The sequence below is a fragment of the Sinorhizobium kostiense genome, from assembly GCF_017874595.1.
In the GTDB taxonomy this organism is placed as follows: domain Bacteria; phylum Pseudomonadota; class Alphaproteobacteria; order Rhizobiales; family Rhizobiaceae; genus Sinorhizobium; species Sinorhizobium kostiense.
The window spans coordinates 1-56,722 of record NZ_JAGILA010000004.1 but is presented as its reverse complement, the minus strand read 5'-3'; the positions used below and the strand labels follow the sequence as shown (position 1 = coordinate 56,722).

Annotated in this window: 56 protein-coding genes (1 of these 56 cut by a window edge); 24 read left to right on the top strand and 32 right to left on the bottom strand. The window is 62.2% G+C overall.

The genetic code is table 11. The annotated features are described in order from the left end of the window. From J2Z31_RS15605 to J2Z31_RS15595, 3 genes are all read left to right on the top strand, one after another. On the top strand, positions 1-341 hold the 3' portion of the coding sequence (locus J2Z31_RS15605) for a heme ABC transporter ATP-binding protein (RefSeq protein ID WP_209602494.1). The gene continues 445 nt to the left of window position 1, outside the view; 341 of the gene's 786 nt are visible here — the last part of the coding sequence; its start codon lies beyond the left edge, outside the window; the stop codon is at positions 339-341. Positions 342-562: 221 nt separating this feature from the next. Beyond that, the gene (locus tag J2Z31_RS15600; RefSeq protein WP_209602493.1) at positions 563-925 is read left to right on the top strand and encodes a DUF883 family protein; all 363 of its coding nucleotides are present in this window, start codon (positions 563-565) and stop codon (positions 923-925) included. Between the two features lie 65 nt (positions 926-990). Further along, positions 991-1,422 carry a hypothetical protein gene (locus tag J2Z31_RS15595; protein WP_209602492.1) on the top strand — a complete coding sequence of 144 codons (432 nt, stop codon included), beginning with the start codon at positions 991-993 and terminating at the stop codon, positions 1,420-1,422. A gap of 85 nt (positions 1,423-1,507) precedes the next feature. On the opposite strand, the gene J2Z31_RS15590 is transcribed toward J2Z31_RS15595, so the two are convergent. From J2Z31_RS15590 to J2Z31_RS15580, 3 genes are all read right to left on the bottom strand, one after another. Continuing rightward, a complete protein-coding gene (locus J2Z31_RS15590; RefSeq protein ID WP_209602491.1) occupies positions 1,508-3,004 on the bottom strand; it encodes a sensor histidine kinase in 1,497 nt (498 codons plus the stop codon). Between the two features lie 233 nt (positions 3,005-3,237). Beyond that, positions 3,238-3,792: an RNA polymerase sigma factor gene (locus tag J2Z31_RS15585; RefSeq protein WP_209602490.1), complete on the bottom strand. Its 555-nt coding sequence runs from the start codon at positions 3,790-3,792 to the stop codon at positions 3,238-3,240. Positions 3,793-3,800: 8 nt separating this feature from the next. Beyond that, on the bottom strand, positions 3,801-3,995 hold the full coding sequence (locus J2Z31_RS15580; protein WP_209602489.1) for a NepR family anti-sigma factor: 195 nt from the start codon (positions 3,993-3,995) through the stop codon (positions 3,801-3,803). Positions 3,996-4,130: 135 nt separating this feature from the next. On the opposite strand from J2Z31_RS15580, the gene J2Z31_RS15575 reads away from it, so the two are divergent. Next, positions 4,131-4,925, top strand: coding sequence for a response regulator (locus J2Z31_RS15575; protein ID WP_209602488.1), 795 nt, complete (start codon positions 4,131-4,133; stop codon positions 4,923-4,925). A 308-nt stretch (positions 4,926-5,233) separates the two neighbouring features. Here the strand turns inward: J2Z31_RS15575 and J2Z31_RS15570 are convergent, their stop codons facing one another. The 9 genes from J2Z31_RS15570 to J2Z31_RS15530 all read right to left on the bottom strand — a co-directional run bounded on the left by J2Z31_RS15570 (position 5,234) and on the right by J2Z31_RS15530 (position 15,291). Beyond that, positions 5,234-6,817, bottom strand: coding sequence for an FGGY-family carbohydrate kinase (locus tag J2Z31_RS15570; RefSeq protein WP_209602487.1), 1,584 nt, complete (start codon positions 6,815-6,817; stop codon positions 5,234-5,236). Positions 6,818-6,880: 63 nt separating this feature from the next. After that, positions 6,881-7,549, bottom strand: coding sequence for an HAD family hydrolase (locus J2Z31_RS15565; RefSeq protein WP_209602486.1), 669 nt, complete (start codon positions 7,547-7,549; stop codon positions 6,881-6,883). 6 nt (positions 7,550-7,555) lie between these two features. Further along, complete coding sequence (locus J2Z31_RS15560) at positions 7,556-9,040, bottom strand: mannitol dehydrogenase family protein (protein ID WP_209602485.1); 1,485 nt, start codon at positions 9,038-9,040, stop codon at positions 7,556-7,558. Positions 9,041-9,061: 21 nt separating this feature from the next. Beyond that, on the bottom strand, positions 9,062-9,835 hold the full coding sequence (locus J2Z31_RS15555) for an L-iditol 2-dehydrogenase (protein ID WP_209602484.1): 774 nt from the start codon (positions 9,833-9,835) through the stop codon (positions 9,062-9,064). Beyond that, on the bottom strand, positions 9,832-10,833 hold the full coding sequence (locus J2Z31_RS15550) for an ABC transporter ATP-binding protein (RefSeq protein ID WP_209602483.1): 1,002 nt from the start codon (positions 10,831-10,833) through the stop codon (positions 9,832-9,834). The genes J2Z31_RS15555 and J2Z31_RS15550 overlap by 4 nt, the downstream gene beginning before the upstream one ends. A 10-nt stretch (positions 10,834-10,843) precedes the next feature. Next, positions 10,844-11,674 (bottom strand): carbohydrate ABC transporter permease, encoded by an 831-nt coding sequence (locus J2Z31_RS15545; protein WP_209602482.1) that lies wholly within the window; start codon positions 11,672-11,674, stop codon positions 10,844-10,846. A gap of 5 nt (positions 11,675-11,679) precedes the next feature. Next, on the bottom strand, positions 11,680-12,552 hold the full coding sequence (locus tag J2Z31_RS15540; RefSeq protein ID WP_209602481.1) for a carbohydrate ABC transporter permease: 873 nt from the start codon (positions 12,550-12,552) through the stop codon (positions 11,680-11,682). A 174-nt stretch (positions 12,553-12,726) separates the two neighbouring features. After that, on the bottom strand, positions 12,727-14,037 hold the full coding sequence (locus J2Z31_RS15535; protein WP_209602480.1) for an ABC transporter substrate-binding protein: 1,311 nt from the start codon (positions 14,035-14,037) through the stop codon (positions 12,727-12,729). A 300-nt stretch (positions 14,038-14,337) separates the two neighbouring features. Further along, the gene (locus J2Z31_RS15530) at positions 14,338-15,291 is read right to left on the bottom strand and encodes a sugar-binding transcriptional regulator (RefSeq protein ID WP_209602479.1); all 954 of its coding nucleotides are present in this window, start codon (positions 15,289-15,291) and stop codon (positions 14,338-14,340) included. 196 nt (positions 15,292-15,487) lie between these two features. On the opposite strand from J2Z31_RS15530, the gene J2Z31_RS15525 reads away from it, so the two are divergent. Next, positions 15,488-16,849 (top strand): NAD(P)-dependent oxidoreductase, encoded by a 1,362-nt coding sequence (locus J2Z31_RS15525; protein ID WP_209602478.1) that lies wholly within the window; start codon positions 15,488-15,490, stop codon positions 16,847-16,849. Positions 16,850-16,878: 29 nt separating this feature from the next. Beyond that, positions 16,879-18,192: an NAD-dependent dihydropyrimidine dehydrogenase subunit PreA gene (preA, locus tag J2Z31_RS15520; protein WP_209602477.1), complete on the top strand. Its 1,314-nt coding sequence runs from the start codon at positions 16,879-16,881 to the stop codon at positions 18,190-18,192. A 66-nt stretch (positions 18,193-18,258) separates the two neighbouring features. On the opposite strand, the gene J2Z31_RS15515 is transcribed toward preA, so the two are convergent. After that, positions 18,259-19,281, bottom strand: a complete 1,023-nt coding sequence (locus tag J2Z31_RS15515; RefSeq protein ID WP_209602476.1) for a zinc-dependent alcohol dehydrogenase family protein — start codon at positions 19,279-19,281, stop codon at positions 18,259-18,261. A gap of 104 nt (positions 19,282-19,385) precedes the next feature. On the opposite strand from J2Z31_RS15515, the gene J2Z31_RS15510 reads away from it, so the two are divergent. After that, positions 19,386-20,285 (top strand): LysR substrate-binding domain-containing protein, encoded by a 900-nt coding sequence (locus J2Z31_RS15510; protein WP_209602475.1) that lies wholly within the window; start codon positions 19,386-19,388, stop codon positions 20,283-20,285. Between the two features lie 167 nt (positions 20,286-20,452). Continuing rightward, on the top strand, positions 20,453-22,120 hold the full coding sequence (locus J2Z31_RS15505) for an adenylate/guanylate cyclase domain-containing protein (RefSeq protein ID WP_209602474.1): 1,668 nt from the start codon (positions 20,453-20,455) through the stop codon (positions 22,118-22,120). 164 nt (positions 22,121-22,284) lie between these two features. Here J2Z31_RS15505 and J2Z31_RS15500 read toward each other — a convergent pair whose 3' ends face one another. After that, positions 22,285-22,926 carry a TetR family transcriptional regulator C-terminal domain-containing protein gene (locus J2Z31_RS15500; RefSeq protein ID WP_209602473.1) on the bottom strand — a complete coding sequence of 214 codons (642 nt, stop codon included), beginning with the start codon at positions 22,924-22,926 and terminating at the stop codon, positions 22,285-22,287. 277 nt (positions 22,927-23,203) lie between these two features. Here J2Z31_RS15500 and J2Z31_RS15495 point away from each other — a divergent pair, with 277 nt between their 5' ends. Together J2Z31_RS15495 and hydA are read left to right on the top strand one after the other, a co-directional pair. Further along, positions 23,204-24,454, top strand: a complete 1,251-nt coding sequence (locus J2Z31_RS15495; RefSeq protein ID WP_209602472.1) for a Zn-dependent hydrolase — start codon at positions 23,204-23,206, stop codon at positions 24,452-24,454. Between the two features lie 183 nt (positions 24,455-24,637). Beyond that, the gene (gene hydA / locus J2Z31_RS15490; protein WP_209602471.1) at positions 24,638-26,092 is read left to right on the top strand and encodes a dihydropyrimidinase; all 1,455 of its coding nucleotides are present in this window, start codon (positions 24,638-24,640) and stop codon (positions 26,090-26,092) included. An 11-nt stretch (positions 26,093-26,103) separates the two neighbouring features. Here hydA and J2Z31_RS15485 read toward each other — a convergent pair whose 3' ends face one another. Next, the gene (locus tag J2Z31_RS15485) at positions 26,104-26,538 is read right to left on the bottom strand and encodes a cupin domain-containing protein (RefSeq protein WP_209602470.1); all 435 of its coding nucleotides are present in this window, start codon (positions 26,536-26,538) and stop codon (positions 26,104-26,106) included. A gap of 118 nt (positions 26,539-26,656) precedes the next feature. Between J2Z31_RS15485 and J2Z31_RS15480 the strand changes: the two genes are divergently transcribed. From J2Z31_RS15480 to J2Z31_RS15450, 7 genes are all read left to right on the top strand, one after another. Beyond that, positions 26,657-27,448, top strand: a complete 792-nt coding sequence (locus J2Z31_RS15480; protein ID WP_209602469.1) for an ABC transporter ATP-binding protein — start codon at positions 26,657-26,659, stop codon at positions 27,446-27,448. A 46-nt stretch (positions 27,449-27,494) separates the two neighbouring features. Beyond that, complete coding sequence (locus J2Z31_RS15475) at positions 27,495-27,926, top strand: GNAT family N-acetyltransferase (RefSeq protein ID WP_234939490.1); 432 nt, start codon at positions 27,495-27,497, stop codon at positions 27,924-27,926. 2 nt (positions 27,927-27,928) lie between these two features. Next, positions 27,929-28,813 carry an ABC transporter permease gene (locus J2Z31_RS15470; protein WP_209602468.1) on the top strand — a complete coding sequence of 295 codons (885 nt, stop codon included), beginning with the start codon at positions 27,929-27,931 and terminating at the stop codon, positions 28,811-28,813. Beyond that, entirely contained in the window at positions 28,810-29,679 is an 870-nt protein-coding gene (locus tag J2Z31_RS15465; RefSeq protein WP_209602467.1) for an ABC transporter permease, read from the top strand. The genes J2Z31_RS15470 and J2Z31_RS15465 overlap by 4 nt, the downstream gene beginning before the upstream one ends. Before the next feature lie 140 nt (positions 29,680-29,819). Beyond that, positions 29,820-30,812, top strand: a complete 993-nt coding sequence (locus J2Z31_RS15460) for an ABC transporter substrate-binding protein (protein ID WP_209602466.1) — start codon at positions 29,820-29,822, stop codon at positions 30,810-30,812. 449 nt (positions 30,813-31,261) lie between these two features. Continuing rightward, positions 31,262-32,449, top strand: a complete 1,188-nt coding sequence (locus J2Z31_RS15455; RefSeq protein WP_209602465.1) for an efflux RND transporter periplasmic adaptor subunit — start codon at positions 31,262-31,264, stop codon at positions 32,447-32,449. A 13-nt stretch (positions 32,450-32,462) separates the two neighbouring features. After that, on the top strand, positions 32,463-35,774 hold the full coding sequence (locus J2Z31_RS15450) for an efflux RND transporter permease subunit (RefSeq protein WP_209602464.1): 3,312 nt from the start codon (positions 32,463-32,465) through the stop codon (positions 35,772-35,774). 197 nt (positions 35,775-35,971) lie between these two features. Here the strand turns inward: J2Z31_RS15450 and ureG are convergent, their stop codons facing one another. The 11 genes from ureG to J2Z31_RS15395 form a co-directional block, all read right to left on the bottom strand. After that, a complete protein-coding gene (gene ureG / locus J2Z31_RS15445) occupies positions 35,972-36,583 on the bottom strand; it encodes an urease accessory protein UreG (RefSeq protein WP_209602463.1) in 612 nt (203 codons plus the stop codon). 50 nt (positions 36,584-36,633) lie between these two features. Further along, a complete protein-coding gene (locus J2Z31_RS15440) occupies positions 36,634-37,305 on the bottom strand; it encodes an urease accessory protein UreF (protein ID WP_209602945.1) in 672 nt (223 codons plus the stop codon). Then, complete coding sequence (ureE, locus tag J2Z31_RS15435; RefSeq protein WP_209602462.1) at positions 37,298-37,780, bottom strand: urease accessory protein UreE; 483 nt, start codon at positions 37,778-37,780, stop codon at positions 37,298-37,300. The genes J2Z31_RS15440 and ureE overlap by 8 nt, the downstream gene beginning before the upstream one ends. Before the next feature lies 1 nt (position 37,781). Then, a complete protein-coding gene (locus J2Z31_RS15430; RefSeq protein WP_209602461.1) occupies positions 37,782-38,078 on the bottom strand; it encodes a putative quinol monooxygenase in 297 nt (98 codons plus the stop codon). Positions 38,079-38,209: 131 nt separating this feature from the next. Then, on the bottom strand, positions 38,210-38,749 hold the full coding sequence (locus J2Z31_RS15425; protein WP_209602460.1) for a peroxiredoxin: 540 nt from the start codon (positions 38,747-38,749) through the stop codon (positions 38,210-38,212). A 169-nt stretch (positions 38,750-38,918) separates the two neighbouring features. Further along, a complete protein-coding gene (gene ureC, locus J2Z31_RS15420) occupies positions 38,919-40,631 on the bottom strand; it encodes an urease subunit alpha (protein WP_209602459.1) in 1,713 nt (570 codons plus the stop codon). Further along, positions 40,621-41,280 (bottom strand): Urease operon accessory protein, encoded by a 660-nt coding sequence (locus J2Z31_RS15415; RefSeq protein ID WP_209602458.1) that lies wholly within the window; start codon positions 41,278-41,280, stop codon positions 40,621-40,623. The genes ureC and J2Z31_RS15415 overlap by 11 nt, the downstream gene beginning before the upstream one ends. Positions 41,281-41,315: 35 nt before the next feature. Continuing rightward, the gene (locus tag J2Z31_RS15410) at positions 41,316-41,621 is read right to left on the bottom strand and encodes an urease subunit beta (protein WP_209602457.1); all 306 of its coding nucleotides are present in this window, start codon (positions 41,619-41,621) and stop codon (positions 41,316-41,318) included. Positions 41,622-41,645: 24 nt separating this feature from the next. Further along, the gene (locus J2Z31_RS15405; protein WP_012066611.1) at positions 41,646-41,948 is read right to left on the bottom strand and encodes an urease subunit gamma; all 303 of its coding nucleotides are present in this window, start codon (positions 41,946-41,948) and stop codon (positions 41,646-41,648) included. A gap of 27 nt (positions 41,949-41,975) precedes the next feature. Then, the gene (locus J2Z31_RS15400; protein ID WP_209602944.1) at positions 41,976-42,809 is read right to left on the bottom strand and encodes an urease accessory protein UreD; all 834 of its coding nucleotides are present in this window, start codon (positions 42,807-42,809) and stop codon (positions 41,976-41,978) included. Between the two features lie 233 nt (positions 42,810-43,042). Continuing rightward, positions 43,043-44,038 (bottom strand): alpha/beta fold hydrolase, encoded by a 996-nt coding sequence (locus J2Z31_RS15395; RefSeq protein WP_209602456.1) that lies wholly within the window; start codon positions 44,036-44,038, stop codon positions 43,043-43,045. Positions 44,039-44,237: 199 nt separating this feature from the next. On the opposite strand from J2Z31_RS15395, the gene J2Z31_RS15390 reads away from it, so the two are divergent. Beyond that, positions 44,238-44,690: a MarR family winged helix-turn-helix transcriptional regulator gene (locus J2Z31_RS15390; protein ID WP_209602455.1), complete on the top strand. Its 453-nt coding sequence runs from the start codon at positions 44,238-44,240 to the stop codon at positions 44,688-44,690. A gap of 71 nt (positions 44,691-44,761) precedes the next feature. On the opposite strand, the gene J2Z31_RS15385 is transcribed toward J2Z31_RS15390, so the two are convergent. The 6 genes from J2Z31_RS15385 to J2Z31_RS15360 form a co-directional block, all read right to left on the bottom strand. Beyond that, positions 44,762-45,880, bottom strand: coding sequence for a branched-chain amino acid ABC transporter substrate-binding protein (locus J2Z31_RS15385; RefSeq protein WP_209602454.1), 1,119 nt, complete (start codon positions 45,878-45,880; stop codon positions 44,762-44,764). 114 nt (positions 45,881-45,994) lie between these two features. Next, entirely contained in the window at positions 45,995-46,339 is a 345-nt protein-coding gene (locus tag J2Z31_RS15380; protein ID WP_209602453.1) for a DUF6867 family protein, read from the bottom strand. A gap of 24 nt (positions 46,340-46,363) precedes the next feature. Continuing rightward, positions 46,364-47,089: an ABC transporter ATP-binding protein gene (locus tag J2Z31_RS15375; protein WP_209602452.1), complete on the bottom strand. Its 726-nt coding sequence runs from the start codon at positions 47,087-47,089 to the stop codon at positions 46,364-46,366. Further along, complete coding sequence (locus J2Z31_RS15370) at positions 47,086-47,970, bottom strand: ABC transporter ATP-binding protein (RefSeq protein WP_209602451.1); 885 nt, start codon at positions 47,968-47,970, stop codon at positions 47,086-47,088. Before J2Z31_RS15370 ends, J2Z31_RS15375 begins: the two co-directional genes overlap by 4 nt. Beyond that, a complete protein-coding gene (gene livM, locus J2Z31_RS15365; protein WP_209602450.1) occupies positions 47,970-49,355 on the bottom strand; it encodes a high-affinity branched-chain amino acid ABC transporter permease LivM in 1,386 nt (461 codons plus the stop codon). Before livM ends, J2Z31_RS15370 begins: the two co-directional genes overlap by 1 nt. Positions 49,356-49,360: 5 nt before the next feature. Beyond that, the gene (locus J2Z31_RS15360) at positions 49,361-50,263 is read right to left on the bottom strand and encodes a branched-chain amino acid ABC transporter permease (RefSeq protein ID WP_209602449.1); all 903 of its coding nucleotides are present in this window, start codon (positions 50,261-50,263) and stop codon (positions 49,361-49,363) included. Here J2Z31_RS15360 and J2Z31_RS15355 point away from each other — a divergent pair. From J2Z31_RS15355 to J2Z31_RS15330, 6 genes are all read left to right on the top strand, one after another. Then, positions 50,250-50,633, top strand: a complete 384-nt coding sequence (locus J2Z31_RS15355) for a hypothetical protein (RefSeq protein WP_209602448.1) — start codon at positions 50,250-50,252, stop codon at positions 50,631-50,633. The genes J2Z31_RS15360 and J2Z31_RS15355 overlap by 14 nt on opposite strands. Positions 50,634-50,676: 43 nt before the next feature. After that, positions 50,677-51,456 (top strand): 3'(2'),5'-bisphosphate nucleotidase CysQ, encoded by a 780-nt coding sequence (cysQ, locus tag J2Z31_RS15350; RefSeq protein WP_209602942.1) that lies wholly within the window; start codon positions 50,677-50,679, stop codon positions 51,454-51,456. Between the two features lie 151 nt (positions 51,457-51,607). After that, entirely contained in the window at positions 51,608-52,468 is an 861-nt protein-coding gene (locus tag J2Z31_RS15345; protein WP_209602447.1) for an SDR family NAD(P)-dependent oxidoreductase, read from the top strand. A gap of 118 nt (positions 52,469-52,586) precedes the next feature. Next, positions 52,587-54,143, top strand: a complete 1,557-nt coding sequence (locus J2Z31_RS15340) for a VOC family protein (RefSeq protein ID WP_209602446.1) — start codon at positions 52,587-52,589, stop codon at positions 54,141-54,143. A 328-nt stretch (positions 54,144-54,471) separates the two neighbouring features. Beyond that, positions 54,472-54,879: a PKD domain-containing protein gene (locus tag J2Z31_RS15335; protein ID WP_209602445.1), complete on the top strand. Its 408-nt coding sequence runs from the start codon at positions 54,472-54,474 to the stop codon at positions 54,877-54,879. Between the two features lie 137 nt (positions 54,880-55,016). Continuing rightward, positions 55,017-56,722 (top strand): M10 family metallopeptidase C-terminal domain-containing protein (locus tag J2Z31_RS15330; protein ID WP_209602444.1); only part of this gene is annotated, 1,706 nt, incomplete at its 3' end.

The following is a 56,722-nucleotide window of genomic DNA, read 5'->3' as shown; positions in this document are numbered from 1 at the left end:
AGATTTCCGCGCCGGTCGGTGATGGGGAGCCGCGCTATCTGCTGCTCGACGAGCCGGTCTCGAGCCTCGATATTCGCCATCAGCTGACGATCATGCGACTCGCGCGCCAGTTCTGCGAAGGGGGTGGCGGCGTCATCGCGGTGATGCATGACCTCAATTTGACCGCGATGTTCGCCGACCGAATGGTGATGATGAAGGCGGGGCGTATTCGCGCCAGTGGAGCGCCGAGGGATGTGCTCACCGACGATGCCATGGAAGCAGTGTTCGGATGTCGAATGCGGGTGAGCGTTGCACCGGAGCACGATACTCCCTTCGTACTTCCGCAAGCTGCATCGATCTGAACAATTGCCGCCCCACCACCAGACACCGCTGAGGCGGCCCAGTAGCAACGATAGGATTTACCGAAACAATTTTCGCTCTCATGCGTTGATCGAGCGCTAGCGGGGAAACGCCGCTTCGGCAAAGCAGAGCGGCCGGCCCTCTCCTCTCTCTGCTTAATTCATTTTCAAGCTCGATGAAGCGCCGGCATCCTGGGCCGGCGCAACAGTGAAGGAGCAAAAAGATGGCAACGGGTCTTTACTCCGGTTCAAGCAGCAGGAAACGGAATGGCAGTGCGGTGGCCAATCCCATCGAGGACCAGCTTCAGGAGATGCGCGAGGATATCACCCGTCTCGCAACATTGATCGCCGATCGCGGGGCGACCGCCTCGCGCGACGCTAAGTCGCGAGCTCGCGATGTGCGGGAGCAGGCGGAAACGGACTTTCAGGACCTGTTTGCCAGCGGCGAGCAGATGCTTTCCGACCTTCGCCACCGCTATGCGGACACGGAGAGGGAATTGCGCCGCACGGTCCGCGAACATCCCGTCGCAACTCTCGGCGTAGCTGCCATCATCGGGCTGATTGCAGCCGCCATGCTGCGCCGTTAGGCCGCTTCTGAAGTCGCCTGGAGCGCGGCCCTCGCAAAAGTGTTTAGGAAACCCGGGAGTAGGCGATGAAGACATTAGCGGCAGTGCTGACAGCATTAGTGGCCGCCGACTTCGGCGCCGCAGCCTCCCGCTACAAGCGCAACGCACTCCTATGGTCGGCCATCGCGCTGCTGCTCGCCACGGCCTACGTTTTTGCTCTCGTGGCAATTGCGCTGCTGCTCGCCCAGTATTTCTCGCCTGTTACGGCTGCGGTGGGCGTGGCACTCGGGCTCGTGGTGGCCGCCCTTATTCTCGTCTCGGTCATCGCGGGCCTCAACGCTCGCGATCGCCGCCTCGCGGAAGAACGGCGCCGCCGCTCGCTGGCGAAGACGAACCTGGCGCTCATGGCCGGCACCAGCCTGCTGCGGAGACAACCCCTGATCGCCCTCGGCACGGCAATCGCACTGGGCGCTTTGCTTGGCCTGGGCACCGGCCGCCGCCGCCGCGAAAGGCCCTAGACTAAGAGGATCGGCCCGAGAATCGGAACCGATTTCACCGAACGTCTGCAGCGATTTGGGGCAACGACATGCAAAAAGATTGGACCTAAAGCGGCAGACGGATCAGTGCGGTCACGCCAGCAGGCATATATTCGACCTTCACCGAACTGCCGATGATCTTGTCCAGACTGCGCTCGATCAAAAGGGAGCCGAAGCCGCGCCGCCGCGGTTCGCGCACGGGCGGCCCGCCCACCTCCGTCCACGTCAGATGCAATACGGCCCCGCCCTCCTCGCCCACACCGCGCGCGGTTAGCACGATCTTTCCGTTCGGCACCGACAGCGAGCCATACTTCACGGCATTCGTCGCCAACTCGTGCAGCACCAGCCCCAGTCCGACTGCCTGGTCCGGCCCCAGCAGGATCTCGTCCTTGTGCAATTCCACCTGCTCCGCGTAATCACTGACATAGGGCCGCAACTGTTTCGATATCAGTTCGGAAAGCCGGATCGTGCCCCACTCATAGTCAGACAGCAGCACATGCGCTTCGGATATCGCTTGCAGCCTACCGGCGAAGGCAGCCATGAATTCGGCCGGATCACTCGTCTGGCGTAGCGTCTGTCGCGCCAGCGACTGCAGCATTGCGAGCGTGTTCTTTACCCGATGGTTCAATTCCTTCAGCAGAAGACGGGTCCGATTGACGGCATCCTGCTGCTCGGAGACGTCGATTGTCATGCCGAGGAAGCTTAGCGGGACTCCTTTCGTGTCGCGGTCATGTACCCTGCCGCGTCCAAGCAACCAACGTCCGCTCGCACGGATGCGGAACATGCCGTCATATTCCTCGTCGGCCGCCATTGCCTGGCGAAGCTTCGCGAAGGTCGCGGCACGGTCGTCAGGGTGGATCGCGGAAAAGACCGCCTTGGCGCTCGCCGTCCCGTCCGCCTGCAGCCCGAACATGCGCATCATTGCGCCATCACAGGCAACCGTACCGGCGCGAATGTCCCATAGCCAGCTGCCGACATTCGCCGCTTGCAGAGCCATCGCAAGCCGCTGCTGTTCACGCAGCAGCACCCCCTCCCGATGCGCCCGCCTGCTTGTCTCATCCTTGAGCTTGAGCAACGAGGCCGCCACGTCGCCGATCCGTCGCAACTCATCGATCTGTTTTTTTGGGACCTCGCTGCGAGCGGCGACGTCAAAGACACAGACCGTGCCGACGGCCTTACCTGCAATGAGGATCGGAACACCCGCATAGAAATGCAGGATTGGCAATTCAGCGACGTCAGGTCGGCTTCGAAACACCGGATGATGAGAGGCATCGAGCACAACAAAGGCGCCGCCCGCTGCAATCGTGTGTGCACAAAACGACCCCTTTATGCGCATCCGCGTTTCCGTCGTGCCGACGGCGGCCTTGAACCATTGCCATTCTTGGTCGACGAGCGTGACCAGAGCGATCGGCGCGTCGAACAACCCGGCCGCAAGCCTTGCCAGCGCGTCGAAGTCGGTGTCGGGCAGGGCCATGTCGGGCAAGGAGGCATGCGATGCTCCAAGGCGGTCTTGCGAGCCGAGTACCCCAGCAAGCATTGGCAGCATCGCGGTTACCTCATGCATCGGTTCGAACGTGTGCGGCGCCGCGTGCAGCGCCGCGCGTCTTGACGCGCAAGGTCGCTGTAGCACTTGGATTGCTGCATGTCTTTCGATCTAAGGCGAGACGCGGTAGCGCTCCGATCTCATTAATCTTAGATCGGCGGCGCTCGCAAGCAAAGAGCAGGCGGCGTTTATCCGCCGATAAGGCGGGGCAACATTCAAAGACATCTTGTCTCGCGGCTTGCGGGCGGGTGCGATCAGGAAACGAAAGCGCGCGAGGTGATGGGAGCGGAGGTCTCATCCGGCCCATAGTCGTTTTCGCCATGGACCTGGAGAATCTCCTGGAGGCGCTGGCGGGCGCGGTTGACGCGGCTTTTGATCGTGCCGAGCGCACAGCCGCAGATGGTCGCCGCTTCCTCATAGGAAAAGCCGGATGCGCCGACGAGGATGATCGCTTCGCGCTGGTCGGGCGGCAATTGGTCGAGAGCGCGCCGGAAATCCTGAAGATCGAGAGAGCCATATTGCTCCGGGTGATGTGCGAGGGTCTCGGTGAGGTGCCCATCGCTGTCCTGGACCTCCCGGCCGCGCTTGCGCATCTGGCTATAAAGCTCGTTGCGCAGAATCGTGAAGAGCCAGGCCTTCATATTGGTGCCGATTTCGAAATGATCCTGTTTGGCCCAGGCCTTCATGATCGTGTCCTGAACGAGATCGTCCGCGCGATCATGGCGGCCGATCAACGACATCGCGAAGGCACGGAGGCTTGGGAGAGCCGCGAGCATCTCGCGCTTGAATTCTTGATTTTCAGATGGCATTCCGGCGCTCACTCCTTGCCTTGCAGCACCGATCGTCGTTCCGCAGATTCCAATCTTTCCAGAAGCTCCACGAAGCGAGCAGGAACGGCCTCTTCCTGCACGGACTGATAGAGTGCCTTCAGCTTGACCGCGATCTGCCCGTTCGGGTCGTCGGATTTCGGACTCGTGCCGATGGGACGCCCTCCCCCTGAAGTATATCTCATTACAACTTCGCCCTTGAAAGTTCGCCTGCACACTAACGCCGCGAAAAAATGAAAGGTTCCGAGGGGGAACCTTTTTTTCGACCGCACGTTTTTGCAGCGGTACAAAGCCACGAACAAGGATAGAGGGAGTCCTGTATGACACTGTCCACCCGCATCGCTCCATTTCTCCCCTACCTGCGCCGTTACTCCCGTGCCCTGACAGGCTCGCAAACCTCCGGCGATGCCTACGTCGCCGCGGTGCTCGAGGCGCTGATCGCGGATACTGCCATCTTCCCTCGGGCAAGCAACGATAAGGTTGCCTTGTTCCGGCTCTTCACTTCGCTGTTCGGTTCTTCGTCCATGCTGGTTCCGGAGCCGACGTCGCCGTTTGCATGGGAACAGAGGGCGTCGGTCAACCTTGCTGCGGTCACGCCGCTCGCGCGGCAGGCTTTCCTGCTCGTTTCCGTCGAGGGATTCAGCCCTTTGGAGGCCGCAGAGGTGCTGGACGTCGATACCGATAAGCTGACCGTGCTGCTCGATCGCGCTTCGCAGGAAATCTCCCGCCAGGTTGCGACCGATATCTTGATTATCGAAGACGAACCGCTGATCGCGATCGATATCGAGCAGATGGTGGAAAGCCTTGGCCACCGCGTCACCGGCATCGCGCGAACCAGGGACGAAGCCGTTGCCCTGTTCAACGCGACGAAACCCGGCATGGTGCTTGCCGATATCCAGCTCGCCGACGGCAGCTCTGGGATCGACGCCGTCAACGAGATCCTGAAGGCGAGCACCGTCCCGGTGATCTTCATCACCGCCTTCCCGGAACGGCTCCTGACCGGAGAAAGACCCGAGCCCACCTTCCTGGTGACCAAGCCCTTCAATCCGGACATGGTGAAGGCGCTGATCAGTCAGGCGCTCTTCTTCAACGAGTCCACGAAGGCCGCCGCCTGACCTTTCACTGCAAAAGCGATTTCACCAACCGCCACGCTCTCCCTCCTGCCTTTGCTTGTCAGGGGAGGGAGACGTAGCGCGCATACTCCAACGCAAAACAGCCAGTGCCGAGGGATGGCACTGGCTGAGCTCTGCAACTCACTGAGGGGGAATCGTGAGTTGACAACCGGCGGTATGCCTCCGACGTCACATTGGGGGCCATGTGCGTCACCGCTCGGTTAAGCCTAAAAACGCTCAACTGCAAAAAAGGTTCCCCGGCGGCTGCAAATCTGACTTGACGCAGGCCCGACGGCAACTATGCCATTGATTTATGCCATGGATTCGAGTTCGGCTCGATGACGATAAAGCGCAAGGAAACGCCGATAGTCCCGGTCGTAGGACCCGCGCAGAGCCGGGTTTGGAAGGCGCTCCTGACCGGATGAAGCCATAGCCTCGCCAGCAGCCGCAAGGTCAGGATAAAGGGAGCCCGCAACAGCGGCCGCCATCGCCGTACCAAGCAGGACGGCGTCAGGCGTCTCCGGCGCGACCACCCGGCAGCCGGTGACGTCGCAATACAGTTCCATCAGCAAGGGATTGCGCACATGGCCGCCGGTGACGTGCAAGGTGTCGAGGTCGTAGCCCACTTCCCTCATCATTTCGAGAATGCAGCGGATTCCCAGCGCGATCGCGACGCAGGTCCGCCAATAGAGTCGGCAGAGCGCATCGAAGGACGAGTCGAGTGCGAGCCCGCTGATGACGCCGAGCGCGTGCGGATCGGCGAGCGGCGAACGGTTCCCGTGAAAATCCGGCAAGATATAAAGGCGATCGGCGAAGTCGGCGCCGTGAACCGCGCGCAGCTCCTGCACCCGCCGGATGATGCTCATGTGGGTTTCGGGCGTAGGCTGGAGACCCCCTCCGTGCAGGCGAACGATGTGGTCGAGCAGCGCTCCCGTTGCCGATTGGCCGCCTTCGATGAGCCAGAAGCCGGGCAGCACTGCCTCGAAATAAGGTCCCCACATGCCGAAGCCAGGCTTCATCTCCCTCGAGAAGGCAACGATGCAGCTCGAGGTCCCGGCGATCAGCGCCAGTTGCCGTTCGAGCTTTGCCGGGTTGCGGGCGAAGCCCCCGAGAACGCCAAGCGCGCCAGCATAGGCGTCGATCAGACCCGGCGCCACACGACACTCGGTGTCGAGCCCGAGTTCCGCCGCCGAGCGCGCCGTCAGCTTTCCGACAGGAGATCCGACAGCTAGGGTCTGTTCCGGCAGACCGCCACGCTCGAGCAGGTCTTCGAGTCCGATCTGTGCGAGATAGTCCTGCTGCCAGCCCCGTTCCTTATGGGCGAGATAGTTCCACTTCGCAGTCAATGTGCAGCGCGAGCGCGCTACGCTTCCGCTCGCCCTCCAGGACATATAGTCGGCGAGATCGAAGAAATAGCCGGCCCGCTCCCATTGCTTCGGCAGGCGCCTTTTCAGCCACATGAGCTTCGGCATCTCCATCTCCGGCGACATGACCCGGCCAGAGTGGTCGAGCACCGGATGTTCCGTCGCCGTGCAGAAATCGGCTTCGGCCAACGCCCTGTGGTCGAGCCAGACGATCGTGTCCCAGCGCGCCTCGCCGTCGCGGTTCACCGAAAGCGGCGCGCCAGCGCGATCGCGCACCACCAGCGAGCAGGTGGCATCGAACCCGATCGCGGCAATCTCATCCGGGCGCAAGCCGGACTTCACCCGCGCCGTCGTCACGGCGTCGCAAGCGGCCGCCCAGATCTCTTCGGAATCGTGCTCGGCGTGGTTTTCTTCCGGCCGGTTCATGGCGATCGCCCGGTCGGCCCGCGCGAGAAGGGTTCCATTGCGGTCGAAGATGCCCGCGCGGGCGCTCCCGGTTCCGACATCGACCGCAACGACATATTCCCGCATCGATGGATGCCCCTGTCCCGAGATGTTCGAGCTGCAGCCGCCCTGCCGGCGCCAACCCTTCGATCATTGCCGGACAAACTGTATCAATTCGCCCATGTCGTCAAACAGCAGCTCGGGATCGAGGCTGGAAAGCGCCTGGCGGTGTCGTTCGTTCCGCGCGTGGCTGGCGCCGGCGAAGGCGAAGACCCGCATGCCCGCCGCCTTCGCTGCCTCGATGCCGGCCGGGCTGTCCTCGATGACGATGCAATCGGCCGGCCGGTGGCCCATCTCGGCGCTCGCATGAAGAAAGAGATCGGGAGCCGGCTTGCCCCGCGCCACCATGCTCGCCGAGAATATATGCGGTTCGAAGAGATCGATGAGCCCGGTCACCGTCAGCGACAGGCGGATGCGCTCGGGCTGGCTCGACGAGGCTACGCAGCAGGCGCCATCGAGCTGGGCAACCGCTTCGCGCACGCCACGGACCGGCTTCAGTTCCTGACGAAAGCGGGCGTAGAGCCGCATCCGCATTCCTTCGAGAAAGGCATCATCGGTGGCAAGCCCATACTCGTCGTGCAGGATCGCGGACATGCTCTTGAGGCTGCGGCCAAGAAAGCGTTCGCTCGCCTCCTCCGTCGTCATCGAGACGCCGGCGGCCTCGAGCGACTCCACCAGGACGGCGAGCGAGATCGGCTCGCTGTCCACAAGCACGCCGTCACAGTCGAAAATGACCAGTCTGGACGCGTGCTCCGCCATCGCATTTCATTCCCCGAGTTTGTCGTCCAGATAGAGCTGCAACGTGGCGCGCGTACCTTTTTCCGAGAGTGTTTTCAAGGCATGGGCAAAACGGCGGCGGAAAAGATCGGATTGTGCGACGTCGCCGAAGATGTCCGATAGCGCGAGAAAGGCCATCGGATCGTCCTTGGCTGCGAGCGCGGCGGCATGCAGCCGGTCGGCGTTTGCATCGTTGAAGACGATGTCCTTGCCGCTTTCCGACTTGCCGGCGAAATAGCGGCACCAGAGGGCCGAGACCAGCGACAATCCGACCACATCCTCGCCGCGGCTGAGTCGATCGGCCGTCGAAGGCAGGATGAATTTCGGCTGGCGGTTGGAGCCGTCCTGGGCCAGCCGCGCAACGGTGTCGCCGATCTTCGGATTGGAGAATCGCGTTTCGATGAGGCTGAAATAGTCGTTGAGGTTCGTATCCGGCACCGGCGGGATGACGGGAATGATCTCCTCGCGCTCGAGCTTTGCCAGGAAGGCGCGGATCAGCGGCTCCTCCATTGCCTCGTGCACGAAATGGATGTCGAGCAATGCCGCCGGATAGGCGATCGCCGCGTGTCCGCCGTTCAGGATGCGGATCTTCATGTGTTCATATGGCGCGACGTCGGGAACGAATTGCACGCCCACCTCTTCAAGCGCGGGACGGCCCTGCGGAAAATGGTCTTCCAGCACCCATTGCTTGAACTCCTCGCAGAAGACCGGCCAGGCGTCGTCTATGCCGTAATCCGAAGCGACGATGCCGATCTCGCGGGCACCGGTGGCCGGCGTGATACGGTCGACCATGCCATTCGGAAAGGCGACATTGACGTCGATCCAGTCGGCGAAAGCCGGGTCGGAGAGGCGCGCAAGCCCCGAGACCGCCGCCCGCGTCACCTCGCCGTTGCCGGGGATGTTGTCGCAGGACATGATGGTGAACGGCGCGATGCCCCGTGCGCGCCGCTCGGCGAGGCCGGCAAGTATCAGGCCGAACACCGTCTTCGGCGACAGCGGATTGCTCGCATCCTCGACTATTGCCGGGTGGGCGGGATTGAACACGCCCGAAGCGGGATCGATGAAATAGCCGCCTTCGGTGATCGTCATCGAAACGATGCGGATGAGGGGGCTCGCAAGCTGAGCCATGATCGCCGGCGTGTCGCCGGGCTGCAGATAAGCGATCATCGCGCCGGTCACATGCGCCGCCGTGCGGTTGTTGTCCTGCTCGACCACCGTCGTCAGCAGATCCTGTGCTTCCAGTTTGGTGCGCATCGCCTCGTCCGACGGCAACACACCGGCCCCGATGATCGCCCAATCATGGTCACGCCCGAGATTGAAGAGATCGTCGAGATAGACCGCCTGGTGGGCGCGATGGAAATTGCCCACACCGAAATGGACGATCCCCGGCCTTAAATCGTGCCGATCGTAATTCGGAATGCCGGCCTTGGCCTTGATCGCGTCAAGAGCGGCAAGCGAGAGTTTGGTCGCCATCGTAATCGTCCTTCCGAGAGCTCAGCTCATCCACTGGCCGCCATCGACATTGTAGGTCTGAGCCACGACGTAGTCGCTTTCCGATGAGGCGAGGAAGATTGCCATTCCGGTCAGATCCTCGGCCCTGCCCATGCGACCATAAGGAACGGCCTCGCCGACGAGGCGCTTCTTCTCCCCGAGCGGACGGTTTTCATATTTTGCGAACAGCGCGTCGACGCCATCCCAGTGCTCTCCCTCGACAACGCCGGGCGCGATGGCGTTCACATTGATGCGGTGCTTGATGAGGTCGAGGCCGGCCGATTGCGTGAGGCTGATGACGGCCGCCTTCGTGGCGCAATAGACGGCGACCAGAGCCTCGCCGCGCCGTCCGGCCTGGCTCGCCATGTTGATGATCTTGCCGCCCCGCGCCTGCGCGATCATCTGTTTGGCCGCCGCCTGCAAGGTGAAAAGCGTGCCGGCGACATTGATCGAGAACAGCTTCTCGTAGCTTTCGCGGGTGATCTCGACGATCGGCGCGAGATCGAAGAGCGCTGCATTATTGATGAGGATGTCGAGCCCGCCCGCCTGTTTGACGACCGCGGCAATTGCCGCATCGATTGTCACCTGTCGGGTAACGTCCAACTCGACCGCGTAAGCCGCCGATCCGATGTCTGCGGCGGTCTCTCGCGCACGCTCCATGTTGATGTCGGCGATCGCGACGGTCGCGCCTTCGCGCACGTAAGCCTCCGCGAAGGCGCGGCCGATACCCCGCGCCGATCCCGTGATCAGAGCGCTCTTTCCTTCCAGACGTCTCATCGGATTGCCATTCCCTTGTCATCGAACCTGTGGACGCGTTGCGGATCGGGCGTCAGGAATACCTGATCGCCATGCGTCACGGGGAAGTCGCCGCTGACGCGCGCCGTCATCGTGCCGATGCCGTCGGCATTCACATGCAGGAAGGTGTCGGAGCCGAGATGTTCGGCCACGCCGACGGTGCCTCGCCATGTGCCGCGCTCCTTTGAAAGCACAAGATGTTCCGGACGGACACCGATCGTGTGCGCCTGGTGCATCGCCGCGGGGGCTCCCGCCACCAGATTCATTTTTGGCGAGCCGATGAATCCGGCGACGAACAGATTGTCCGGCCGGTGATAGAGTTCGAGCGGCGAGCCCACCTGCTCGATGCGGCCGCGGTTCAAAACGACGATCTTGTCGGCCATGGTCATCGCCTCGACCTGATCGTGGGTGACGTAGATCATCGTCGTTTTCAGTTGCTGGTGAAGCTGGCTGATCTCGAGCCGCATGTTGACGCGCAGCGCCGCGTCGAGGTTGGAGAGCGGTTCGTCAAACAGGAAGGCCTCTGGCTGGCGGACGATCGCCCTGCCGATCGCCACGCGCTGTCGCTGACCGCCGGACAGCTGGCGGGGCTTGCGGTCGAGATAGTCGGCAAGGTTCAGGACGCGCGCGGCATCCGCCACCTTCTTGTCGATCACCGCCTTCTCCTCGCCCGCCATCTTCAGCGGGAAGGCAATGTTGCCGCGCACGCTCATATGCGGGTAAAGCGCGTAGGACTGGAACACCATCGACAGCCCCCGCTTGGCTGGCGGCAAGTCGGTCGCATTCTTGCCGTCGATGACGATCTCGCCGCCGCTGACGTCCTCCAGGCCGGCGATCAGCCTCAGAAGCGTGGATTTGCCGCAGCCGGACGGGCCAACAAAGACGACGAACTCGCCGTCGTCGATGTCGAGGTCGATCGACGGGATCACGGCGTGGACACCGAAGACCTTCGAGACGTTCTTGAGTGTGATGCTTCCCATGGTCGTATCCTTATTTGACCGCGCCGAAGGTGAGGCCGCGTACGAGCTGCTTCTGCGAAAACCAGCCGAGAATGAGGATGGGGGCGATCGCCATCGTCGAGGCGGCCGACAGCTTCGCGTAGAAGAGGCCTTCAGGGCTCGAATAGGAGGCGATGAAGGCGGTCAGCGGCGCTGCCCGTGCCGCGCTCAGGTTGAGCGTCCAGAACGCCTCGTTCCAGGCGAGGATGACGTTGAGCAGGAGCGTCGAGGCGATGCCGGGGATCGCCATCGGCGTCAGCACGTAGATGATCTCCTTGGCGAGCGATGCCCCGTCCATGCGCGCCGCCTCGAGGATCTCGCCGGGGATCTCCTTGAAGTAGGTGTAGAGCATCCAGATGATGATCGGCAGGTTGATGAGCGTAAGCACCATCACCAGACCCGTGCGCGTATCGAGCAGCCCCGTGTTGCGGAACATCAGATAGAGCGGCACGAGCACGCCGACCGGCGGCATCATCTTGGTGGAGAGCATCCACATCAAAACGTCCTTGGTGCGTTTCGCCGGCGCAAAGGCCATCGCCCATGCCGATGGAATGGCGATCAGCAGGCCGAGCAGCGTCGAGCCGAAGGAAATGACGACGGAGTTCATGAAGTGCTTGAAGTAGTCGGACCGGCTCTGCACCTCGAAATAGTTCTCCACCGTCCAGTCGAAGAACAGGAAGGCCGGCGGCGAGGCGATCGCCTGCGCTTCCGTCTTGAAACTCGTGAGAAACGTCCAGAGGATCGGAAAGAAGATCAGGATGCCGATCGTCCAGGCCGCGGCGGTGGTGAGCAACTTGCGCTGGGTCGAAACATTGCGTGCCATGGGTGTCAAGCCTCCAGCGTCTTGCCGATCATGCGCATCAGGAAGAAGGCGACGATATTGGCGAGGATGACGGCGATGATGCCGCCGGCGGAGGCACCACCGACATCGAACTGCAGCAGCGCCTGTGCGTAGACCAGGAAGGTGAGATTCGTGCTCTGCGTGCCCGGACCGCCATTGGTGGTCACGAGGATCTCCGCAAAGACCGAAAGCAGGAAGATCGTCTGGATCAGGATCACGACGGTGATCGCGCGTGAAAGGTGCGGCAGGATCAGATAGATGAAGCGGCTCGAGGCGCCGGCGCCATCCATCTGCGCCGCCTCCTTCTGCTCTTCGTCCAGCGACTGCAGCGCCGTCAGCAGAATGAGCGTCGCAAAAGGCAGCCATTGCCAGGCGACGATGATGATGATCGAAAAGAGCGGCGCATTGGCCAGGAAATCGAAGGGCTGTAGCCCGAAGAGCTTCGCAAGCCAGGCAAAGATCCCGTTCACGGGATTCATGAACATGTTCTTCCAGACGAGCGCCGCGACCGTCGGCATGATCAGGAAGGGCGCGATCACCAGGATGCGCACGATTCCCTGCCCGAACATCGGCTGGTCGAGGAGCAGCGCCAATCCGATGCCGCCGACGACGGTGATGAACAGGACCCCGAGCACGATCGCGAGCGTGTTGAAGATCGCCTGGAAGAATGCAGGGTCGGTCAGGAAGTAGGTGTAGTTGGAAAGCCCCGCGAACTCCTCCATTCCCGGCATCAGCAGGTTATAGCGCAACAGCGAGAAATAGATCGTCATCGCCAGCGGAACGATCATCCAGGCCAGAAGAAGGAGCACCGACGGGGCGATCATCAGCCGCGCGGCGGAGCGAGTATGCAAGGTCGCCATGGCGTCCCCCATGTGGTGTCAAGCATGCGGGCTCGGGAAATGCCGCATGCGCCACCGGTGAGTTTGGAAAAGGTCAGAGCGGGACGCGGACCGGGGAGTTCACCCTTCTCCCGTCCCGCTCTGGAGGTTGCCGAGGCGCCGGCCGTTTCCAGCCGACACCCCGACCTTGGGAGCTCACTTGATGTAGCCAGCCCGGGTCATCTCGCGCGTCGTCAGTTGCTGGGCGCTGGCAAGCGCCTGGTCGACGCTCATCTGACCGGCAAGTGCCGCCGAGAACTGCTGGCCGACAGCCGTTCCGAGACCCTGGAACTCCGGGATTGCCACGAATTGCACGCCGACATAGGGCACGGGCTTGACGGCCGGATTCTTCGGATCCGCCGAGTTGATCGACTCGAGCGTCGCCTTTGCGAAGGGGGCCGCCTTCTGGTACTCCGGATTCTCGTACAATGAGGTGCGGGTACCGGGAGGAACGTTGGCCCAGCCTTCCTGCTCCGCCACGAGCTTCAGATAGTCCTTGCCGGTCGCCCAGGCGATGAACTTCTGGGCCGCGTCCGCCTTTTGTGAACCCGCCGGAATGGCGAGGCTCCAGGCCCAGAGCCAGTTGCCGCGCTTGCCGAGCCCGGTGTCCGGGGCCAGCGCAAAACCGACCTTGTCGGCTACCGTCGATTCCTTCGGATTGGTGACGAAGGAAGCCGCCACGGTCGCGTCGATCCACATGCCGCATTTTCCGGTCTGGAAGAGCGACAGGTTTTCGTTGAAGCCGTTCGACGAGGCGCCGGGCGGGCCGGCATCGTTCATCAGCTTGACGTAGAAATCGAGCGTTTTCTTCCACTCCGGCTGATCGAACTGCGGCTGCCAGTTCTCGTCGAACCAGCGCGCTCCGAAGGAGTTCGCAGTCGCCGTCAGAAAGGCCATGTTCTCGCCCCAGCCGGCCTTGCCGCGCAGGCAGATGCCGTAGATCTCGTTGTCCTTGTCGGTGATCTTGCGGGCGGCCTCGGCGATGAAGTCCCAGGTCGGCGCCTCGGGCATGGTGAGCCCGGCCTTCTCGAACAGGTCCTTGCGATACATGACCATCGAGCTCTCGCCGTAGAAGGGAGCTGCGTAGAGCTTGCCGTCTACGGTCAGGCCGCTGCGGATCGCCGGTAAGAGATCGTCGACGTCGTAGTCGGGGCCGAGATTGTCGAGCGGCAGGAGCCAGCCCTGCTTCGCCCAGATCGGCACTTCATAGGTGCCGATCGTCATGATGTCGTACTGGCCACCTTTCGTAGCGATGTCCGTCGTCACGCGCTGGCGCAGGACGTTTTCCTCGAGCGTCACCCACTCAAGCTGAATGTCCGGATTCTTCGACGTGAAGTCATCCGTCAGCTTCTGCATCCGGATCATGTCGCCATTGTTGACGGTCGCAATGGTCAGGGTCTCTGCTTGGGCCAGGCCCGCCAGAGCGACTGCCGAGCACGTGCCCAGCAGGAAAGTTCTCAAATTCATCGACTTCCTCCCAGAAGGTGTTGAGCATTTGCCTTGCTCGTGAGCAATTACTCACCCGTTCACGAATAAAGTCAATGCGCATTTGATGCTGCAGCGCAGCATCAAATGCTAACGCACTGCTTTGTCTACGTTATCGCTCGTGAAATTTACTGGGAGGAGGAGCAGCCGCCGCGACCGCTGCAGCACCGCGCGTGCCGTCAGACGCGTTAAAAGTCGCTGTAGCGCAGAAACACACGATGCCCTGCCCCCGAGTCGAGCCGGTTCAAGCAGACATGCAGCAGGCTTCCGTTACGACCGTTTTCAAAACTTGAGCAGATATTCGGCCGTGGTTTCGTCGGTGATGAGACCGTTGATGATCCCGCCTTTCAAGGCAGCCCGCAACGCCTCGTACTTGCGTCTTCCCTTGGCGATACCGATCACGGAGGCGCGGTCGCGCCGCGGCAATGGAATGGAGGCGACACGCTCGTTGATGCTGCCCGCCAGCAAGGCGCCGTCGTGGTCGAACATCCAGCCGCAGATCTCGCCGGCCGCTCCCGCCGCCATCAAGCCCGCCATTTCCTCCCTGCCGAGAAAGCCGTCCTCGCAGAGCGGCGCGTCGGCGCCGAGTTCGCCGACGCCGACGAAAACGGCGTCGGCCTGCGCGCCGAGTTCCAGCGCGATCTTCACCAGGGTTTGCTTGTGCAGCACTTCGCGCTCTTCCGGCGACGAGACGAGGACCGGCAGCGGCATCGGGAAATGGCGCGCGTTGATCACGTCGGCCATGCTGAAGATCACGTTGTAATAGGCCGCCGATCCATCGAGCCGGATGTTGCCGGTGAGCGACACGATGCGATGCTGCGGGCAATCCATGGCCGGCAATTGGTCGATGGTCGCCTTCAACGTCCTGCCCGTGCCGATAGCAAGCACGACCGGATCGGGAGATTTCAGCCAGCGCTCGATTTCCGCAGCTCCCGCTTCGGCAATGCCGACCGTCGTCGAGGCAGACCCAGGGTCGCTCGGCACCACATCGGCATATTTCAGCTCATATCTCTCCTTCAGCCGCGCGGCCGCCTCGAGGCAGGCGGCGATCGGATGGTCGAGCCGCACCTTGATCAGGCGCTCGGCCATGGCAAGCGATACGAGCCGCTGCGCCGACTGGCGCGAAATGCCCATGATCGACGCGATCTCGTCCTGCGTGCGGCCGGCAACGTAATAGAGCCAGCCGGCACGGGCAGCATCGTCCAGCCTGTTGTTGGTCTCCGGCTTGCGCGCCATCGATGGCCCTCCTTCCCCTTTGATTTGCTGCCATTTTTTGCCATCCCCGTCAAACCGGCTTGATATCGGCGTGCACTTCGGGAAAAAAGACCGAAATACCCAGCGTTTGCGGAAAGCGCGCCCAAAATTTTACCGTTTGATAAAAAAATAAAGCGTGTTACCGTTCCCTATCCTGAGAAAACATTGGGAGCCAAAAATGGGAACGACGCAATCTGGGATTCTCGCCGGGCGCCTGCCGCTCGCCGAGTATGAAAAGAACTTCTCCGACCTTCATCCGCCCCTCGACAAACACGAAGCGCTCGTTGCCGCGGACCGCTGTTATTTCTGTCACGACGCACCTTGTATGACGGCCTGTCCCACCTCCATCGACATCCCGCTGTTCATCCGGCAGATCGCGACAGGCAACCCGATCGGTTCCGCCAAGACCATCTTCGACCAGAACATATTAGGCGGCATGTGCGCTCGCGTCTGTCCCACCGAAACGCTCTGCGAACAGGCCTGCGTGCGCAATACGGCCGAGGAGCGGCCGGTCGAGATCGGGCGGCTGCAGCGCTATGCCACCGACACCGCGATGAGGGAGAACAAGCAGTTCTATGCGCGGGCCGCATCCTCCGGCCGCAGGATCGCGATCGTCGGCGCGGGACCTGCAGGCCTTGCCTGCGCCCATCGGCTCGCCGTCAAGGGACACGAGGTGGTGATCTATGACGCGCGCGAAAAATCCGGCGGCCTCAACGAATATGGCATAGCCGCCTATAAATCGGTCGACGACTTCGCTCAGAAGGAGGTCGACTACGTCCTTTCGATCGGCGGCATCGAGGTCCGTCACGGCCAGGCGCTCGGCCGCGACTTCTCGCTCGCCGACCTGGCAGAGCAATTTGATGCCGTCTTCCTCGGCCTCGGTCTTGCCGGAGTCAATGCGCTGAGGATCGAAGGCGAGAATGCCGAGGGCGTTGACGATGCGGTCGACTTCATCGCCGCGCTTCGCCAGTCGAAGACGAGGGTCGATATTCCCGTCGGCCGCCGGGTGGTGGTGCTCGGTGGCGGCATGACCGCCATCGACGCCGCCGTCCAGGCGAAGCTCCTCGGCGCCGAGGAGGTGACGATCTGCTACCGCCGCGGCAAGGAGCACATGAACGCCTCCGAATTCGAACAGGACCTCGCCGCCTCCAAGGGCGTTGCCATCCGCCACTGGCTGCAGCCGAAGCGCATCGCCGTCAAGGACGGCAAGGTCGCCGGCATTGAACTCGAATACACCACCCTCGCCGACGGTAAGCTGACGCCGACCGGGGAAACGGGTATCATCGCCGCCGACCAGATTTTCAAGGCGATCGGCCAGACCTTTGAATCCTTCGGCCTCGGGACGCTGCAGATGGAAGGCGGACGCATCGTCGTCGACGCGGAGGGCCGCACCTCGCTCGCCGGGGTCTGGGCGGGCGGCGACTGCGTGCTCGGCGGCGAGGACCTGACCGTCTCCGCCGTCGCCATGGGACGTGACGCCGCCGAATCGATCAACCGGGCCTTCGCCGCGGAAGCACCGCTGGCGAGCGCCGTTGCTTGAAGGCAGGACGGATCGAGAGGACGAGAACAATGGCTGATCTTCGCAACAATTTTGTCGGTGTCAAATCGCCGAACCCGTTCTGGCTCGCCTCGGCACCGCCGACGGACAAGGCCTATAACGTCGAACGCGCCTTCAAGGCGGGCTGGGGTGGCGTCGTCTGGAAGACGCTGGGTGAGGAAGGACCACCGGTCGTCAACGTCAACGGACCGCGCTACGGCGCGATCTGGGGCGCCGACCGGCGCCTGCTGGGCTTCAACAATATCGAGCTCATCACCGACCGCGACCTCTACGTGAACCTGCGCGAGATGAAGCAGGTGAAGATGAACTGGCCGGATCGGGCACTGATCGCCTCGATCATGGTGCCCTGCGTCGAGGACGCCTGGAAGGCGATCCTGCCGCTCGTCGAGGAAACCGGCGCCGACGGCATCGAACTCAACTTCGGCTGTCCGCACGGCATGTCCGAGCGCGGCATGGGTTCCGCGGTCGGGCAGGTGCCGGAATATATCGAGATGGTCGTTCGCTGGTGCAAGCAATACACGCGCATGCCGGTGATCACCAAGCTGACGCCGAACATCACCGATATCCGCAAGCCGGCCCGCGCCGCCAAGGCCGGCGGCACCGACGCGGTGTCGCTGATCAACACCATCAACTCCATCACCGCGGTCGATCTCGACACCTTCTCGCCGGAGCCCTCGATTGATGGCCGCGGCAGCCACGGCGGCTATTGCGGCCCTGCGGTCAAACCGATCGCCCTCAACATGGTCGCCGAGATCGCCCGTGATCCGGAGACCTATGGCCTGCCGATCTCCGGCATTGGCGGCATCACCACCTGGCGGGATGCCGCGGAATTCATCGCGCTCGGCGCCGGCAACGTCCAGGTCTGCACCGCAGCGATGACCTACGGCTTCAAGATCGTCCAGGAAATGATCACAGGTCTTTCCGACTGGATGGACGCCAAGGGTCACCGGACGCTCGACGACATCCGCGGCCGGGCCGTGCCGAACGTCACCGACTGGCAGTATCTCAACCTCAATTACGTGACCAAGGCCCAGATCGACCAGGACGCCTGCATCAAGTGCGGCCGCTGTCACATCGCTTGCGAGGACACCTCGCACCAGGCGATCACACAGTTCGTCAATGGCGTGCGCCATTTCGAGGTGATCGAAGAGGAATGCGTCGGCTGCAATCTCTGCGTCAACGTCTGTCCGGTCGAGAACTGCATCACCATGGTGCCGCTGGCCGCCGGCACGCTCGACAAGCGCACCGGCAAGCCGGTCGATCCCAACTACGCCAACTGGACGACCCACCCGAACAACCCGATGGCCCGCGAGGCCGCCGAGTAAGGTGCAGTTACGGGAGTGGGAGGGCCGCCGGCAATCACCGACGGCCCTCCCATGTTCGTCAGGTGTTTAAAACTCGATCACGATCTTGCCGAAGGGACCGCGATCGAGATGCGCGAGGGCTTCCCGGAGTTCGGCGAACCTGTAGCGCTTGTCGATGATCGGCTTCAGACCGATGCGGTCAACCGCGCTGACCAGATCTTCGAGCGCCCGGCGATGCCCGACGCTGATGCCTTGCAGCACAGGCGATTTAAGAAGCAGCGGAGCGACCGGGCCGGAAACCTCGAAGCCTTCGAACACGCCGATCACCGAGATGCGACCATCCGGCGCCACCGCCTTCAGCGACTGGCCGAGGCCGGCACCGCCGGCGATCTCCAGGATATGATCGGCACCATGATCGCCGGTGAGCGCGAGTACCCGCTCGACCCAGTCCTCGCGGAGGCGATTGACGCCGTGGTCGGCGCCGAGCCCCAGCGCCCGCTCGAGCTTTTCAGGACTGCCCGACGTCACAATGACCTCGGCGCCCGCGGCTTTGGCAATCTGCAGCCCGAAGAGCGCCACACCGCCCGTTCCCTGCACGACAACGCGGTCGCCCGGTCTCAACTGCCCCTTCTCGATCAGCGCGAACCAGGCCGTGAGGCCGGCGCAAGGCAGCGTGCTTGCCTCTGCAGCATCGAGGCTCGTAGGCGCGGCGACGAACCAGTCCTCCGGAAAGGCGACATATTCCGACATCACGCCCGGATGCACGCCGCCAAGCGTTGCGTAAGCGGGGGTCCGGCCGCTGCCCGGCCGCAAACCGTCGAACCATCCCGGCGCGAAGGTCGAGATCACGCGGTCGCCCGGCCTGAAGCGCGTCACCGCTTCCCCAGCGGCTTCGACAATTCCGCTCAAGTCCGACGCCGGAACGAAGGGGAATGTGAGGTCCAGCCCCATGCCGCTTTCGAGCACCAGCTTGTCGCGGTAGTTGAGCGAAACTGCCGTCGTGCGTACGAGCACGTCATGTGGGCCGATCTCGGGCAGAGGCCGTTCGGTAAGTATTAGGTTCCGCGGGCCGATCGCATCCATAGTCCATTGCTGAATCCACTTCGACATGTTCGCTCCTTTCGTCGATTGCGATTGCATGACCATACTGTTGAACATGCATCGTCAGTTGCGATAAGAGTTCCCATTATTGTCTCTTTCTTGGATACAATTTCATGGAACACCTGAACGGCATTTCGGTCTTCGTCGAGGCGGCGGAGACCGGCGGCTTCTCCGCCGCAGCGGCACGGCTCAACCTTTCTCGCTCGGCAGTCGGCAAGACGGTTGCCCGACTCGAGCAGCGGCTCGGTGTGCGCCTGTTCCATCGGACGACACGCGCACAGAGCCTCACGGAAGAGGGTCAGCTCTTTTACGAGAGCTGCCAGAAGGCGCTAGGCGAGATCCGGGCGGCCGAAGCGCTCCTCGAGTCCGGCCGCCAGGACATCCGTGGCCGGTTGCGCGTCTCCATGCCGGTCCTCTTTGGACGCCAATGCGTTGCGCCACTCTTTCGCGACCTCCTGCGCAATCACCCGCAGCTCGAACTCGATCTCTCCTTCAACGATCGCGTCACCGATCTCTTCGACGACGGTGTCGATCTTGCTATCCGCATTGGTTCGTTGGGGAACGATGCCGGTCTGATGACACGCGTCATCGCGGAGCAACGCATGACTGTCTGCGCCTCTCCAGCCTACCTCTCGGCGCGCGGGATCCCAGAGGCCGTGGCGGATCTCGCCGACCATGAGGCGATCGTCTACTACCGCGGTGGGCAGCAGCGGCCATGGTCCTTCCCGTCCGAAGGTCGTGCTTTGGAGACCGTATTGCCCAAGACCCGGCTGCGGCTCGACGATCTGGCGGCGATCGCCGACGCTGCCGTCGAGGGAATCGGCCTGGCGTGGCTGCCCTGCTGGCTAGTGCGCGATCGGGTGCAGCGCGGCGATCTCGTGCGCGTCCTGACCGATCGACCCGGGCTCATCTTCAAGGTTCATGCCGTTTGGCCAGGAGCCCGGCGCCCGCTGCCGAAGCTGCGCGTCGCCATCGATCAACTCGCCACGGCACTGCCACGGGTCATGGAATAGGCTGCAAGCTTCAACGCGCGTCAAAAGGCGGCGGTCACGGCGATCGGGAGCCGATCACAAAAACGAAACAGTTTGTGTAGGAAACGTAAGTTGTCGCTAGCGGCAATCTGGTCAATAAGGAGCGACATCACACGCCGCCACAGGCTCCGCATATCCGGGCAGATTGCTTGACGATCCTTTCCGCCGACATCCGTAAGAAAGCGCACCTGATCTCCGGCGCCGTGCTCGGCTCCTTCGTCCTGTGCCACTTCTTCAACCATTCGCTCGGTCTCATTTCCGTCGGTGCGATGGAAGCGGGCCGGCGCACGCTCGGCCTGCTCTGGCAGAGCGCGCCCGGAACGGTCTTCCTCTACGGCGCCCTTCTCCTGCACTTCCTGATGGCGCTCGACAGCCTCTATCGCCGCCAAACGCTGCGGATGCCCGTCGGCGAGGCCCTGAAGATCGTCTTCGGCCTCAGCCTGCCCTTTCTCCTCATACCCCATGTCGTCATGACCCGGGTGGAGCCGATCCTGACCGGAATCGGCGCCGATTATCCAATGGTCCTGCGCGGGCTTTGGTCGCATGCCTACAATGCCTCGCGGCAGAGCATTGCGCTGCTCCTGGTCTGGGGACATGCCTGCCTCGGCGCCTGGTTCTGGATGCGAGGCCGAAGCTGGTTTCCGCGCTACGAGATCCTGCTCTACACGATCGCCATTCTCGTCCCGATCTTCGCACTCTTCGGCTTCGTCAGCGGCGCCCGCTCGCTTCCGCCCGTCTATGCGGAACATGGCGCCTATGGCGACCTGGCAACCGTCGGCCGCGCGCGGATCGGCCCCATTGCGGCGAATGTCCGACTGGCCCTCTATGCCGGCTTCGCCGGCCTTGTCGGCGGAACACTGGCTCTGCGCGCGCTGCCGTCGCGCGGACGCATCCGCGTACGCTATCCCGACGGACGCGTCGCGGCGGTCAGCCTCGGATTCAGCGTGCTCGAGGCAAGCCGCGCCGCTGGAATTCCCCACGCCTCCGTCTGCGGCGGCCGCGGCCGCTGCTCTACCTGCCGGGTACGCGTCATCCAGGGCCTCGAGGGTCAGCCGGGGCCGGGGGCGGCGGAGCTTGCGACGCTGACCCGCATCGGCGCGCCGAACAATGTGCGGCTCGCCTGCCAATTCCGCCCCGTGCATAATGTCACTGTGGTGCCGATCCTCGACAGCGACAGTCTCGGCACGAAGACGCAGCTTGCCCGCCACAACGGCGGCGGGCGCGAGCGGCGCGTCGCCGTGCTCTTCTGCGACCTGCGCGATTTCACCCGTATCACCGAGCACCGGCTACCCTTCGACACGGTTTTCCTGCTCAATCGCTATTTCGAGATGGTCGGAGAGGCGGTGGAAGGCTCCGGCGGCGTCATCGACAAGTTCATCGGCGACGGGGCGCTGGCGATCTTCGGGCTGAAGTCAACGTTCGAGGAAGCATGCCTGCAATCGCTGACCGCAGCAGCGCGGCTCGCGGCGGGTATCCGGGCGCTCAATCAGACATTCGCGGCCGAGCTTGAACAACCGCTGAGGCTTGCAATAGGCTTGCATGCCGGCCCCGCCATCGTCGGCGAGATGGGCTACGGCCGGGCGACCGCGCTAACGGCTGTGGGCGACACCATCAACACGGCGAGCCGGCTGGAAGGTCTTGCGAAGGAACACGACTGCGAACTTGCCGTCTCTGTCGAACTCGCCGATCGAGCCGGCATTAGCCTAGAGGGCAATCGCAGGCTCGACATCAGCCTGCGCGGTCGCCAGGCGACGCTCGAAACCTGGATGGTGGAGAATGCCGCGGAGATTTCAAAGGTGCTCCCAGCGCAAGATTGAGCCCGCTCGTTGGCCCCTCTCCTAGGGTAACCCCAGGACCAATCCTCTCCCCGCAAGGCGGGGCGAGGGGACTGGGAGTGCACCGTGAGTCCCCTCCTCCCATTCGAAAAACGGCGAGAAGGTCGCGGCAGCGGGATGAGGGCCAAACAGAAACTCCGTCGTATCTACTCCCGCACCTGCAGCCCGTCGACGAACAGCCGCTCGAGGAATCTCGCCGCATCGTCGAAGCGACCCTCGCCCGCGTGCTCCTGGCCGAGAACGGCGCGCACCTGCACGTCAAAGTCGGCATAATGCTGAGTCGTCGACCAGATCGCGAAGATGAGGTGGTAGGGGTCGCACTTGGCGATCTTTCCGGCCTTTGCCCAGGCGCGGATCACCTCGGCCTTCTCGTCGACCAATTGTTTCAGGGGACCTTTCAGCTCGTCCTCGATATGCGGGGCGCCCTGAAGGATCTCATTGGCGAAGAGTCGGCTTTCACGCGGGAAATCCCGCGCCAGTTCGAGCTTTCGCCGGATATAGCTGCGGATCTCGGCGACCGGGTTGCCCTCGGAGTCGAGTTCGCGCAGGGGATCGAGCCACGTGTCGAGTACGCGGTCGATCAGCGCGCGGTGCATCGCCTCCTTCGTGCGGAAGTAATAGAGCAGGTTCGGCTTCGACATGCCTGCCACTTCGGCGATCTGGTCGATGGTCGAGCCACGAAATCCATGAGCCGAGAAGACCTCGAGCGCGGCTTCCAGGATGCGCTCCTCCTTTTCCTCCTGGATGCGCGTGCGTCTCTGGGTCTTGGCCGCTCTTGGAAGTACCATCTCTCCCCCTGACTATGCCGGCAACCGATGGAAACGAAACCGATCTGCCCAATTTTCGGCTGCGCCAAATTTTTGAGCAGCGCCTTTGATTTTTTCTTTTTCCCGCTTGAGTGCCGCTGCGGAAGTTGTAATGTTTACCAACCGGTCAAATTATCAGCCAGATTGCCACCAAAGGCAACGGCTGTTCGAAGGGCAATAGAACAAAGCTCCGATTTGGCCAACGGGAACATGAGGGCTATCCCCGGGGGAGGGCCCAGCCGAAATAGAGGAGAACGCCATGGCAGCACCTGGCGAGAATAGGCGCGTCAATGCCGACCGCCTGTGGGATTCGTTGATGGAAATGGCGAAGATCGGCCCCGGCATTGCCGGCGGCAACAATCGCCAGACCTTGACGGATGCCGACGGCGAAGGCCGCCGGCTTTTCCAGTCCTGGTGCGAGAAGGCGGGGCTCACCATGGGCGTCGACAAGATGGGCACCATGTTCATGACCCGCCCCGGAACGGACCCCGATGCCCTGCCCGTGCATATCGGCTCCCATCTCGACACGCAGCCGACCGGCGGCAAGTTCGACGGGGTGCTCGGCGTCTTGAGCGGCCTTGAGGTCGTGCGCACGATGAATGACCTCGGCATCAAGACCAAGCACCCGATCGTCGTCACCAACTGGACCAATGAGGAAGGCGCGCGCTTCGCGCCGGCCATGCTCGCTTCCGGCGTCTTTGCCGGCGTCCATACGCTCGACTATGCCTATGCCCGCAAGGATCCGGATGGAAAGAGCTTCGGAGACGAACTGAAACGTATCGGCTGGGTCGGCGACGAGGAAGTCGGTGCCCGCAAGATGCACGCCTATTTCGAATATCATATCGAACAGGGGCCGATCCTCGAGGCCGAGAACAGACAGATCGGCGTCGTCACCCACTGTCAGGGCCTTTGGTGGTTGGAGTTCACGTTGACCGGCAGGGAGGCGCATACCGGCTCGACGCCGATGAACATGCGCGTCAATGCCGGGCTCGCCATGGCCCGCATCCTGGAAATGGTGCAGAAAGTCGCCATGGAAAACCAGCCCGGCGCCGTCGGGGGCGTCGGCCAGATGTTCTTTTCGCCGAATTCGCGCAACGTGCTGCCGGGCAAGGTGGTCTTCACCGTCGACATCCGCTCGCCCGACCAGGCCAAGCTCGACGGCATGCGGGCGCGCATCGAGGCCGAAGCCCCGAAGATCTGCGAGCCGCTCGGCGTCGGCTGTTCGATCGAGGCGGTCGGCCATTTCGATCCCGTCACCTTCGATCCGAAGCTGGTCGCCACCGTTCGCGGCGCCGCCGAAAAACTCGGCTACAGCCACATGAACCTCATCTCCGGCGCGGGGCACGACGCCTGCTGGGCGGCGAAAGTCGCGCCGACGACGATGATCATGTGTCCCTGCGTCGGGGGGCTCAGCCACAACGAGGCCGAGGACATTTCCAAGGAATGGGCCACGGCCGGCGCCGATGTCCTCTTCCATGCGGTGCTCGAGACGGCAGAAGTGGTCGAATGAGAATTAACGGGCGGGACGAAAGTCCCGCCCTTTTCCTACAGCGCCGCGCGTCTTATCCGCCGCGCAAAGGTCGCTGTAGGCTTTGAATTGCTGCATGCTTTTATACTCAAATCGGCAAGGATTTGAGGAAACATGCAGTAGGCGGTTGTCCGCCACTGAATGCACTATCGCGAGGGAAGAACAATGAGCACCGTCATCAAGGGTGGAACCATCGTCACCGCGGACCTGACCTACAAGGCCGATATCAAGGTGGAAGGCGGCAAGATCGTCGAGATCGGCCCCAATCTCTCCGGCACCGAGACGCTGGACGCGACCGGCTGCTATGTGATGCCGGGCGGCATTGACCCGCACACCCATCTCGAAATGCCTTTCATGGGCACCTATTCCTCCGACGATTTCGAGAGCGGCACGCGCGCGGCGCTGGCCGGCGGCACGACGATGGTCGTCGATTTCGCGCTGCCCTCACCCGGCCAGTCGCTCTTGGAAGCGCTGACCATGTGGGACAACAAGTCGACCCGGGCCAATTGCGACTACTCCTTCCACATGGCGATCACCTGGTGGGGCGAGCAGGTGTTCAATGAGATGGAAACCATCGTCAAGGACAAGGGCATCAACACCTTCAAGCACTTCATGGCCTATAAGGGCGCGCTGATGGTGGACGACGACGAGATGTTTTCCTCGTTCCAGCGCTGCGCTGGGCTCGGCGCCCTGCCCCTCGTTCACGCCGAAAACGGCGACGTCGTGGCGCAGCTCCAGGCAAAGCTGCTCGCCGAAGGCAATAACGGCCCCGAGGCGCATGCCTATTCGCGGCCGGCCGAGGTCGAGGGCGAGGCCACCAACCGCGCGATCATGATCGCCGACATGGCCGGCTGTCCCGTCTACATAGTCCATACCTCGTGCGAGCAGGCGCACGAGGCGATCCGCCGCGCCCGCGCCAAGGGCATGCGCGTCTTCGGCGAACCGCTGATCCAGCACCTGACGCTCGACGAGACTGAATATTTCAATAAGGACTGGGACCACGCCGCCCGTCGGGTGATGTCGCCGCCCTTCCGCAACAAGGCGCATCAGGACAGCCTCTGGGCAGGACTTGCCTCCGGCTCGCTACAGGTGGTCGCGACCGACCATTGCGCCTTTACGACCGCGCAGAAGCGCTTCGGCGTCGGCGATTTCACCAAGATCCCGAACGGCACCGGCGGTCTTGAGGACCGGATGCCGATGCTGTGGACCTATGGCGTCAATACCGGCCGCATTACCATGAACGAGTTCGTGGCGGTGACCTCCACCAATATCGCCAAGATTCTCAACATCTATCCGAAGAAGGGCGCTATCCTCGTCGGCGCCGACGCCGACCTCGTCGTCTGGGATCCGAAGCGATCGAAGACGATTTCCGCCAAGGCCCAGCAGTCGGCGATCGACTACAACGTCTTCGAGGGCAAGACGGTTACCGGCCTGCCGCGTTTCACGCTGACGCGCGGCGCCGTTGCGATCGAGGAATCAACGGTGAAGACTCAAGAAGGCCAGGGCGAATTCGTGCGGCGCGATCCCTTCCCGGCGGTCAGCACCGCGCTTTCGACCTGGAAGGAAGTGACGGCCCCGCGCGCCGTGCAGCGCACCGGCATTCCGGCAAGCGGCGTCTGATGCCGAAACTTTCATCCGCGCTGGGCCGAAGGATCGGCTGTCACCAGCCCGTCCAGTTCCGGGAGCAGGACGACGCTTTCCTGCTCCTTCGGATCGGTCCGGGCGATTACCGCCGTGCAGGGCGCGTCGGAAAGGTTTGCCGGCAGATGCGGCACGCCGGCGGGGATGTAGAACATCTCGCCGGGCTTTACGACCACATGCTCCTCAAGCCGGTCCCCGAACCAGGTATGCGCCTCGCCGGAAAGCACATAGATAGCCGTCTCGTGGCTCTCGTGGAGATGCGCTTTGGCGCGGGCCCCCGGCGGCATGGTCAAGAGATGCATGCAGATGCCGGTCGAGCCGACGGTCTCGGCGGCGATGCCTTCGAAGTAGTTGAGCCCCTGTTTGCCGGCATAGGCACTGCCGGGGCGAACCACGCGACAGCCAGGATTGGATGATCGAGACATGAACCTTCTCCAGAATTCGCTGAAAAACTCGCCGCATGGGCCATCTGCAGCGAATCCGCGATTGCATGTTGCCGGCCCAAATAGCAGTCTGGCACAGACAAAAGACAATGAGAATCCCATGACATCCAATCCCGCCTCCGTCGTCTCGGCCCGGAACCTCGGCCTGACCTTTGAGACGAGCGACGGACCGGTGAACGCCCTTACCGGCGTGAACCTCGACGTCGCCAAGGGCGACTTCGTCTCCTTCATCGGTCCTTCCGGCTGCGGCAAGACGACCTTCCTGCGCGTCATCGCCGACCTTGAGAAGCCGACCGCCGGCTCGATCACCGTCAACGGCATGACGCCGGAGGAAGCCCGTCGCCATCGCGCCTATGGCTACGTCTTCCAGACGGCCGCGCTCTATCCATGGCGGACGATCGAGAAGAACATCGCCCTGCCGCTCGAGATCATGGGCTACTCCAGGGACGAACAGCGGGCGCGGATCGAGCGCACGCTGGAGCTCGTCAATCTCTCCGGCTTCGGCAAGAAATATCCCTGGCAGCTTTCCGGCGGCATGCAGCAGCGGGCGTCGATCGCGCGCGCCTTGGCCTTCGATGCCGATCTGCTCCTGATGGACGAGCCTTTCGGCGCCCTCGACGAGATCGTCCGCGACCACCTGAACGAGCAGCTTCTGAAGCTATGGGCGCGCACCGACAAGACCATCTGTTTCGTCACGCACTCGATTCCGGAAGCCGTCTATCTTTCAACCAGGATCGTCGTCATGAGTCCCCGGCCCGGCCGCGTGACCGACGTCATCGAATCGACGCTCCCGAAGGAGCGCCCGCTCGGCATTCGCGAGACGCCGGAATTCCTGGAAATCGCCCACCGTGTGCGCGAGGGGCTGAGGGCGGGACACAGCTATGATGAATAGTCCTTGCGCCGCTCAGGTCCGTTGTCGCGATGCGGCTTTGGCGGACATGGATGTGTGTGCCGACATCTTCAATCGCTGGGTGGACGCTACAGCCTGGATGCCAAGGGTTCACGCGCCCGCCGATGTGCAGCGATATTACCGAGAGGTGCTCTTTGCGAACGGGGAGGTCATCGTCGCTGACTGTCAGGGCGAAATTGCAGGCTTTCTCGCTCTCGCTGAGAACGGCTTTGTGTCGGCGCTATATCTGGACGAGCGATACCGAGGCGTCGGAATCGGAACTGCGCTGCTCCGTGAAGCAAAAGAACGGGCGAAAACCGAGCTAAGGCTATGGACTTTCGAACACAATACCGGTGCACAGCGTTTCTACAGACGCGAGGGCTTCTTTCCCCTACGCAGAACGAATGGCGATAACGAGGAGGGCTTGCCGGATATCCTCTACTCTTGGCGTGCCGTGTCGTTTAGCGGACGGGAGGCGTGACTATGCGCCAAGATAGCTTCCTCAAGGACAAACTCCTCCCCATCTCCACCGTCGTTATCCTCCTGATCGCCATTTGGTACGTCGCCACCGTCTTCCTGAACGCCCCCTTCGAGCGCGACACGGCCGCCCGTGCCGGCACTGAGATCGCGTTCTCCGACCTTCTCAAGAATACGATGGCCCAGGAGCGCCCGGTGCTGCCGGCGCCGCACCAGGTGATCGCCGAGATCTGGGACACGACCGCCAACAAGGCGATCACCTCCAAGCGCAGCCTCGTCTATCACGCCTGGATCACGCTCTCGGCAACCCTGTTCGGCTTCGGGATCGGCGCCGCACTCGGAATTCTTCTCGCCGTAGGCATCGTCCACAACCGCGCCATGGACCGCTCGCTGATGCCGTGGGTGATCGCCAGCCAGACGATCCCGATCCTGGCGATCGCGCCGATGATCATCGTCGTGCTCAACGCCATCGGCATCGCAGGTCTTCTGCCTAAGGCGCTGATTTCCACCTATCTTTCGTTCTTCCCGGTGGTCGTCGGCATGGTCAAGGGATTGCGCAGCCCGGAAACGATCCAGCTCGACCTCATGCATACCTACAACGCCTCACCGGCCCAGACCTTCTGGAAGCTGCGCTGGCCCTCCTCGATGCCTTATCTTTTCACATCGCTCAAAGTCGCAGTCGCAATCTCTCTCGTCGGCGCCATCGTCGGCGAACTGCCGACCGGCGCGGTGGCCGGACTCGGGGCCCGCCTGCTCGCGGGTTCCTATTACGGGCAGACGGTACAAATCTGGGCGGCATTGTTCATGGCGGCAGCGCTCGCAGCCGTCCTCGTCATGATCGTCGGCCTGGCGCATTCAGCCGTGTTGAAGCGCATGGGAGCCAGGCCATGAACTATCCCGCTATTGCCGGTGCCCTCCTCTTCTGGCTGCTCGCCTGGGCCTTCAACGAATGGCTGGTCCGTCAACGCTTTCAGAGCCGAACCGCCGCCAGCGCCGCCCGTTTCGCCGTGCCGCTCCTCTTCGGCATCACCATCCTCGTCCTCTGGGAGGGCATCGTCCGCGGCTTCGGCATTCCCTCGGTGCTGCTGCCGGCGCCGTCGATGATCTGGCAGAGGCTCCTCAATTCAGTGCCGACGCTCGCAGCCGATTTCCGGCAGACTTTCTTGAAATCCGTGCTGACGGGCTATGCGCTCGGCTGCGGCCTCGGTTTCCTCGTGGCGATCCTGATCGACCGCTCGCCCTTCCTGCAGAAGGGCTTGCTGCCGCTCGGCAATTTCGTTTCCGCCCTTCCCGTCATCGGCGTCGCGCCGATCATGGTCATGTGGTTCGGTTTCGACTGGCAGTCGAAGGTCGCGGTCGTGGTGATCATGACCTTTTTCCCGATGCTCGTGAACACGGTCTCCGGCCTGGCGGCCGCGAGCCATATGGAGCGCGACCTGATGCGCACCTATGCCGCAAGCTGGTGGCAGACACTCGTCAAGCTGCGCCTGCCCGCCGCCTGGCCATTCATCTTCAATGCACTCAAGATCAACTCCACTCTGGCGCTGATCGGCGCCATCGTGGCCGAGTTCTTCGGAACGCCCATTGTCGGCATGGGCTTCCGGATCTCCACGGAAGTGGGCCGCATGAACGTCGACATGGTCTGGGCCGAGATCGCCGTCGCGGCGGTGGCTGGCTCCGTCTTTTACGGGGTGGTCGCGCTCATCGAGCGCGCCGTCACCTTCTGGCATCCGTCCATCCGCAGTGGCCGGGCCTAGATCACGATGATTTTGGTCGATTCGACCCAAAATCATAAACGTGATCGTTTCTAAAGGTTTAGAACGGGATGCGGGCGGAAAACTGCGCACACTTTCCTCATCCCGCTCTGATATTGGCGCAATGACAAGAGGGAACTGAAATGAACAAGAAACTTGCATCTCTGCTGGCAGCGGGTGCCTTTTCGCTCGCCGCCTTCCATGCCAATGCGGCCGACAAGGTCACGCTGCAGCTGAAATGGGTGACGCAGGCCCAGTTTGCCGGCTACTACGTCGCCAAGGACAAGGGCTTCTACGACGAAGAAGGCCTGGATGTCGAGATCAAGCCGGGCGGTCCCGATATCGCACCGCCGCAGGTCATCGCCGGCGGTGGCGCCGATGTCATCGTCGACTGGATGCCCTCCGCTCTCGCCACGCGTGAGAAGGGCGTTCCGCTCGTCAACATCGCCCAGCCCTTCAAGCACTCCGGCATGATGCTCACCTGTCTCAAGGAATCGGGCGTGAAGACCCCGGAGGACTTCAAGGGCAAGACGCTCGGCGTCTGGTTCTTCGGCAATGAATATCCGTTCCTGTCGTGGATGTCGCAGCTGAAGATCCCGACGGACGGCGGACCGAATGGCGTGACCGTGCTCAAGCAGGGTTTCAATGTCGACCCGCTGATCCAGAAGCAGGCGGCCTGCATCTCGACGATGACCTACAACGAATACTGGCAGGTCATCGATGCCGGCATTAAGCCGGAGGATCTCGTCACTTTCAAATATGAAGACCAGGGCGTCGCAACGCTCGAGGACGGGCTCTACGTTCTCGAGGACAAGCTCAAGGACCCGGCCTTCAAGGAAAAGATGGTGAAATTCGTCCGCGCTTCGATGAAGGGTTGGAAATATGCCGAGGAGAACCCCGACGAGGCGGCGGAGATCGTACTCGAGAACGACGCCACCGGCGCCCAGACGGAGAAACACCAGAAGCGGATGATGGGAGAAATCGCCAAGCTCACGGCCGGCTCCAACGGCGCCCTCGACGAGGCCGACTACAAGCGGACGGTGGAATCGCTGCTCTCCGGCGGTTCCGATCCGGTGATTTCCAAGGAGCCGGAAGGCGCCTGGACACATGAGATCACCGATGAAGCGCTGAAATAGGTTTGACACTCAGCAAAGCGCGCGCGGCACCGGCCGCGCGCGCTTTCTTTGCGATATTCAACCTGTCCTACAAGTTGCATCCAACCCCGGGCACATGCGCGGAAATATTGAGGCACCATCACTTTTTCGCCCTTGTAAGCACTTGCCGCGAAGATTACATAGGCGCGGAACGTTTAATTGAAGGAGAGGCAGAAAAGGGGACTGGTTTTCCCTTGATCTTGCTTTTCGTGGGAATTTATCCCAGCTGCATGACTTCGTCCTGAAGCAGACGGGAACAAGACATGCAAGCACGCCCTTCGGCTTGAAACCGATCGGTCGGGAGAGGATTGAGTGCGCGTCGCAGTCCCGGCTTCACGACCGGCCGCGCTGTGTACGGGAATAGCGTGATTGCAGTCGCTTCCTTGGGTGGCGACGTATTGATTTAGTTTCTATATTCGGGACGACGGCCGATGGCTCAGAGACTCCTATCCCTTTTTGCGGCCTGTGCAGCGATGACGCTCGGCGCTTTATCGATCGCCTCCGCCGAGGACGCCGCCAAGCCACAGCAGGATCAGCTCTTGCCGTCGATCATCGTCACCGACGCGGTGGAACGCACCATTAGCGATCGCGTTCTTGCTACCGGGTCGATCGAGCCGGTCGAGGAGACTTATGTTTCACCGCTGGTGGACGGGCTTTCGATCCGCTCGTTGAATGCCGATGTCGGCGATCGGGTCGAGCAAGGAAGCACGCTGGTCATCCTCAACGACGACGCGCTCCTGCTCCAGAAGAGCCAGCTCAAGGCCAATCTTGCCAAGGCGGACGCTGCCGTCGCGCAATCGCAGGCGCAGCTCGCCGAGGCCAAGGCGAACGCCGAAGAGGCGACGCGCGTCGCCGACCGCGCCGCCCAGCTTTCGACAAATGGGACTGTCTCCACCGCCGAGGCTGACCGGCTGAAGGCGCTCTCGGCCGCCGCGCGCGCCCGCCTCCGTTCAGCCGAGCAATCTATCGGCGTAGCATCTGCGGACATGAAGGTGATAGAGGCTCAGATCGAAGATATCGACCTGCGCCTCGCCCGCACCGCCGTCAAGGCACCCGTCAGCGGTATCGTTTCCGCCAAGAACGCCAAGATCGGCGCGATCGCGAACGGCAGCGGCCAGCCGCTTTTCGCCATTATTCGCGACGGGGCGATCGAGATGAAGGCCGAGGTGACCGAGGCCGACGTCATCAAGCTTGCAGTCGGGCAACCCGCAACGGTCAAGCTCGCCGGCAGTAGCACAATCATAGAAGGCAAGGTCCGGTTGATAGCACCGACCGTCGATCCGCAGACCCGCCTTGGCACCGTGCACATCACCCTCGCCGACACGGCGGAAGCCCGCGCGGGCATGTATGCGAGCGCGACTATCACCGTAGAGCAGAGGCAGACAGTGGTTCTGCCGCAAACCGCTGTTACAGCGGAAGACGGCAAGTCGATCGTCCGCAAGGTCGAGGAAGGCATCGTTCACCTCAAACCGGTGACGACCGGTATTCAGGACGGGCAGTTCGTCGAAATCATCTCGGGGCTGGTGCCGGGCGAACAGGTCGTCGCAAAGGCCGGCGCCTATGTGCGCGACGGCGACCGCATCAATCCGGTCAAGCCGGACAAGCCGATCACCAATTGACGGGAAAGAGACCATGAACTTCTCCGCCTGGTCCATCCGCAATCCGGTCGCGCCGATCCTGGCGTTTTTCGTGCTTGTCGTGCTCGGCTGGCAGTCTTTCAACTCGCTGCCGATCACCCGTTTCCCGAACATCGACGTGCCGATCGTTTCGATCGCCGTCACGCAGAGCGGGGCGGCACCTGCCGAACTCGAGACCCAGGTCACCAAGGAGATCGAGGACGCGGTCGCCGGTATCTCCGGCGTCGACCATATCGAGTCGACGATCACTGACGGTAGTTCCACCACCGCCGTCATATTCCGCATGGAGGTGCCGACAACTCAAGCGGTTCAAGACGTCAAGGATGCGATCGACCGCATTCGCGGCGACCTGCCGACGACAATCGACGAGCCAATCGTCGCCAAGATCGATGTCGAAGGGCAGGCAATCCAGACATTCTCGGTCTCCTCGCCTGGGATGACGCTTGAAGAACTCTCCTGGTTCGTCGACGACACGATCAAGCGCGCGATCCAGGGCAAGAGCGGCATCGGCCGCGTGGACCGCTATGGCGGCTCCGACCGCGAGATCCGCGTCGAGCTCGACGAGGATCGGCTGAATTCCTTTGGCATCACGGCCGCCGACGTGAATGGCCAGCTCCGCCGCATGAATCTCGATCTCGGCTCCGGCCGCGGTCAGGTCGGCGGCAGCGAACAGGCGATCCGCACCTTGGGCGACACGCGCGACGTGGCAAGCCTCTCCAACACGATGATCTCGCTACCGAATGGCCGCTTCGTGCGCCTGTCGGAGCTCGGCACCGTGACCGACACCTATGAGGAGCCCAAATCCTTCGCGCGGTTCAACGGCCACCCCGGCGTGACCTTTGCCGTCTTCCGCGCCAAGGGAGCGAGCGAAGTGACGGTGGCCGAAACGGTGGCCCAGACGCTCGACGATATCCGCGCGAAGCACCCGGACGTCACCATCGAGATGGTCGACGACTCGGTTTACTTCACCTATGGCAATTACGAGGCGGCGATCCACACGCTGATGGAAGGCGCGCTCCTCGCCGTCATTGTCGTGATGCTGTTCCTGCGCAATTGGCGCGCCACGCTGATTGCTGCCGTCGCCCTGCCACTCTCCGCTATCCCCACCTTCTGGGTGATGGAGCTCCTCGGCTTTTCGCTGAACCTCGTGAGCTTCCTCGCCATGACGCTGGCGACCGGCATCCTCGTCGACGACGCGATCGTCGAGATCGAGAACATCGAGCGGCACATCCACATGGGCAAGTCGCCCTACAAGGCTGCTATCGAGGCTGCTGACGAGATCGGCCTCGCCGTCATCGCCACGACCTTCACGATCATCGCCGTCTTCGTGCCCGTCTCCTTCATGCCGGGAATTCCGGGCCAGTACTTCATCCAGTTCGGCCTGACCGTCGCCGTTGCCGTCTTCTTCTCGCTTCTGGTCGCGCGCCTGATCACGCCGGTGATGGCGGCCTATCTGATGAAGCCGACCGATGCGGACGGTTACCATGGCGACGAAGGCTTCATGATGCGCCAATATACGCGCCTCGTGCAATTCACGACGAGGCGCTGGTACACGCGCTATTCAACGCTGCTTGCCGCGATTGTCCTCACGGTGGGCTCCGTGCTCGCACTCATAGTTTTCGTGCCCGGCAGTTTCCTGCCGCCGGAAGACAACTCGCGCGTCAGCCTTTCGATCGAGCTGCCGCCGGATGCGATGCTCGCAGATACCGAGCGCACGACGACCGAGATCTACAACCGGATCAAGGATATTGAAGGTGTCGAAAACATCTTCGTGCTGGGCGGCGCTTCGCCGAAGGGCGATCTCGAGCTGCGGCGCGCCGCGGTGACCGTACTCCTGCAAAAACTCGACCACTCGCTCCTCAACAAGGTGGTCAACGACGTGATCGGCCGAACACCACTGATTGGGCAGTATTTACCCAAGTTGGCGCCAGCGGGCCGCACGAAACCGCAGTCGGAGATCGAAACGGAAATCTACGCGCGGCTCCAGGAAATTCCGGACGTTCGCGTCACCAAGCTCAACGACCGCGGCGAGCGCGACCTATCGTTCAACCTGCTTTCCAATAACGAGGCGGATCTGGACAAGGCCGTCGCCATCCTGGAAGCCAAGCTGCGCAGAGATCCGCTTCTCGCAAATGTCAGCCCCGACGGGGCGCTGCCCCGACCGGAATTGCAGATCCGCCCGCGCGACGAACAGATGTCGCGTCTTGGCATCACGACCGCGCAGATTTCGGAGGTCATCCGCGTCGCCACCATCGGCGACATCGATGCGCAACTTACGAAGATCGCGCTCGACGGGCGTCTGATTCCGATCCGGGTCCAGCTCGATCGCGATTTCCGCACCGACTTGGCCGCCATCCGCAATCTGAAAGTCCAGACGGCATCCGGCGCCACGGTTCCGCTCTCGAGCGTCGCCGACATCAACTATTCGGAGGGGCCGAGTTCCATCAAGCGCTACGACCGCAACCGCGTGGTCAAACTTGGTGCCGATCTACCGGTCGGCGTCGCACTCGACACTGCATCGGCCCGCTTCAAGGAGATCGCCGGCGAAGCGAAGCTGCCGGCGACGGTAGAGTTCCTCGAAAGCGGCGATGCCGAGGTCCAGGCGGAGATGCAGCAGAGCTTCGGCAATGCCATGCTGCTTGGCCTGATGATGGTGCTGGTCGTGCTCATCCTGCTGTTCAAGGACGTGATCCAACCTTTCACCATCCTGTTCTCGCTTCCGCTGGCAATCGGTGGGGTGGCTGCGGCCTTGATCCTGACGCAGAATTCACTGTCCATGCCCGTTCTCATCGGCATCTTGATGCTGATGGGCATCGTCACCAAGAACGCAATCCTCCTCGTCGATTTCGGTATCGAGATGATGCATCACGGCATGGACCGGACCCTGGCGATGGTCGAGGCCGGCCGCAAGCGTGCCCGCCCGATCGTCATGACGTCGATCGCCATGTCCGCGGGCATGCTGCCTTCGGCGCTCGGCGTCGGCGAAGGCGGCTCCTTCCGCGCACCGATGGCGATCGCCGTGATCGGCGGCATCATCGTTTCCACGGTCTTGAGCCTCGTCGTCGTCCCCTCCTTCTTCCTGATCATGGACGACCTGTCGCGACTGCTTGCCTGGGTCTTCGGCCGTTTCGTCGGCAAGAAGGACAAGGAGGACCTGCCGCTCGACCCCGAAGCGCTCAGCAGGCTCGCCGCCGAACAGGGTAGCACGATCGAGAGCCTCGAGGAGCGCATCAAGGCGCTGGAGGCCGAACGGCGCGGCAAGTCCGACCGCAAGGTCATCACCCATCCGGCTCTTGCCGCCGAATGAACGTCCCGCGAACCGCGCCCCCTATTGGGCGCGGACACTGATGCAGCGATATAAAGGTGCTGCAGCGGCCTTTGCGCGTCTGAACACACGACACGACATCAGCTTGCTGCTGCCTCGGCGCCTCCAGGGCCGCGTGATGGAAACTCGCGACAGACGGGGTCAAGGAGTTCTGAAGCCAGCCGTGGCTTGCAGCCGGCTCAGAGGCCGCCATGCACCGTCAGAAACTCGACTATCCGGTCGATGCCGTCCCCGTGTTTCATGTTTGAGAAGACGAAGGGCTTTTCAGCCCGCATCCGCGCCGCATCGCGCTCCATCACCTCAAGATCGGCGCCGACATGAGGAGCGAGGTCCTTCTTGTTGATGACGAGCAGGTCGGATTTGGTAATTCCCGGACCGCCTTTGCGCGGGATTTCTTCGCCCTGGCAGACAGAAATCACATAAATCGTCAAGTCAGCCAGATCTGGCGAAAAGGTCGCCGCCAGATTGTCGCCGCCGGATTCGATGAAAACCACGTCGAGGCCTGGAATGCGCCGGTTGAGCTCCGCAATGGCCTGCAGGTTGATCGATGCGTCCTCGCGGATTGCCGTATGCGGGCAGCCTCCGGTCTCGACGCCGACGATGCGATCCGAAGACAGTGCCTGCATCCGCACCAGCGCCTCAGCATCCTCCTTGGTATAGATGTCATTGGTGACGACGGCGACCGAATATTTCTCGCGCATTGCCTTGCAGAGTTTATCGGTGAGCGCCGTCTTGCCGGAACCGACCGGACCACCGATGCCGACGCGAAGAGGTCCGTTTTTTGATGGCATGTCCAATTCCTTTCCATGCGCCGATCGGTTTCATGCATGATCGACATGCATCAGGAGCGAAACAGGCGCGAATGCAGGGTTTCGTGTCTCAAGGAAGCAATATCCGCGATGATCGCGGCCGAGCCAAGATCGTCGAGGGAGCCAGCCGAGGCCAGCGCCGCTACCTCCGAAATCGCAGCCTCCAGCCCCGCGAGAACGCCGATACCATCCCGCTGGCCGAAAACGCCGCAGCGAATCGCGACCGAAATTGTGTTCGACGCGCTGGCGTTGAGAAATGCGGCGAGCGCCGCCACCATGCCGGTGCGATGCGCGCCCGCGACCGCGCCGACCGCCACCGGATAGGCAGCGGTCGCCCCCAGCACTTGCAGCACAGGATGGGGCCAGTAGCCCGCGGCGGCAATGAAAGCCTCGCCGAGCAGCATGGTCTCCATGTGCCGTTCGCGCGAACCGGCGAGTGCCTCCGCCAGTTCCGCGGCGGCCTTTAACCGCTGCGCATCATCGTGGCTGCGATAGCTCTCGGCCAACAGCAGCGCATCGTTCCAAAGCGCCCCGCGCCGCATAAGCGTGTCGAGCCACAGGCGCAGATCGCCGGCGTTCGCAACGAGCCCATCGTGAACCGCCTGCTCCAGTCCCCCAGAATAGGAAAAGGAGCCGACGGGAAAGGCGGGCGAGAGCCAGGTGACGAGCCGGACCAGCGCCTGCGTATCGGCGTGTTCAGCCATGGTGGTGGTGATCGCGGCCGTGCCCATGATGATGGCCGCCGGTGCCATGATAGGCCCCGCGCAACGGGTGGAAAGGCTCTATCACTTCGCTGACCGTCGCGCCCAGGCCCTCGAGCATCGCGCGGATCACCGAATCGCGGGCAATCAGGATGCGCCCCTCCTCGACCGCCGCCGGCAGATGCCGATTGCCGAGATGCCAGGCGAGTTCGATCAGGTGCAGCCTGTCGCGCGGACGAATTTCGTAGAGCGCTTCCTCCGCCGCCTTCACTTCGATATAGCCGCCGCCCTCCAGCACCAGGAGATCGCCATCGGCGAGCATCACCGGCTCCTTCAAGTCGAGCATCACCACATCGTCATTTTCGAGATGCAGGAGCTTGCGCCGCAAATGCCGCTGGTCATGGCTCAAAGTCACGCGGTAAAGCGGTGCCCGCTCGGCGGATCCGGGCGAAAGCACTTCGGTCGAACGGTAGGGCACGTCAGATTACCTCGACCTTCTCGGGGTGGATCACCTCGATGCGGACCTCGGCGAGCAATTCTGCCATCGCCGCCTGAAAAGACTTCAGGTGCGGCTCGGAGAAATGCGCGTCGACGGCCGCCCTGTCCCTCCAGGACTCGACGAAGACAAGCGTGTCCGGTTGAGCCGCATGACGATAAAGATCATAGCTGATGCATCCAGCTTCCTTGCGGGTGGATTCGATGAGCGGCGCTGCGAGTGCCACGACCTCATCGCCCTTGCCTGCGTTCGCCTTCAGATGTGCGATAACGTAAACCATTGGACCTCGGCATGCTCTTGCGATCACTGTAGCAAGAAAAAGCCCCGGCGCCAGCAGGGAGCCGAAAATCCAAAAGACTCTCGAAAGCCTGCTTGCGGCAGCCGGGGCCTTGCCTTTTCAATCGGTCGCGATCAGGCGGCGATCTTCCGCGACTTGAGTGCTGCGAGAATGTTCTGCGGCGAGGAAATGCCGTAGGGATCGCTGTCGCAATTGTCGGAATAGCCTTCCTCTTCGAACCATTGCTCGACGATGCCATTGTTGACGATTGCGGCATAGCGCCAGGAGCGCATGCCGAAGCCGAGATTGTCCTTGGCAACCAGCATGCCCATCTTGCGGGTGAACTCACCCGAACCATCCGGGATCAGCTTGACGTTTTCGAGGCCCTGCGACTTGCCCCAGGCATTCATGACGAAGGCGTCATTGACCGAGACGCAATAGATTTCATCGATGCCGAGCGCGCGAAACTCCGGCGCGAGCTTCTCAAAGTCCGGGAGCTGATAGGTCGAGCAGGTCGGGGTGAATGCCCCCGGCAGCGAAAACAGCACCACACGCTTGCCTGCGAAATAGCCGTCCGAGGTCACATCCTGCCAGCGGAACGGATTGGATCCGCCGACGGCTTCGTCGCGGACGCGGGTGCGGAACGTCACTGCAGGAACTTTTCTGCCGAGCATTATCTTCTCCTTTTGATAGCTGCCCGGGCGTCAGGTCTTGGGAGGAAAACGCCCGGCGGAAAGCGAGCGCCCTTCCTACAGGAGATTGCGCTGCACTGCAGCATCAAAGGCACCTTCGCATAACAGCCTTGCGCATGGCGCATGGCTGCAGAATGCGTAGGGGGTCAGCTCAGAACAGGAAATAGCGCTGCGCCATCGGCAGCACCGTCGCAGGCTCGCAGGTCAAGAGCTCTCCGTCCGCACGCACCTCGTAGGTCTCGGGATCGACCTCGATATGCGGCGTCAGGCTGTTGTGGATCATCGCTGCCTTGCCGATGCCGCCGCGGGTATTCTGGACGGCGACGAGCTCCTTTGCGACGCCGAGCCTGCCCGCAAGCCCCGCATCGAGCGAAGCCTGGGAGACGAAAGTGACTGACGAATTGGTGAGGCTCTTGCCATAGGCGCCGAACATCGGCCGGTAATGTACCGGTTGTGGCGTCGGGATGGAGGCGTTGGGATCGCCCATCGGCGCCGCGGCGATCGTGCCGCCGATCACAACCAGGTCCGGCTTGACGCCGAAGAAGGCCGGATTCCAGAGGACGAGATCGGCGCGCTTGCCGACTTCGAGCGAGCCGAGCTCGTGGCCGAGACCGTGGGCGATCGCCGGGTTGATCGTGTATTTGGCGATGTAGCGCTTGACGCGGAAATTGTCGTTGTCACCCGTCTCTTCTTTGAGGCGGCCCCGCTGCCGCTTCATCTTGTCGGCGGTCTGCCATGTGCGGATCGCCACTTCGCCGACCCGCCCCATGGCCTGACTATCGGAAGAGATGATCGAGAAGGCACCAAGATCGTGCAGGATGTCCTCCGCCGCGATCGTCTCCTTCCGGATGCGGCTCTCCGCAAAGGCGATGTCTTCCGGAATTGACGGCGAAAGATGATGGCAGACCATCAGCATGTCGAGATGCTCTGCCACCGTGTTTAGGGTGTAGGGCCTGGTCGGGTTGGTTGAGGAGGGAATGACATTCGGCTGGCCGCAGATCTTGATGATGTCCGGCGCATGGCCGCCGCCCGCCCCTTCCGTGTGGAATGCGTGGATCGTCCGCCCCTTGATTGCAGCGATCGTATCCTCGACGAAGCCGCTCTCGTTCAGTGTGTCGGTGTGGATCATTACCTGCACGTCGTATTCGTCGGCAACCGACAGGCAGCAGTCGATCGCCGCCGGCGTTGTGCCCCAGTCTTCGTGCAGCTTCAGCGAGGAAGCGCCGCCCATCACCATTTCGACGAGCGCCCCGGGCTGCGAGGCATTGCCCTTGCCGGCAAAGGCGAGATTCATTGGGAAGGCATCCGCCGCCTCGATCATCCTGGCGATGTGCCAGGGCCCCGGCGTGCAGGTGGTGGCGAGCGTCCCATGCGCCGGTCCCGTGCCGCCGCCAAGCATGCAGGTCAGCCCGCTCATCAGCGCCTCTTCGATCTGCTGCGGGCAAATGAAGTGGATATGAGCGTCCATGCCGCCGGCGGTGACGATCTTGCCCTCGCCGGCGATGGCCTCGGTGCCCGGGCCGACGATGACATTGACGCCCGGCTGCGTATCCGGGTTGCCGGCCTTGCCGATCGCGGCGATGCGCCCGTCCTTGAGGCCGATATCTGCCTTGACGATTCCCCAATGGTCGAGGATCAGCGCATTGGTGATGACCGTATCGACGGCGCCGGCGGCACGCGTCACCTGGCTTTGGCCCATGCCGTCGCGAATGACCTTGCCGCCGCCGAACTTCACCTCTTCACCATAGGTAGTGAAGTCCTGCTCGACCTCGATGAAGAGCTCGGTGTCGGCAAGCCGCACCTTGTCGCCTACGGTCGGACCGAACATGTTGGCATAGGCCGCGCGCGACATTTTATAGGACATGGTTCAGGCTCCTTGGGACCAAGTCTGAGAAAGAGGATTGATCGAGGCGGCGAAGGCGACCCTCGGAGGCGAGCGCCTCGACATAGCGACGCTCCGTCGCGAAGGGATGCCACTCCCAGCCACTATGGCCGAAGCCGGCAAGCACGACATCGTCACGGTCGCTGGCAAAGCTCGACAGGATATCTGCGATCACCAGGAGGCCGCTCGACGGGACCACATAGGGTGGAGGCTCGAAGCGGGCGAGGTCGCGCTCCAGCCCCTCCTGCCTTCCGGCCGGGATGACGCGGTGGGGACGGCCGGTGGCGCGCGCGAAGCTTTCGAAGCCCGCTGTATAGTCGTCGCAGAAATCATCGAGATCCGGGTGCGTCACGGCGAGCTTCGCCCGCATCGCCGCGAACTTCGCGCCGGAGCGCACGCTCCAGATCGCGCGCGCCTGCCGCACCGGTTTGCTCGTCTTCCAGCGACCACCGCCGAGCATCGCGAGCGCGGGGCGACCCGTATTGCAGACTGCCACTATGTCGGTCTTGTTGCCGCCCTTGCCGACCGAGCGGCAATCGTTGAAGCGAACCACCACATCAGCGGCATCGATCGTCGCAGCGGCACCGTCCGGCACCTCGCCATTGCCTACGATCATGATGACGCGGCTCATCGACGATTATCTCCCGGCGAATGCGCGACCGCGGTTCAAAGTTTGCCCATCACCTGCTGACGGAAGCCGAATACCTCGCGCTTGCCCGAAAGCGGAATCAGCGTGACCTGCCTGGTCTGGCCCGGCTCGAAGCGTACGGCCGTACCGGCGGGGATATCGAGGCGCATACCGTTCGCAGTGGCGCGGTCGAAGATCAGGCCAGGGTTCGCTTCCGCAAAATGATAATGGCTACCGACCTGCACCGGCCGGTCGCCGGAATTGGAAACCTCGATAGTGACGGTCTCGCGGCCGGCATTGAGCTCGATATCGCCGGCGGCTGCGATGATTTCCCCTGGTATCATGCCGTTCTCCCCTCAAGCAGCACTTTAACGAATGGGTTCGTGGACCGTGACCAGTTTCGTCCCGTCCGGGAAGGTCGCTTCGATCTGGATGTCGTGGATCATTTCCGCAATGCCTTCCATCACTTGGTCGCGGGTCAGCACATGCGCGCCCGCCTCCATCAACTCGGCGACGGAGCGGCCGTCGCGCGCGCCCTCGACGACGAAATCGGTGATCAGGGCGATCGCCTCGGGATGGTTGAGCTTCACACCGCGCTCCAGCCGGCGGCGCGCCACCATCGCCGCCATGGAAATCAACAATTTGTCCTTCTCGCGCGGGGTGAGATTCATGCGTCGCCATCCAGTTTGATTGCGGGATCAGAGAGTCCAGACTTTCGGTACAGATGCGTCCTTACGCAAGTGCGAAATGAGCGGGATGAGGATTTTTCTGAGTTCGAAACCGTCGGCGGCGACAAGCCGAGCAATAAGCTTGTCGCGACCGCCTACCTTGTAGTGGCTGACACCCGCCCCCGCCACCGATGCGAGTGCCGCGCGCAGCCTCGTAAGCATCGCTTCGCAATCCGCCGCCACATAGAGGAGCGTCGCAAACGCGGCCGCGCCGCCAAGCACCGCGGGTCGTGCGGCAAGTCGGGCGATCTCGTCGTCGAGCGTCAGATTTTCCGCGTGGATCAGCTTGTCGCCGCTCCTCACGCGCCAGCGATCGCGAAAGAGCCCGGCATGCACCGCCTCGCCCATCGCCTTGCGTCCAAGCAGCACCGCCTCGACGGCGAGAAGCACGGCATCGGCGGCAAGGTCGACCTCGAGCGAACGCGACAGCGAGGCCCGATCGAAGAGGATCGTTTCCTGCGGCAGCCAGTCAATACGAGCGCCGGCCGCGGCCGACAGGCGCGTCTCGATCTCCGCCGTACCTGCGCTTGCTTTGTAGATCTTCTCACAGGCCTGAGTCGTCAAACAGAGGCTCGTTCCCTCGCCCGCCTCGAAGGCCCAAGCCAGACGGTCGCCGCCGGTGACGCCACCCGAGGAATTGATGAGCACCGCTTCCATGGAGCCGTCGAAGGTCTTCGGCAGGCGAATCTTGGCACAACCTTCCTGATAGAGCTCCGCGATACGCGTGTTTCCGCGCCAGGACTTGGCACTGAGCCGCCCCTTTCCCCAGGCCCTTTGCGGGGCGATGATCGCCGCCTCGGTCACGTTCTTCAGATGTTTCCCTGCTGGCACGCGGTCCGCGTGCAATCTTGTGATCCGGCATCGTCGGAAACCGGATGACCAAAGTCAAGGCACTGTTTCGAAAGCGGAATTGTCGTCCACGAGGGATAACGCCTCGACTGAGTTCCAATGGCGATCGTCCGGAACCCGGTTCGTCGCTTTTCGCAAAGAGGGCCCCTCATCTGGGCCCTCCCTTCGATACCCGTGCATTGGCACGATCAAGACCGTGCGAACTCCATCAGATCCGCGTTGAGTTCGTCTTTATGCGTGTCCGTGATGCCATGCGGAGCGCCCGGATAGACCTTGAGCACCGCATGCGGGATGAGCTTCTTCGAGGCGCGGGCTGCGGCGTCGATCGGCACGATCTGGTCATCATCGCCATGGATGATGAGCGTCGGCACGTCGAACTTCTTCAGGTCCTCGGTGAAATCCGTCTGCGAGAAGGCGACTATCGAATCATAGGTGTTCTTGTGACCGGCGGTCATCCCCTGCAGCCAGAAACTGTCGATCATGCCCTGCGAGGGCTTTGCGCCGGGGCGGTTGAAGCCAAAGAACGGACCGGACGCAATGTCCTTATAGAGCTGCGATCGATCAGCGAGGCTGGCGGCCTGCAGATTGTCGAACACTTCCTTCGGCAGACCGCCCGGATTGCTCCCGGTCTTCACCATCAGCGGCGGGACGGCCGAAATCAGCCCTGCCCTTGCGACTCGCCCCGTGCCGTGCCGGCCGATATAGCGGGCGATTTCGCCGCCACCGGTCGAAAAGCCCGCGAGGAAGATACCCTTCAGGTCTAATTGCTCGATCAGGTCGGCAAGATCGTCGGCGTAGTGGTCCATGTCGTTGCCGTCCCAGGGCTGGCTGGATCGGCCATGGCCGCGGCGATCATGGGTCACGACTCGGAAGCCATTGCTGGCAAGGTGGAAAGCCTGAGCCTCCCAGCTATCGGACGACAACGGCCAGCCATGGCTGAGGACCACTGCCGGACCATCCTTCGGCCCCCAGTCCTTGTAATAGATTTCAACGCCGTCACGGGTGAGAATACTGCTTCCCATGGTTCTTGCTCCTTGGCTTTTGGATGAAGTTACGGCGTCCGCAGCCGTTGCTGGTCTGTGGGCAGAGAGAGCTGCGGCGGCGCTGGCGGCACCCAGCGCCCCGGTCAGGACACTACGCCTCAATACGCCGTTGGCAGTCGTGCGTGTTTCAACCTTGGTCATTGGTACTGCTCCTTTGTGTTCGCGATTTAATCGCCCACGATATAAACCCCTGCGCCGAGGCGACGTCCATTTCGGACAAGCATCTGGCCGTGCGATTAAATCGTGCACGATATTTATCGGTCCAAAAACCTGCTGGCAATACCTTGCGATTATATCGCGAACGATTTATTTTATCTGCCTGAACAGTTGGAAGAAGACCATGGCAAAGGCTGACACCCCGTCCTCCGAAGATCTGTTGAAGCTGGACAGTTTCCTGTGTTTCGCGATCTATTCCGCCAACCACGCATTCACGCGCGTCTACAAGCCGCTTCTCGACGACCTCGAGCTCACCTACCCGCAATATCTGGTGATGGTGGTGTTATGGGAGAAAGACGACCAGACGGTCGGCAGTCTCGGCGAGAAACTCTTCCTGGAGTCAAGCACGCTCACGCCCATGCTGAAGCGCCTCGAGGCTATGGGCTATATTACGAGAGTTCGCGACAGAATGGATGAGCGGCAGGTGCGCGTGCGGCTGACCGACACCGGTCGCGCCCTGAGGCATAGGGCAAACGCCGTTCCGCTCGGCATTGCCGGAGCCACGGGAATGGAACCGGCAGACCTCGCCCGGCTGAGGGCAGAGATCGCGGCACTCCGGGCTTCGCTGCTCAGGTAAGACGCAACGGTAGAAAAAGAAAAGGGCCCGGCGTGTTTCCGCGCCGGGCCCTTACTGATCCGAGACGATGACTATTCGTTCTGGAAGTAGCTGTACTTGCCGTCGTCACCCTTTTTCCAGGTGTACATGACGTAGTCCGGACGGGTGATGTCGCCCTTCTCGTCGAAGCCGAGCTCGCCGATCGCAGTCTGGAACGGACCCTTCGATTTCATAGCTTCGGCAACAGCCTGCGGGTCGTTGCCGCCGGCAGCCTTAGCACCCTGAGCGATCACCTGAAGCGCCGCATAGGAGTAAAGCGTGTAAGCCTCCGGTTCGAAGCCCTCAGCGCGGAACTTCTCGACGAGTTCCTTGGCGTTGGGGTTCTTGCGCGGATCCGGCGCGAAGGTCATCAGCGTGCCGTCGACGGCATCGCCGGCGATGGAGGCCAGCTCGTTCGAGACAATGCCGTCGCCCGACATGAACGTCGCGTTCAGGCCCTGGTCCTTCATCTGGCGCATGATGAGGCCGGCTTCCGTGTGCAGGCCACCGTAGTAGACGACGCTCACGCCGGCTTGCTTCATCTTGGCGATGAGGGCCGAGAAGTCCTTGTCGCCGGTGTTGATGCCTTCATAGAGGGCTTCGGTGACGCCCGCTTCGTTCATCGCCTTCTTGGTTTCGTCGGCAAGACCTTGACCGTAAGGAGTCTTGTCGTGGACGACGCCGATCTTTCCGTCCTTGAAATTGGCGGCGATGTACGCGCCGGCTACCGCGCCCTGCTGATCGTCGCGGCCGCAGGTGCGGAACGTGTTCCAGAGACCGCGTTCGGTGAACTGCGGGTTGGTCGAGGCCGGGGTGATCTGCAGGATGCCGTTTTCGGCATAGATCTCCGAAGCCGGGATCGACACGCCCGAGTTGAAGTGGCCAATGACGAACTTAACGCCGTCAGCGACGAACTTGTTGGCGACCGAAACGCCCTGCTTGGCGTCCGATACGTCGTCGCCGAGCACGATCTTGATCTGTTCCCCATTGATGCCGCCTGCAGCATTGATGTCCTCGGCTGCCTGTTCCGCACCTTTCTGGAGCTGCGCACCGAAGGCGGCGTTCGGCCCGGTCAGCGGACCAGCGACGCCGACCAGGATATCAGCCCATGCGGTGCCGCTGAAGGCGACCATTGCGGTCAGCGCCACAGCCGACAGAAGAGTCTTTTTCATCTTGTTACTCCCAAATCTTCGAGCGGGTCTTGTTTCAAAGCCAACGCAATGCCCACCATACTTGCGCCGGTGATCCTTCGCACCGGCCGCTTCCGACCGGCACACGCTGTTCCCTTATTTGGCCCTCCAGGAGAAGGGCGAGGCTTTTTCATAAAGCCAGTAGTACATGTTGGCCATCTGCCTGGTCCGGTAATACCGGAAACCGGCGGTAGCAAACAACAAAAGTACGACCGTGTCCACGACATAGTATTGCAGGCTGAACATCGTTCCGCCGAAAAGCGCGTGATGCACGAAGCGGATTGCGAGTCCGAGCAAGGCCACATAGGTCAGCAGCCGCGGAACGGTTTGCCAGTTATCGGCAACGCTCTTGCCCGTCCTCCAGGCGGTCCAACCGCCCAAGATACAGGTGATGAAGAGAAACTGCCAGACCGACGCTTCTTCGTAGAGAATTCCCTGCATGTCATTCACTCCAGGCGCGGCGCATCAATGGCGACCGCCTTCGAGATAGGCGGCTCTGACTTCCGGATTGGCCAGCAGATCCTTGCCCGTCCCGCTCATCGTAACCTTGCCGTTTACGAGCACGTAGGCGCGATCCGAAAGCTTGAGCGCACCGAAAGCGTTCTGCTCCACCAGAAACACGGTGAGGCCCTCTTGGTTGTTCAGCTTTTTGATCGCCTCGAAGATCCCCTTGACGATCAGCGGCGCCAGCCCGAGCGACGGTTCATCGAGGAGAAGCAGCTTTGGCCGCGCCATCAGCGCCCGGCCGATCGACAGCATCTGCTGCTCGCCGCCCGAGAGCGTCCCGCCACGCTGGGCCTGCCGCTCCTTGAGGCGCGGAAACAGTGCAAACACCTTCTCCACGTCGTCCTTGAAGTGCTTCAGATTGTCGAGGCTCGCGCCCATCTGAAGGTTTTCCAGCACCGTCATGCGCGGGAAGATGCGGCGACCTTCCGGCGACTGGGCGATGCGAAGGCGGGCGATCTCGTGCATCGGCAGGCGCGTGATCTCCTGTCCTTCGAAGGAGATCGAGCCGGTGCGCGCCTGCGGACTGCCGCAGATCGTCATCATCAGCGTCGACTTTCCGGCCCCGTTGGCCCCGATAAGCGAAACGATCTCCCCGCGATGCACCTCGACATCGACCCCCGACAGCGCCCGGATGTTGCCGTAGTAGGTCTCGACGCCTCTTACACTCAAAAGCGGAGCGGTCATGGATTGATACCTCCCTGCTCGCTTTCGATTTCCTCGATCTCCTCGATCACCTCTTCAACCTCTTCGTCCTCGACACCGAGATAGGCCGCGATGACCTTCGGATCATGCTTCACGAATTCCGGATTGCCGTCGGAAATCTTCTGCCCATATTCCAGCACCACCACGTGATCGGAAATCTCCATCACCACCGACATGTCGTGCTCGATCAGCAGGATGGAGGTACCGGTGTCGCGACGGATGGCCTGCAGCAGTTCGTTGAGCGCGAGCGACTCGCGCGGATTGAGGCCGGCGGCCGGCTCGTCGAGGCAAAGCAGTTCCGGCCCGGTGCACATTGCACGGGCGATCTCCAGCCGCCGCTGCGCCCCATAAGGCAGGTCGCCAGCCGGATCGTCGGCCCGGTCGGTGAGCGATGCCATTTCGAGCCAGTGCTTGGCGAGCTCGAGCGATTCCTTGGTGGCCTGCCGATAGGCAGGAAAGCCGAGCAGACCGAGGATCGTGTACCCGGAAGCCTGCATCAGCTTATTGTGCTGCGCCACCAGCAGGTTCTCGAGGACCGTCAGGCCCGAGAACATGCGGATGTTCTGGAAGGTGCGCGCCACTTTGGCATGCTTGGTGATCTCGAAATCGGGCAAGCGTTCCAACAGGAACTCCTTGCCGGATCGCTGCTTCATCGTGATCATGCCCATCGTCGGCTTGTAAAAGCCGGTAACGCAGTTGAACACGGTCGTTTTGCCCGCCCCGTTGGGGCCGATCAACGCGGTGATTTCGCCGCGCTCTGCCTCGAAGGAGAAGTCGTTGATGGCCATGAGACCGCCGAAGCGCATCGACAGGTGCTCGACCTTGAGAATGGGGTCTTTGGTCATTGTTGTCTTGAGGGCCATCAGCCGTGCCCTTCCTTGGTAAAGCTGCCGGAGATGGCCTTGCGCTCGTGGAGAAACGCGGTCGGTTCGCGGGATCCGACGAAGCCGCGCGGCTTCCAGACCATGACGATGACCATGGCCAGGCCGAAGATCAGCATGCGGTAGAGTTCAGGCGTGAATGCCGGGCCGAAGATCACTTTGAGGAAGGTCAGTTCGCGCAGGATTTCCGTGCCGCCGATCATGACCACCGCCGCAACCGCGATGCCGGTCAGCGAACCCATGCCGCCGAGAACGACGATCGCGAGAATCACGGCCGACTCGAGAAAGACGAAGGATTCCGGCGAGACGAACCCCTGGCGAACGGCGAAGAAGGACCCCGCAAAGCCACCGAACATGGCACCCGTGGCAAAGGCGGTCAGCTTCGTCGTCACCGTGTTGATGCCGAGCGAGCGGCAGGCGATCTCGTCCTCGCGAAGCGCTTCCCACGCCCGTCCGACCGGCATCCGACGGAGGCGGATGGTGACGAAGGCCGTCAGCAACGCAAGGCCAAGGATTAGATAGAACAGGAAGATCTTGTAGTAGGCCGAGGACATCGGCAAGCCGAACAGCGCCGCAAAACCGTCCTTGGATGCGTCGAACTTGATGCCGAACAGCGTCGCCTTGGCGATACCCGACACGCCGAACGTGCCCTTGGTAACTTCGGTCCAGTTGATCAGCACAAGGCGGATGATTTCGCCGAACGCAAGCGTGACGATGGCCAGGTAGTCGCCCCGGAGGCGTAGAACCGGAAAACCGAGGATCACGCCCCACAGGGCTGCGAGAATGCCGGCGACCGGCAGTAGCACCCAGAAGGACAGGCCGAAATAGCTGGAGAGCAGGGCATAGGAATAGGCGCCGACAGCATAGAAGGCCACATAGCCGAGATCGAGAAGACCGGCGAGACCGACAACGATGTTGAGGCCCCAGGCGAGCATCACGTAGATCAGGATCTGGATGCCGAAGTTGTCCACCCACTTCAGCGAACCCTGGACGCCGACGAGCGCTACGATGACCGGCGGATAAAGCACCAGCGCGACGATCGCGATCTTCGAAAGGTTGCGGCTGAAGAAGCTCTCCCCTTTTACAATCTCAGGCGCCGCCGCCTTCACGGCCTTTCGCTGGGCGAGCCACGGCTGCACATAGGCAACGATCAGGAACCGACCGACCATCGAAACGGCGACGAAGGTCGCCAGGAGTCCCCAGCGCTCCGTCAGTATCAGCTCGTTGCGAATGTTCTGGTCGGTCTTGAGACCGACGAAGAGGAAGAACAGCCCGAGCGTGATGAGACCCGTGAAGACAGCCTCGCGCAGGGCCCGCGCCGTCACCTCAGTGCCGGCGCTTGCAGTCGTAGATGCAACATTTGCCATGGAATTTATACCTTCTCGACTTCCGGTCGTCCGAGAATACCCGACGGCTTGAAGATCAGGACGATCGCGAGAATCGAGAAGGTCGCGACATCCTTGTAGTCGATGGTGAAATAGGCCGACCACAGCGACTCGATGAGACCGATCAGCAGCCCACCGAGCACAGCGCCCGGCAGCGAGCCGATGCCTCCAAGTACGGCGGCGGTGAACGCCTTGACGCCCGGAACGAAGCCATCCGTGAACACGACCACGCCATAATACATGAGATACATCGTACCGGCGACGGCAGCGAGTGCCGCACCCATGATGAAGGTCACCGAGATGGTGCGATCGACGTCGACGCCGAGCAGCGCCGCCATCTTGCGATCCTGCTCGGTAGCGCGCTGCGCGCGGCCAAGCGGCGTCCGGTTGACGATGTACCAGAAGACCGAAAGCAGAATTGCCGTGATGACCACGATGACGATCTGCTTCAAGGAGATCGCGATGCCGAACACATTGTAAACCGAGGAGACGAGCGGCGGGATCGGCTTGTTGCGCGGCCCCTGCGTCACCTGGATGAAGTTCGAAAGGACAATGGACATGCCGATCGCGGTGATCAGCGGCGCGAGGCGGAACGACCCGCGCAACGGCCGATAGGCCACCCGCTCAATAGTCCAGTTCCAGAGTGCGGCCGCCAGCATGCCAACGATCATCATCAGCAAAAGCGCCAGCACCACCGGCACACCGGCAAGAAAAGACGTAAGAACCAGGAAGACAATCAACGCGGCGAAACCGCCAAGCATGAAGATATCGCCATGGGCGAAGTTGATCATGCCGATGATGCCGTAAACCATGGTATAACCGATCGCGATCATACCATAAATGGACCCAAGCGTCAGCCCGTTGACGAGCTGCTGGATGAAATACTCCATCAATCTTCCCCTGGACCAGATCCCGAAGGTCCAGCCTCTTGTTATTAGTTTTCATTCGAGAGCGTGCTCTGGGCCGATTTCATACCTCTTTCAAGTGAAAATGAAAGCTAAAAAATGCGCGATTGGTGGATTCTTCCGCGATAAAATCGATTTGGCGCATTTGCAGCCAGCAAAAGTCAAAAAAAATGCAGCCTTCGCTTGCGAAATGATCAATTTGGAGCCCAAAAAATGTAAAATGGCAGCAGTTGCTTCGTTCCATGACATGCAGACCGCTCATTGCCGTACATGGTTTTTGCCACTATGGCGCTCCAAGCGTAAGAGCGCTGAGGCACGTTTAATGGCTGCAGGTCTCACACCCCGGGGGGCCTGACGAGACATGCAGCAGCACGGATTGAACCAGAAACGGATTGATGATGCTGGAGATAATGGAACGAGCTGCGATCGCCGCCGGAGAGGCCATTCTGCAGGTTTACGACGCCGGTCCCGCCGTGACCTATAAGGCGGACAGTTCACCGGTAACGGATGCCGACCACCGAGCCGAGCGCATCATTCTCGCTCAACTCACCGCCGCCTTTCCGGATCTGCCGATCATCGCTGAGGAATCCGTCGCGGCGGGGAAGGTCCCCGACATCGCTGGCCGGCGCTTTTTCCTGGTCGATCCCCTCGACGGCACCAAGGAGTTCCTCGATCGCGACAGCCACTTCACGGTCAATATCGGGCTCATCGATGGCGGAGTGCCGGTCGCAGGCGTCGTCTATGCGCCGGCGCTCGGCGTCATCTATGCGGCAGGCGCCGGTGAAGCGAGGAAGACAAAAGTCGAGCACGGCCGTGTCTGCTGTGACTGGCGCCCGATCGGCTGCCGAAAGTCTCCAGTCCCGCCGGTCGCCGTCGTCAGCCGGCGGCACAACAGTCGCGAAACGATCGCCCACCTCGACGCACAGGGCATCACCGACTACGAGGCGATCGGTTCGTCGCTGAAGTTCTGCCTGCTTGCTGAAGGGCAGGCCGATATCTATCCGCGGTTCAGCCGCACTATGGAATGGGATACCGCCGCCGGGGACGCGATCCTGCGGGCGGCCGGCGGCGAAACGCTGACCATCGAAGGCAAGCCTCTCGCCTATGGCAAGCGCAACCAGCCGAACGACACCGATTTTGCCAATCCCTGGTTCATCTCCCGCGCGAAGCCGCATTGACGCATCTCGCTCGAAACTGTGCGGCAGTCTTGGGAGAAGGATCGCTGGAGCGAGCAGAAAGGCTTGGCGTGAGTCCGACGCACCTCATGGACTTGCACGCCGTCAGGCCCTATCTCTCGTCGGTCGTCTGTCGCAAGCAGGATTGTGAACCATGTTGTCCTACTCCGCCATAGCCAGAAACAACGTTGCCGTCGTCACCGGCGCTGCCTCGGGCATCGGACTTGCAGCGGCAAAGCGCTTTGCCGCTCTCGGAATGAAGGTCGTGCTCGCCGACCTCCCCGGCAACCGTCTGCACGTCGCCGAAGCGGCGGTGGCGAAGCTTGCCGCCGGCGGAGCAGCGGACGTGGCTGCGGTCGCGACGGACGTGTCGCAGCCGGACGAAATCGTTGCCCTGGCGCGCGCTGCACGCGAAAGTTTCGGCCATGTGCATGTGCTGATGAACAATGCCGGCGTTCAGCCCGGCAGCTCGATGTTCGGCCCGCTGGAGTATTGGGAAACCGTGATGTCCGTCAACCTTTGGGGGGTGATCAACGGCTCGCGCATTTTTGCGCCTGCCATGATCGCACATGGCGATCCGGCGCTGATCATCAACACCGGCTCCAAGCAGGGCATCACCACGCCACCCGGCGATCCCGCCTATAATGTCTCGAAGGCAGGTGTGAAGGTTTTCACCGAGGCGCTCCAGCACGAATTGCGCAACACCGAAGGCTGCAAGGTGAATGCGCATCTGCTGATACCCGGATTCGTCTACACGGCATTGACCGCGCATGGCCGCACGGAAAAACCGGCCGGCGCCTGGACGCCGGAGCAGACGGTGGACTTCATGATGGAGAGCCTCGCCCGCGGTGATTTCTACATCCTCTGCCCGGACAATGAAGTCACCCGGCCGACGGACGAGAAACGGATACTGTGGGCCGCGGCCGACATCGTCGAGAACCGCCCTCCCCTTTCCCGCTGGCACCCGGAATACGGCAAGGCCTTTCAGGGGTTCCTCACCGGCAAGGAAGATTGAACGGGCGCTGCGCATGTTCTGCAAGACGTAGCCGGCTTGAACATGTTGCAAGTCAAGATGCGACAGTAGCTTTGGCCGCCTGGAAAACTCTCTTAAGAACGGAATCGAGGGCAAAACCGTGACTAGCGGCATCCACCACATCACGCTGATCAGCCGCAGGGTCCAGGCGAATGTGGATTTCTATCTCGGCTTTCTCGGGCTGCATCTCGTCAAACGGACCGGCGGCTTCGAGGATCCCAACCAGTTGCACCTCTTTTATGGCGATGCTTCGGGTTCGCCGGGATCTCTTGTCACTTTCCTGGTATGGGAGGATGGCTCCCCGGGACGTGTGGGCCACGGCCAGCCGAGCGAGATCGCCTTCGCAATTCCCCCTGAAAGCATCGGCTTCTGGCTGACGCGCGCTCTCCAGTTCAGCATTGGAATTGCTGGACCGGCGCAGGAGTTCGGCGAACCGGTGCTGCGGCTCAAGGATCCGGACGGCGTGATCGTGAAGCTGGTCGGAACAAACGCCTTGCCCGAACCGGCGCCATGGGCCAGTCGTGACATTCCCGAGACCGACTCCATCCGGCGGCTGCGCGGCGCAACCGTGCTCACCGAGAAGCCGAGGGAAACGGCGCAGTTTCTTCAAAGCCACTTCGGCTACCGCGAAATTGCCGCCACGGATACGATCCGCCGCCTCGCCTCTACCTCGGGGGATGTCATCGACGTGCGCGACGCGACCGGCTTTTGGACGGCAGCGCCCGGTACCGGCACCATCGACCACATCGCCTTCCGGGCACCGGACGAGGCGACGGTGCTTGCCGTCAGGGCCGATCTTGAACAGGATCATGCCGGCGCAACCACGGCGCATGACCGGAAGTACTTCTTCTCGCTTTATGTTCGCGAACCCGGCGGCTCGCTCTACGAACTCGCCACGGACGGTCCCGGCTTTGCAGTCGACGAGCCTCCGGATGCGCTTGGAACGACGCTCTTCCTGCCGCAGCGGATCGGCAATGATGCTGCCGAGACACTGGTCCGGCTGCCGCAATTCGCGCTGCCGGGAGAGCCGCGCCTGACCCGCCGAGATCTACCTTTCGTCCATCGCTTCTATCATCCGGAGGCAATGAACGGCCGCACCTTCGTGCTTCTGCACGGCAGCGGCGGCAACGAAACCGACATGCTCCCCTTCGGCCACCAGCTTGACCCGCAGGCCACGCTTCTTGGCGTGCGCGGCCGCAGCACCGAGGAGGGCTTTCCCCGCTGGTTCCGACGCCTGACGATGACGACCTTCGACCAGCAGGATATAAGGTCGGAAGCGGATGCCTTCGTCGCATTCCTCGAGGGAGCGCGCGAAGGCTATGGGCTCGACCTCGGCAAGACCGTTTTCATCGGGTATTCGAACGGCGCCAACCTCTTGGCCGCCGTGATGCTGCTCCACCCCGGCGTGATCCTGAATGCGGTCTTGATGCGGGCGATGGCCGCTCTTGAAGCTCCCCCAGAATCCGATCTTTCCGAAACGAATGTTCTGATGCTCACCGGAAGAGACGACCCCTATGGCAAGCACGCGCCTGCCCTGAAGCATACCCTCGCCGAAGCTGGCACAAAGCTGACCGCGCTGGTAATCGACACGCACCACGGGATCGGCAGCGACGATATGGAGGCGATCCGCCGCTGGTTCGCGGAAAATGGCCTTTAACTGCCCGTGACCTTATGGCATCGCGAGGCGTCCTCTAGCGACCAAATGCGAATGCCTGTGAGCACATCCCGCTCTAGCCTAGCCCGAACGGGCTAGTGCCGGCGAGCCTCCTCACGCGCGGGCGCGGCAGGCGGATTAGATCTCCCGGCCGGCTGGTCGCCCCCTGTATTTGTCATGTAATGGGTGTGTGTATGAGCGTATCCAAATGGAGGGCGGGGCTGATTTTGCGGCTTGGTTGTTAACGCCGGATTCAGCATTCGACAAGCGCGGACGCGAATGCTTAACCCCCTTCGTGTTACATGAGGATGCTCTTTAATGGGAGAGACTTGTGGTGAGAATCGGGGCCGCACGGATGCTGGCCGTTCTGGCCGGGTTTGGAAGCCTTCTGATGGCGGCGGACCGTGTGCTTGCGCGCGGTGCATGCGAGGCGAAGACAATGGCAACGGTCGATCGAAAGGTGCCTGACGGCGGGCTTTCCGCCTCGATACGATCGGGACCGGCACCGCTTGAGGTTACTTTCGCTGCCCGTGGTGGCGGGGAAGTCTATTTCGGCGGCGGCTGGCTGGACTTCGGGGACGGCGAAAGGACCATGGTCTGTCGACCCGGATCGGGCTGTCGCGAGACTTCCGCGACCCACACCTACTCGCAGGCCGGGACCTATTGCGCCCTGCTTATCGGGGAAGGCGAGGGTGAGCGGCTCCTGTTGGGCAGCGTGACCATAAACGTTGGACATTGAAGTACTGAAAGAGAAACGAGCATAGCCGCATGTGTGAATTCTGCGCCTCGAACCAGCTGCCAAAATCTTTCGTTTGCCTGGATCCTGAACAGCCCAGCGCTACTGGTAGCGTCGCTCAGCAAAGCGGCAGCGACACCGTGCCCGCAGGCACGAGCACGTCAAAGACCGTGACTGCCGGCGGCAGCGTTTCCGGTTACGTCAACAGCAGTGGCGACCAAGACTGGTACAAGATCACGCTTACCGCAGGGCAGACTTACCGCTTTACCCTGGATGGTTCGAACGGGCTCGATGCTTACCTGACACTCTATGATGCCGGCGGCAGGCGCCTTGGTGGCAACGATGATGGCGCAGGAAATTACGATTCGCTCATCACTTTCACAGCAGGCACCAGCGGCACCTATTATCTGTCGGCGGGCGGCTATGAAGCATCGACCGGCAGCTACAAGCTGACGACCGCGCAAGGCACCGCCCTTCCCACCTACACCGTGGCGCAGATCGCCGACCAGCTTACCGAAGGCTACTGGGATTGGTCGGGTGGCGGGGAGCGCCAATGGGCCTCCAGCAACACCGATATCACCTTCAACGTCGAGGGGCTGTCCGCCGCGCGCGCCGCTCTGGCCCGGCTCGCCTTTGCCACCTGGGCCGAAGTGTCCGGCCTGACCTTCACCGAAACGAGCGGAAGTGCGGAGATCACGCTCGACGATGCAGATGATGGCGCCTACGCCACCTCCACCGTCTCACGGGGAATCATCCAGTCCAGCCGCATCAATGTGGAATCCGGCTGGTTCGAGGGCCGCAGTGACATCGCAGGCTACACCCTGCAGACCTTCATCCACGAGATCGGCCACGCGCTCGGCCTCGGCCATGGCGGCAACTACAATGGCAGCGCCGTTTATGGCGTGGACAACCATTATGCCAATGATTCCTGGCGGATGAGCATCATGTCCTACATGAGCCAGGAGGAAGCCGGCACGGGCAGTTTCGCTTGGGTTCTGACGCCGCAGATGGCGGACATCCTGGCGATCCAGAACCTGTATGGTGCGGCAAGCACGCGAACCGGCAACACTGTCTATGGTTTCGGCTCCAATGTAACGGGCAGAACGGCCTCTCTTTACAACCTTGCGAACTTCACCGACAGCGAGGTGGCTCTGACGATCTATGACTCAGGGGGTACCGACAAGCTGAACCTGTCGGGCTTCGCCGTTGCCCAGAGGATCGACCTGCGGCCGGGCACCTGGTCGGATGTCGGCGGCTTGCGCAACAACCTCGCCATCTACACGACGACGACGATCGAACACGCGGTTGGCGGCGCGGGTAATGATCGGATCACGGGCAATGGCGCAGCCAACCGGCTCGAGGGGCGGAACGGCAACGACGCGCTCGCCGGCGGCGCCGGCAATGACGCGCTGCTCGGCGGGATCGGCAATGACAGGCTCGATGGCGGCACCGGCGCGGACGCCGCCGGCTATTGGGATGCGACCAGCGGCGTGACGGTCAATCTCGGCCTCACGACGGCGCAGAGCGTCGGCGGCGGGCGCGGCTCCGACACGCTCGCATCCATCGAGAACCTCATCGGGTCGAGTTATGCCGACCGGTTTACAGGAAATGGCGCGGCCAACCGGCTCGAAGGCCGGAACGGAAACGATACTCTCGCCGGTGGCTCCGGCAACGATACGTTGCTCGGCGGTGTCGGCAATGACAGGCTCGATGGCGGCACCGGCGTGGACGCCGCCATCTATTGGGATGCAACCAGCGGCGTGACGGTCAATCTCGGCCTCACGACGGCGCAGAGCGTCGGCGGCGGGCGCGGCTCCGACACGCTCGCATCCATCGAGAACCTCAT

Coding starts and splice junctions, on each gene's coding strand:
- J2Z31_RS15600 (WP_209602493.1), top strand. CDS start 563: ATGGCAACGGGTCTTTACTCCGGTTCAAGCAGCAGGAAACGGAATGGC.
- J2Z31_RS15595 (WP_209602492.1), top strand. CDS start 991: ATGAAGACATTAGCGGCAGTGCTGACAGCATTAGTGGCCGCCGACTTC.
- J2Z31_RS15590 (WP_209602491.1), bottom strand. CDS start 3,004: ATGCATGAGGTAACCGCGATGCTGCCAATGCTTGCTGGGGTACTCGGC.
- J2Z31_RS15585 (WP_209602490.1), bottom strand. CDS start 3,792: ATGCCATCTGAAAATCAAGAATTCAAGCGCGAGATGCTCGCGGCTCTC.
- J2Z31_RS15580 (WP_209602489.1), bottom strand. CDS start 3,995: ATGAGATATACTTCAGGGGGAGGGCGTCCCATCGGCACGAGTCCGAAA.
- J2Z31_RS15575 (WP_209602488.1), top strand. CDS start 4,131: ATGACACTGTCCACCCGCATCGCTCCATTTCTCCCCTACCTGCGCCGT.
- J2Z31_RS15570 (WP_209602487.1), bottom strand. CDS start 6,817: ATGCGGGAATATGTCGTTGCGGTCGATGTCGGAACCGGGAGCGCCCGC.
- J2Z31_RS15565 (WP_209602486.1), bottom strand. CDS start 7,549: ATGGCGGAGCACGCGTCCAGACTGGTCATTTTCGACTGTGACGGCGTG.
- J2Z31_RS15560 (WP_209602485.1), bottom strand. CDS start 9,040: ATGGCGACCAAACTCTCGCTTGCCGCTCTTGACGCGATCAAGGCCAAG.
- J2Z31_RS15555 (WP_209602484.1), bottom strand. CDS start 9,835: ATGAGACGTCTGGAAGGAAAGAGCGCTCTGATCACGGGATCGGCGCGG.
- J2Z31_RS15550 (WP_209602483.1), bottom strand. CDS start 10,833: ATGGGAAGCATCACACTCAAGAACGTCTCGAAGGTCTTCGGTGTCCAC.
- J2Z31_RS15545 (WP_209602482.1), bottom strand. CDS start 11,674: ATGGCACGCAATGTTTCGACCCAGCGCAAGTTGCTCACCACCGCCGCG.
- J2Z31_RS15540 (WP_209602481.1), bottom strand. CDS start 12,552: ATGGCGACCTTGCATACTCGCTCCGCCGCGCGGCTGATGATCGCCCCG.
- J2Z31_RS15535 (WP_209602480.1), bottom strand. CDS start 14,037: ATGAATTTGAGAACTTTCCTGCTGGGCACGTGCTCGGCAGTCGCTCTG.
- J2Z31_RS15530 (WP_209602479.1), bottom strand. CDS start 15,291: ATGGCGCGCAAGCCGGAGACCAACAACAGGCTGGACGATGCTGCCCGT.
- J2Z31_RS15525 (WP_209602478.1), top strand. CDS start 15,488: ATGGGAACGACGCAATCTGGGATTCTCGCCGGGCGCCTGCCGCTCGCC.
- preA (WP_209602477.1), top strand. CDS start 16,879: ATGGCTGATCTTCGCAACAATTTTGTCGGTGTCAAATCGCCGAACCCG.
- J2Z31_RS15515 (WP_209602476.1), bottom strand. CDS start 19,281: ATGTCGAAGTGGATTCAGCAATGGACTATGGATGCGATCGGCCCGCGG.
- J2Z31_RS15510 (WP_209602475.1), top strand. CDS start 19,386: ATGGAACACCTGAACGGCATTTCGGTCTTCGTCGAGGCGGCGGAGACC.
- J2Z31_RS15500 (WP_209602473.1), bottom strand. CDS start 22,926: ATGGTACTTCCAAGAGCGGCCAAGACCCAGAGACGCACGCGCATCCAG.
- J2Z31_RS15495 (WP_209602472.1), top strand. CDS start 23,204: ATGGCAGCACCTGGCGAGAATAGGCGCGTCAATGCCGACCGCCTGTGG.
- hydA (WP_209602471.1), top strand. CDS start 24,638: ATGAGCACCGTCATCAAGGGTGGAACCATCGTCACCGCGGACCTGACC.
- J2Z31_RS15485 (WP_209602470.1), bottom strand. CDS start 26,538: ATGTCTCGATCATCCAATCCTGGCTGTCGCGTGGTTCGCCCCGGCAGT.
- J2Z31_RS15480 (WP_209602469.1), top strand. CDS start 26,657: ATGACATCCAATCCCGCCTCCGTCGTCTCGGCCCGGAACCTCGGCCTG.
- J2Z31_RS15475 (WP_234939490.1), top strand. CDS start 27,495: ATGGATGTGTGTGCCGACATCTTCAATCGCTGGGTGGACGCTACAGCC.
- J2Z31_RS15470 (WP_209602468.1), top strand. CDS start 27,929: ATGCGCCAAGATAGCTTCCTCAAGGACAAACTCCTCCCCATCTCCACC.
- J2Z31_RS15465 (WP_209602467.1), top strand. CDS start 28,810: ATGAACTATCCCGCTATTGCCGGTGCCCTCCTCTTCTGGCTGCTCGCC.
- J2Z31_RS15460 (WP_209602466.1), top strand. CDS start 29,820: ATGAACAAGAAACTTGCATCTCTGCTGGCAGCGGGTGCCTTTTCGCTC.
- J2Z31_RS15455 (WP_209602465.1), top strand. CDS start 31,262: ATGGCTCAGAGACTCCTATCCCTTTTTGCGGCCTGTGCAGCGATGACG.
- J2Z31_RS15450 (WP_209602464.1), top strand. CDS start 32,463: ATGAACTTCTCCGCCTGGTCCATCCGCAATCCGGTCGCGCCGATCCTG.
- ureG (WP_209602463.1), bottom strand. CDS start 36,583: ATGCCATCAAAAAACGGACCTCTTCGCGTCGGCATCGGTGGTCCGGTC.
- J2Z31_RS15440 (WP_209602945.1), bottom strand. CDS start 37,305: ATGGCTGAACACGCCGATACGCAGGCGCTGGTCCGGCTCGTCACCTGG.
- J2Z31_RS15430 (WP_209602461.1), bottom strand. CDS start 38,078: ATGGTTTACGTTATCGCACATCTGAAGGCGAACGCAGGCAAGGGCGAT.
- J2Z31_RS15425 (WP_209602460.1), bottom strand. CDS start 38,749: ATGCTCGGCAGAAAAGTTCCTGCAGTGACGTTCCGCACCCGCGTCCGC.
- ureC (WP_209602459.1), bottom strand. CDS start 40,631: ATGTCCTATAAAATGTCGCGCGCGGCCTATGCCAACATGTTCGGTCCG.
- J2Z31_RS15415 (WP_209602458.1), bottom strand. CDS start 41,280: ATGAGCCGCGTCATCATGATCGTAGGCAATGGCGAGGTGCCGGACGGT.
- J2Z31_RS15410 (WP_209602457.1), bottom strand. CDS start 41,621: ATGATACCAGGGGAAATCATCGCAGCCGCCGGCGATATCGAGCTCAAT.
- J2Z31_RS15405 (WP_012066611.1), bottom strand. CDS start 41,948: ATGAATCTCACCCCGCGCGAGAAGGACAAATTGTTGATTTCCATGGCG.
- J2Z31_RS15395 (WP_209602456.1), bottom strand. CDS start 44,038: ATGACCAAGGTTGAAACACGCACGACTGCCAACGGCGTATTGAGGCGT.
- J2Z31_RS15390 (WP_209602455.1), top strand. CDS start 44,238: ATGGCAAAGGCTGACACCCCGTCCTCCGAAGATCTGTTGAAGCTGGAC.
- J2Z31_RS15385 (WP_209602454.1), bottom strand. CDS start 45,880: ATGAAAAAGACTCTTCTGTCGGCTGTGGCGCTGACCGCAATGGTCGCC.
- J2Z31_RS15380 (WP_209602453.1), bottom strand. CDS start 46,339: ATGCAGGGAATTCTCTACGAAGAAGCGTCGGTCTGGCAGTTTCTCTTC.
- J2Z31_RS15375 (WP_209602452.1), bottom strand. CDS start 47,089: ATGACCGCTCCGCTTTTGAGTGTAAGAGGCGTCGAGACCTACTACGGC.
- J2Z31_RS15370 (WP_209602451.1), bottom strand. CDS start 47,970: ATGGCCCTCAAGACAACAATGACCAAAGACCCCATTCTCAAGGTCGAG.
- livM (WP_209602450.1), bottom strand. CDS start 49,355: ATGGCAAATGTTGCATCTACGACTGCAAGCGCCGGCACTGAGGTGACG.
- J2Z31_RS15355 (WP_209602448.1), top strand. CDS start 50,250: ATGAAATACTCCATCAATCTTCCCCTGGACCAGATCCCGAAGGTCCAG.
- J2Z31_RS15360 (WP_209602449.1), bottom strand. CDS start 50,263: ATGGAGTATTTCATCCAGCAGCTCGTCAACGGGCTGACGCTTGGGTCC.
- cysQ (WP_209602942.1), top strand. CDS start 50,677: ATGCTGGAGATAATGGAACGAGCTGCGATCGCCGCCGGAGAGGCCATT.
- J2Z31_RS15345 (WP_209602447.1), top strand. CDS start 51,608: ATGTTGTCCTACTCCGCCATAGCCAGAAACAACGTTGCCGTCGTCACC.